Annotated in this window: 64 protein-coding genes and 1 tRNA gene (2 of these 65 running past the window's edge); 44 read left to right on the plus strand and 21 right to left on the minus strand. The window is 46.2% G+C overall.

All coding sequences use genetic code 11. The features are described 5' to 3' along the window. From opp3b to spxA, 7 genes are all read left to right on the plus strand, one after another. Positions 1-283, plus strand: the 3' portion of a protein-coding gene (opp3b, locus tag M662_RS05880) for an oligopeptide ABC transporter permease (RefSeq protein ID WP_008638751.1). It extends 644 nt beyond the left edge of the window; only the last 283 of its 927 coding nucleotides appear in the window; its start codon lies beyond the left edge, outside the window; it ends in the stop codon at positions 281-283. A 5-nt stretch (positions 284-288) separates the two neighbouring features. Further along, entirely contained in the window at positions 289-1,422 is a 1,134-nt protein-coding gene (gene opp3C, locus M662_RS05885; protein ID WP_008638749.1) for an oligopeptide ABC transporter permease, read from the plus strand. A gap of 16 nt (positions 1,423-1,438) precedes the next feature. After that, a complete protein-coding gene (locus tag M662_RS05890) occupies positions 1,439-2,497 on the plus strand; it encodes an ABC transporter ATP-binding protein (protein WP_008638747.1) in 1,059 nt (352 codons plus the stop codon). Further along, positions 2,494-3,435 carry an ABC transporter ATP-binding protein gene (locus M662_RS05895; RefSeq protein WP_008638745.1) on the plus strand — a complete coding sequence of 314 codons (942 nt, stop codon included), beginning with the start codon at positions 2,494-2,496 and terminating at the stop codon, positions 3,433-3,435. Before M662_RS05890 ends, M662_RS05895 begins: the two co-directional genes overlap by 4 nt. A 166-nt stretch (positions 3,436-3,601) precedes the next feature. Beyond that, on the plus strand, positions 3,602-4,825 hold the full coding sequence (locus tag M662_RS05900; protein WP_026578364.1) for a putative glycoside hydrolase: 1,224 nt from the start codon (positions 3,602-3,604) through the stop codon (positions 4,823-4,825). 195 nt (positions 4,826-5,020) lie between these two features. Then, a complete protein-coding gene (locus M662_RS05905) occupies positions 5,021-5,611 on the plus strand; it encodes a GNAT family N-acetyltransferase (protein WP_008638742.1) in 591 nt (196 codons plus the stop codon). A 286-nt stretch (positions 5,612-5,897) separates the two neighbouring features. Beyond that, the gene (gene spxA, locus M662_RS05910; RefSeq protein ID WP_008638741.1) at positions 5,898-6,293 is read left to right on the plus strand and encodes a transcriptional regulator SpxA; all 396 of its coding nucleotides are present in this window, start codon (positions 5,898-5,900) and stop codon (positions 6,291-6,293) included. A 69-nt stretch (positions 6,294-6,362) separates the two neighbouring features. Here spxA and M662_RS05915 read toward each other — a convergent pair whose 3' ends face one another. Further along, positions 6,363-7,028 (minus strand): TerC family protein, encoded by a 666-nt coding sequence (locus tag M662_RS05915; RefSeq protein WP_026578365.1) that lies wholly within the window; start codon positions 7,026-7,028, stop codon positions 6,363-6,365. Positions 7,029-7,327: 299 nt separating this feature from the next. Here M662_RS05915 and mecA point away from each other — a divergent pair, with 299 nt between their 5' ends. The 3 genes from mecA (at position 7,328) to pepF (ending at position 11,137) form a co-directional block, all read left to right on the plus strand. Continuing rightward, positions 7,328-8,020, plus strand: coding sequence for an adaptor protein MecA (gene mecA / locus M662_RS05920; protein WP_008638737.1), 693 nt, complete (start codon positions 7,328-7,330; stop codon positions 8,018-8,020). Between the two features lie 95 nt (positions 8,021-8,115). Then, positions 8,116-9,243: a competence protein CoiA gene (locus M662_RS05925; RefSeq protein ID WP_026578366.1), complete on the plus strand. Its 1,128-nt coding sequence runs from the start codon at positions 8,116-8,118 to the stop codon at positions 9,241-9,243. A gap of 82 nt (positions 9,244-9,325) precedes the next feature. Next, positions 9,326-11,137: an oligoendopeptidase F gene (gene pepF / locus M662_RS05930; protein ID WP_026578367.1), complete on the plus strand. Its 1,812-nt coding sequence runs from the start codon at positions 9,326-9,328 to the stop codon at positions 11,135-11,137. 61 nt (positions 11,138-11,198) lie between these two features. Here the strand turns inward: pepF and M662_RS05935 are convergent, their stop codons facing one another. The 4 genes from M662_RS05935 to M662_RS05950 all read right to left on the minus strand — a co-directional run bounded on the left by M662_RS05935 (position 11,199) and on the right by M662_RS05950 (position 13,390). Beyond that, a complete protein-coding gene (locus tag M662_RS05935; protein WP_008638734.1) occupies positions 11,199-11,378 on the minus strand; it encodes a hypothetical protein in 180 nt (59 codons plus the stop codon). Between the two features lie 87 nt (positions 11,379-11,465). After that, a complete protein-coding gene (locus M662_RS05940) occupies positions 11,466-12,353 on the minus strand; it encodes a ClpXP adapter SpxH family protein (RefSeq protein ID WP_008638733.1) in 888 nt (295 codons plus the stop codon). Further along, positions 12,350-12,748 (minus strand): globin domain-containing protein, encoded by a 399-nt coding sequence (locus tag M662_RS05945; protein ID WP_008638732.1) that lies wholly within the window; start codon positions 12,746-12,748, stop codon positions 12,350-12,352. The genes M662_RS05940 and M662_RS05945 overlap by 4 nt, the downstream gene beginning before the upstream one ends. A gap of 60 nt (positions 12,749-12,808) precedes the next feature. Continuing rightward, complete coding sequence (locus M662_RS05950; RefSeq protein WP_008638731.1) at positions 12,809-13,390, minus strand: CYTH domain-containing protein; 582 nt, start codon at positions 13,388-13,390, stop codon at positions 12,809-12,811. A gap of 132 nt (positions 13,391-13,522) precedes the next feature. On the opposite strand from M662_RS05950, the gene M662_RS05955 reads away from it, so the two are divergent. The 3 genes from M662_RS05955 to M662_RS05965 are packed head-to-tail and all read left to right on the plus strand — an operon-like array spanning position 13,523 to position 15,859. Then, on the plus strand, positions 13,523-14,161 hold the full coding sequence (locus M662_RS05955) for a GTP diphosphokinase (RefSeq protein WP_008638730.1): 639 nt from the start codon (positions 13,523-13,525) through the stop codon (positions 14,159-14,161). A gap of 14 nt (positions 14,162-14,175) precedes the next feature. Next, entirely contained in the window at positions 14,176-14,982 is an 807-nt protein-coding gene (locus M662_RS05960; RefSeq protein WP_008638727.1) for an NAD kinase, read from the plus strand. After that, a complete protein-coding gene (locus M662_RS05965) occupies positions 14,972-15,859 on the plus strand; it encodes an RluA family pseudouridine synthase (protein ID WP_236096541.1) in 888 nt (295 codons plus the stop codon). Before M662_RS05960 ends, M662_RS05965 begins: the two co-directional genes overlap by 11 nt. Before the next feature lie 57 nt (positions 15,860-15,916). On the opposite strand, the gene prpE is transcribed toward M662_RS05965, so the two are convergent. Next, the gene (gene prpE, locus M662_RS05970; protein WP_026578369.1) at positions 15,917-16,648 is read right to left on the minus strand and encodes a bis(5'-nucleosyl)-tetraphosphatase PrpE; all 732 of its coding nucleotides are present in this window, start codon (positions 16,646-16,648) and stop codon (positions 15,917-15,919) included. 248 nt (positions 16,649-16,896) lie between these two features. Here prpE and mgtE point away from each other — a divergent pair, with 248 nt between their 5' ends. The 3 genes from mgtE to fabI all read left to right on the plus strand — a co-directional run bounded on the left by mgtE (position 16,897) and on the right by fabI (position 21,132). Next, on the plus strand, positions 16,897-18,261 hold the full coding sequence (gene mgtE / locus M662_RS05975) for a magnesium transporter (RefSeq protein WP_008638720.1): 1,365 nt from the start codon (positions 16,897-16,899) through the stop codon (positions 18,259-18,261). A 114-nt stretch (positions 18,262-18,375) separates the two neighbouring features. After that, on the plus strand, positions 18,376-20,238 hold the full coding sequence (locus tag M662_RS05980) for a monovalent cation:proton antiporter family protein (RefSeq protein ID WP_026578370.1): 1,863 nt from the start codon (positions 18,376-18,378) through the stop codon (positions 20,236-20,238). Between the two features lie 114 nt (positions 20,239-20,352). After that, entirely contained in the window at positions 20,353-21,132 is a 780-nt protein-coding gene (gene fabI / locus M662_RS05985) for an enoyl-ACP reductase FabI (protein WP_008638716.1), read from the plus strand. A gap of 226 nt (positions 21,133-21,358) precedes the next feature. Here fabI and M662_RS05990 read toward each other — a convergent pair whose 3' ends face one another. Continuing rightward, positions 21,359-23,077, minus strand: coding sequence for a sigma 54-interacting transcriptional regulator (locus tag M662_RS05990; protein ID WP_051348949.1), 1,719 nt, complete (start codon positions 23,075-23,077; stop codon positions 21,359-21,361). 219 nt (positions 23,078-23,296) lie between these two features. Between M662_RS05990 and M662_RS05995 the strand changes: the two genes are divergently transcribed. From M662_RS05995 to M662_RS06010, 4 genes are all read left to right on the plus strand, one after another. Continuing rightward, positions 23,297-24,700, plus strand: a complete 1,404-nt coding sequence (locus M662_RS05995) for an amidase (RefSeq protein ID WP_051348950.1) — start codon at positions 23,297-23,299, stop codon at positions 24,698-24,700. Then, positions 24,697-26,139, plus strand: coding sequence for an aspartate ammonia-lyase (aspA, locus tag M662_RS06000; protein ID WP_051348951.1), 1,443 nt, complete (start codon positions 24,697-24,699; stop codon positions 26,137-26,139). The genes M662_RS05995 and aspA overlap by 4 nt, the downstream gene beginning before the upstream one ends. Before the next feature lie 29 nt (positions 26,140-26,168). Beyond that, positions 26,169-27,416 (plus strand): aromatic amino acid transport family protein, encoded by a 1,248-nt coding sequence (locus M662_RS06005; protein ID WP_051348952.1) that lies wholly within the window; start codon positions 26,169-26,171, stop codon positions 27,414-27,416. 205 nt (positions 27,417-27,621) lie between these two features. Beyond that, positions 27,622-28,161, plus strand: a complete 540-nt coding sequence (locus M662_RS06010; protein ID WP_026578374.1) for a CotO family spore coat protein — start codon at positions 27,622-27,624, stop codon at positions 28,159-28,161. Between the two features lie 39 nt (positions 28,162-28,200). Here the strand turns inward: M662_RS06010 and M662_RS06015 are convergent, their stop codons facing one another. Continuing rightward, positions 28,201-28,704, minus strand: a complete 504-nt coding sequence (locus M662_RS06015) for a CotY/CotZ family spore coat protein (RefSeq protein ID WP_026578375.1) — start codon at positions 28,702-28,704, stop codon at positions 28,201-28,203. Positions 28,705-28,894: 190 nt separating this feature from the next. On the opposite strand from M662_RS06015, the gene M662_RS06020 reads away from it, so the two are divergent. The 5 genes from M662_RS06020 to M662_RS06035 all read left to right on the plus strand — a co-directional run bounded on the left by M662_RS06020 (position 28,895) and on the right by M662_RS06035 (position 31,021). Further along, positions 28,895-29,143, plus strand: a complete 249-nt coding sequence (locus M662_RS06020) for a hypothetical protein (RefSeq protein ID WP_008638709.1) — start codon at positions 28,895-28,897, stop codon at positions 29,141-29,143. A 68-nt stretch (positions 29,144-29,211) separates the two neighbouring features. Continuing rightward, positions 29,212-29,538 (plus strand): DUF1360 domain-containing protein, encoded by a 327-nt coding sequence (locus M662_RS06025; RefSeq protein ID WP_008638708.1) that lies wholly within the window; start codon positions 29,212-29,214, stop codon positions 29,536-29,538. A 50-nt stretch (positions 29,539-29,588) separates the two neighbouring features. Continuing rightward, on the plus strand, positions 29,589-29,753 hold the full coding sequence (locus M662_RS19460; RefSeq protein ID WP_193743891.1) for a hypothetical protein: 165 nt from the start codon (positions 29,589-29,591) through the stop codon (positions 29,751-29,753). Positions 29,754-29,799: 46 nt separating this feature from the next. After that, complete coding sequence (locus M662_RS06030) at positions 29,800-30,087, plus strand: hypothetical protein (protein ID WP_008638706.1); 288 nt, start codon at positions 29,800-29,802, stop codon at positions 30,085-30,087. 22 nt (positions 30,088-30,109) lie between these two features. Beyond that, entirely contained in the window at positions 30,110-31,021 is a 912-nt protein-coding gene (locus tag M662_RS06035) for an MBL fold metallo-hydrolase (RefSeq protein WP_026578376.1), read from the plus strand. On the opposite strand, the gene M662_RS06040 is transcribed toward M662_RS06035, so the two are convergent. The 4 genes from M662_RS06040 to M662_RS06055 all read right to left on the minus strand — a co-directional run bounded on the left by M662_RS06040 (position 31,001) and on the right by M662_RS06055 (position 33,505). Then, complete coding sequence (locus M662_RS06040) at positions 31,001-31,678, minus strand: DUF421 domain-containing protein (protein ID WP_008638704.1); 678 nt, start codon at positions 31,676-31,678, stop codon at positions 31,001-31,003. The two genes, M662_RS06035 and M662_RS06040, sit on opposite strands and share 21 nt — an antisense overlap. Before the next feature lie 109 nt (positions 31,679-31,787). Beyond that, positions 31,788-32,213 (minus strand): GNAT family N-acetyltransferase, encoded by a 426-nt coding sequence (locus tag M662_RS06045; RefSeq protein WP_026578377.1) that lies wholly within the window; start codon positions 32,211-32,213, stop codon positions 31,788-31,790. 9 nt (positions 32,214-32,222) lie between these two features. Further along, complete coding sequence (locus tag M662_RS06050) at positions 32,223-32,738, minus strand: YjcG family protein (protein WP_026578378.1); 516 nt, start codon at positions 32,736-32,738, stop codon at positions 32,223-32,225. A gap of 38 nt (positions 32,739-32,776) precedes the next feature. Beyond that, a complete protein-coding gene (locus M662_RS06055; protein ID WP_008638700.1) occupies positions 32,777-33,505 on the minus strand; it encodes an alpha/beta hydrolase in 729 nt (242 codons plus the stop codon). Positions 33,506-33,756: 251 nt separating this feature from the next. Here M662_RS06055 and M662_RS06060 point away from each other — a divergent pair. From M662_RS06060 to M662_RS06105, 10 genes are all read left to right on the plus strand, one after another. Continuing rightward, positions 33,757-33,829, plus strand: a tRNA-Val gene (locus M662_RS06060). A 673-nt stretch (positions 33,830-34,502) separates the two neighbouring features. Continuing rightward, positions 34,503-34,850, plus strand: coding sequence for a DMT family transporter (locus M662_RS06065; protein ID WP_008638120.1), 348 nt, complete (start codon positions 34,503-34,505; stop codon positions 34,848-34,850). 1 nt (position 34,851) lies between these two features. Then, entirely contained in the window at positions 34,852-35,166 is a 315-nt protein-coding gene (locus tag M662_RS06070) for a DMT family transporter (protein WP_026578380.1), read from the plus strand. 24 nt (positions 35,167-35,190) lie between these two features. Next, positions 35,191-35,472, plus strand: a complete 282-nt coding sequence (locus M662_RS06075) for a monovalent cation/H+ antiporter complex subunit F (RefSeq protein WP_008638118.1) — start codon at positions 35,191-35,193, stop codon at positions 35,470-35,472. A 66-nt stretch (positions 35,473-35,538) separates the two neighbouring features. Beyond that, positions 35,539-36,123 (plus strand): TetR/AcrR family transcriptional regulator, encoded by a 585-nt coding sequence (locus M662_RS06080; protein ID WP_008638116.1) that lies wholly within the window; start codon positions 35,539-35,541, stop codon positions 36,121-36,123. 195 nt (positions 36,124-36,318) lie between these two features. Beyond that, the gene (locus M662_RS06085; protein WP_008638115.1) at positions 36,319-36,663 is read left to right on the plus strand and encodes a PadR family transcriptional regulator; all 345 of its coding nucleotides are present in this window, start codon (positions 36,319-36,321) and stop codon (positions 36,661-36,663) included. A gap of 1 nt (position 36,664) precedes the next feature. Next, positions 36,665-37,933 (plus strand): FtsW/RodA/SpoVE family cell cycle protein, encoded by a 1,269-nt coding sequence (locus tag M662_RS06090; protein WP_026578381.1) that lies wholly within the window; start codon positions 36,665-36,667, stop codon positions 37,931-37,933. A 232-nt stretch (positions 37,934-38,165) separates the two neighbouring features. Beyond that, on the plus strand, positions 38,166-39,113 hold the full coding sequence (locus M662_RS19740) for a hypothetical protein (protein WP_442858825.1): 948 nt from the start codon (positions 38,166-38,168) through the stop codon (positions 39,111-39,113). Positions 39,114-39,298: 185 nt separating this feature from the next. Then, positions 39,299-40,084: a hypothetical protein gene (locus tag M662_RS06100; protein WP_026578382.1), complete on the plus strand. Its 786-nt coding sequence runs from the start codon at positions 39,299-39,301 to the stop codon at positions 40,082-40,084. A 287-nt stretch (positions 40,085-40,371) separates the two neighbouring features. After that, positions 40,372-40,845: a glutathione peroxidase gene (locus M662_RS06105; protein ID WP_008638111.1), complete on the plus strand. Its 474-nt coding sequence runs from the start codon at positions 40,372-40,374 to the stop codon at positions 40,843-40,845. Positions 40,846-40,921: 76 nt separating this feature from the next. On the opposite strand, the gene M662_RS06110 is transcribed toward M662_RS06105, so the two are convergent. From M662_RS06110 to M662_RS06125, 4 genes are all read right to left on the minus strand, one after another. Next, positions 40,922-41,617 (minus strand): hypothetical protein, encoded by a 696-nt coding sequence (locus tag M662_RS06110; RefSeq protein ID WP_008638110.1) that lies wholly within the window; start codon positions 41,615-41,617, stop codon positions 40,922-40,924. 126 nt (positions 41,618-41,743) lie between these two features. Beyond that, positions 41,744-42,256, minus strand: coding sequence for a DUF3189 family protein (locus M662_RS06115; RefSeq protein WP_008638109.1), 513 nt, complete (start codon positions 42,254-42,256; stop codon positions 41,744-41,746). Positions 42,257-42,453: 197 nt separating this feature from the next. Next, positions 42,454-43,227, minus strand: coding sequence for a polysaccharide deacetylase family protein (locus M662_RS06120; protein ID WP_008638108.1), 774 nt, complete (start codon positions 43,225-43,227; stop codon positions 42,454-42,456). 117 nt (positions 43,228-43,344) lie between these two features. Continuing rightward, complete coding sequence (locus M662_RS06125) at positions 43,345-44,043, minus strand: DUF2306 domain-containing protein (protein ID WP_008638107.1); 699 nt, start codon at positions 44,041-44,043, stop codon at positions 43,345-43,347. A 112-nt stretch (positions 44,044-44,155) separates the two neighbouring features. Here M662_RS06125 and M662_RS06130 point away from each other — a divergent pair, with 112 nt between their 5' ends. After that, positions 44,156-44,731 carry a TetR/AcrR family transcriptional regulator gene (locus M662_RS06130; protein WP_035388449.1) on the plus strand — a complete coding sequence of 192 codons (576 nt, stop codon included), beginning with the start codon at positions 44,156-44,158 and terminating at the stop codon, positions 44,729-44,731. Positions 44,732-44,834: 103 nt separating this feature from the next. Further along, positions 44,835-44,999, plus strand: coding sequence for a hypothetical protein (locus M662_RS06135; RefSeq protein ID WP_162129280.1), 165 nt, complete (start codon positions 44,835-44,837; stop codon positions 44,997-44,999). Between the two features lie 67 nt (positions 45,000-45,066). On the opposite strand, the gene M662_RS06140 is transcribed toward M662_RS06135, so the two are convergent. Both M662_RS06140 and M662_RS06145 read right to left on the minus strand, forming a co-directional pair. Then, the gene (locus tag M662_RS06140) at positions 45,067-45,831 is read right to left on the minus strand and encodes an HAAS domain-containing protein (RefSeq protein ID WP_026578383.1); all 765 of its coding nucleotides are present in this window, start codon (positions 45,829-45,831) and stop codon (positions 45,067-45,069) included. Then, the gene (locus tag M662_RS06145) at positions 45,806-46,156 is read right to left on the minus strand and encodes a PadR family transcriptional regulator (RefSeq protein WP_008638104.1); all 351 of its coding nucleotides are present in this window, start codon (positions 46,154-46,156) and stop codon (positions 45,806-45,808) included. The genes M662_RS06140 and M662_RS06145 overlap by 26 nt, the downstream gene beginning before the upstream one ends. A 167-nt stretch (positions 46,157-46,323) precedes the next feature. On the opposite strand from M662_RS06145, the gene M662_RS06150 reads away from it, so the two are divergent. After that, complete coding sequence (locus M662_RS06150; protein ID WP_008638103.1) at positions 46,324-46,860, plus strand: hypothetical protein; 537 nt, start codon at positions 46,324-46,326, stop codon at positions 46,858-46,860. 50 nt (positions 46,861-46,910) lie between these two features. Here M662_RS06150 and M662_RS06155 read toward each other — a convergent pair whose 3' ends face one another. Beyond that, positions 46,911-48,218, minus strand: coding sequence for a DUF2254 domain-containing protein (locus tag M662_RS06155; protein WP_026578384.1), 1,308 nt, complete (start codon positions 48,216-48,218; stop codon positions 46,911-46,913). 280 nt (positions 48,219-48,498) lie between these two features. On the opposite strand from M662_RS06155, the gene M662_RS06160 reads away from it, so the two are divergent. Together M662_RS06160 and M662_RS06165 are read left to right on the plus strand one after the other, a co-directional pair. Next, complete coding sequence (locus M662_RS06160; RefSeq protein WP_008638101.1) at positions 48,499-48,765, plus strand: hypothetical protein; 267 nt, start codon at positions 48,499-48,501, stop codon at positions 48,763-48,765. A gap of 218 nt (positions 48,766-48,983) precedes the next feature. After that, the gene (locus M662_RS06165; protein WP_008638100.1) at positions 48,984-49,313 is read left to right on the plus strand and encodes a DUF4257 domain-containing protein; all 330 of its coding nucleotides are present in this window, start codon (positions 48,984-48,986) and stop codon (positions 49,311-49,313) included. Positions 49,314-49,341: 28 nt separating this feature from the next. On the opposite strand, the gene M662_RS06170 is transcribed toward M662_RS06165, so the two are convergent. Together M662_RS06170 and M662_RS06175 are read right to left on the minus strand one after the other, a co-directional pair. Next, entirely contained in the window at positions 49,342-49,830 is a 489-nt protein-coding gene (locus tag M662_RS06170) for a DUF1187 family protein (RefSeq protein WP_008638099.1), read from the minus strand. A 386-nt stretch (positions 49,831-50,216) separates the two neighbouring features. Then, a complete protein-coding gene (locus M662_RS06175; RefSeq protein ID WP_026578385.1) occupies positions 50,217-51,080 on the minus strand; it encodes an SDR family oxidoreductase in 864 nt (287 codons plus the stop codon). A 199-nt stretch (positions 51,081-51,279) separates the two neighbouring features. On the opposite strand from M662_RS06175, the gene M662_RS06180 reads away from it, so the two are divergent. From M662_RS06180 to preA, 4 genes are all read left to right on the plus strand, one after another. Further along, positions 51,280-52,752, plus strand: a complete 1,473-nt coding sequence (locus M662_RS06180) for a CoA-acylating methylmalonate-semialdehyde dehydrogenase (RefSeq protein ID WP_026578386.1) — start codon at positions 51,280-51,282, stop codon at positions 52,750-52,752. Positions 52,753-53,041: 289 nt separating this feature from the next. Next, on the plus strand, positions 53,042-53,932 hold the full coding sequence (locus M662_RS06185; RefSeq protein ID WP_008636562.1) for a nitrilase-related carbon-nitrogen hydrolase: 891 nt from the start codon (positions 53,042-53,044) through the stop codon (positions 53,930-53,932). Between the two features lie 99 nt (positions 53,933-54,031). Continuing rightward, a complete protein-coding gene (locus M662_RS06190; RefSeq protein WP_026578387.1) occupies positions 54,032-55,405 on the plus strand; it encodes an NAD(P)-dependent oxidoreductase in 1,374 nt (457 codons plus the stop codon). 26 nt (positions 55,406-55,431) lie between these two features. Then, positions 55,432-56,367, plus strand: the 5' portion of a protein-coding gene (gene preA / locus M662_RS06195) for an NAD-dependent dihydropyrimidine dehydrogenase subunit PreA (RefSeq protein WP_008636560.1). The gene runs 351 nt beyond the window's last position; only the first 936 of its 1,287 coding nucleotides appear in the window; it begins with the start codon at positions 55,432-55,434; its stop codon lies beyond the right edge, outside the window.

Below are 56,367 nucleotides of genomic sequence, written 5' to 3' on the forward strand. Positions count from 1 at the left end.
CGGAGTTGTATTGAAACACGGCGTCCGGAATGCGTTGATTCCACTTATTACAGTACTGGGGCCACTTGCGGTCAGCTTGATTACCGGTACGCTTGTCATCGAGAATATTTTCGCCGTACCTGGGATTGGTGAACAATTCGTTAAAGCGATCAATACGAATGACTTTCCGATTATCATGGGGACAACCTTGTTAATCTCCTTCCTGTTTATTGTCATTATCTTAATCATTGATCTTCTTTATGGAATCATTGATCCTAGAATCCGACTGGCAGAAGGGAAGTAGTCCATATGGATAATCAAAAACCATCGAAAGATTTATTTGTACCCGTCAATACGAAAGAACAGGATAACGAAGGTATTTCAAGACCCAGCCTGTCATTCTGGCAGGATTCTTTCATCCGCCTTCGCAAGAATATAGGTGCGATGATCGGGCTGTTCATTTTGATTGCCTTAGGTGTCATGGCGATCTTTGGTCCATACATGAATGACTATGGACAGTATGAGCAGGATTTGTCCCGTGCGAAGATGCCACCTAAAGTGGAAGGGCTCGGCTGGCTTGGTATGGATGGTACGCTGACTTCCGTACAAAGCGCCGGTACAGTTGAACAAGCTGAAACGAAAGCGATGATGCGTTTCAACAACCAGGAAGATTTCATTCAGACGAAAGTTTTGAATGATGGTTCCAACGGGGAGCCTGCAGAGGTGGAGGCCGTATACGACGTTTACGGTGCTAAAGATATGAATGATGAATCATTCTGGTTCGGGACAGACGGTCTTGGACGTGATTTGTGGACAAGGACTTGGATGGGAACGAGGATCTCCTTGTATATCGCCTTACTGGCAGCAGCGATTGATATGGTAATCGGGGTTGCATACGGTGGTATTTCCGGTTATTACGGCGGCCGCGTCGATAACTATATGCAGCGTGTCATTGAAATTCTGATGGGAATTCCGAACCTCGTTGTCGTCATCCTGATGATTTTAATACTCGAGCCGGGTATTTTATCCATCACGATAGCCTTGACGATCACCGGGTGGATATCGATGGCCCGTATCATACGAGGCCAGGTGCTGAAATTGAAAAACCAGGAATTTGTGCTCGCATCGAAAACGCTTGGAGCGAAGGATAATCGCATTCTGAGAAAACACTTGGTACCGAACGTAACCGGATTGATTATCATCAATACGATGTTTACGATTCCAAGTGCCATTTTCTTCGAAGCCTTCTTGAGCTTCATCGGTCTCGGACTGCCGACGCCGACAGCATCACTTGGAACGCTGATTGATGACGGATTCAAATCCCTTCAGATTTATCCGCACATCCTGTTGTTCCCGGCGATTGTAATCTCGCTTATCATGATTGCATTCAATATGCTTGCAGACGGTCTTCGTGATGCACTTGATCCGAAGATGCGCGAGTAGGAGGTAGGTGTACAAGATGGAAAAACTTCTAGAAGTAAAAAATATGCATGTATCATTTGACACCTACGGCGGTGAAGTAAAAGCTGTACGTGGGGTTAACTTCGATTTGAAAAAAGGGGAGACGCTGGCGATTGTCGGCGAATCCGGTTCCGGTAAATCTGTAACGACGAAAGCACTGATGCAGCTGATTCCGAAGCCGCCCGGGCGCATCAAAGAAGGAGAAATCCTTTTTGAGGGCCGTGACCTGGTGAAAATGAGCGAAAAGCAAATGCAGAAAATCCGCGGGAAAGAAATATCTATGATTTTCCAAGACCCTATGACGTCTTTGAACCCGACGATGAAAGTCGGAAACCAGATTATGGAGGGCTTGATCAAGCACCAAAAAATGGGTAAGACCGAAGCGCGTAAACGCGTGATCGAATTACTTGAGCTTGTCGGAATCCCTGATGCGGAGAACCGTATAAAGCAGTATCCGCACCAATTCTCAGGTGGAATGAGACAGCGTGTTGTCGTTGCTATCGCCCTTGCCTGTAACCCTAAACTGTTGATCGCGGATGAGCCGACCACAGCCCTTGATGTAACGATTCAGGCACAGATCCTTGAGTTGATGAAAGAGATTCAAAAGAAAACAGATTCTGCTACGATTTTCATTACACACGATCTCGGCGTCGTTGCAAATGTCGCGGACAGAGTTGCTGTCATGTACGCTGGTAAGATCATAGAGATCGGTACGGTAGATGATATCTTCTATAATCCAAAACACCCGTACACATGGGGACTGCTCGGCTCTATGCCGTCTTTGGACAGTGCAGATGAAGAGCTTTATGCCATTCCGGGATCTCCGCCCGATCTCTTGCATCCGCCAAAAGGCGATGCGTTTGCAGCCAGAAATGAATTCGCAATGAAGATTGACTTCGAACAAGAGCCGCCGATGTTCAAGGTGAGTGATACCCACTACGCAGCAACGTGGCTCCTGCATGAAAATGCTCCGGATATCGATCCGCCTGCTGCAGTTAAGAAGCGGATGGAAGGTATGGCGAAGTCAAAGAGTGAATCGGAAGGTGAACGTGTATGACACGAGAGAAACTACTTGAAATCAAGAATTTGAAGCAGCACTTCCAAACTGGTCGGAACAGTGTCGTCAAAGCTGTAGACGGTTTGAACTTTGATATTTATAAAGGCGAAACGTTCGGGCTTGTTGGAGAATCCGGTTGTGGGAAATCGACGACCGGGCGCACGATCATCCGTCTTTATGATGCAACAGACGGAGAGGTCATCTTCGATGGAGAGAACGTCCACGGTAAGAAAAGTCGGGAGGATTTGAAAAAATTCAACCGGGAAATGCAGATGATCTTCCAGGATCCGTATGCGTCTCTTAACCCGCGGATGAAAGTCGAGGACATCATCGCTGAAGGGATGGACATTCACGGACTTGCAGAGAACGATAAAGCTCGACGTGAGCGCGTATATGAACTGCTGGAAACGGTCGGATTGAACAAAGAGCACGCCAACCGTTATCCACATGAATTTTCCGGCGGACAGCGCCAGAGAATCGGAATCGCACGGGCGCTTGCAGTAGAACCCAGCTTCATCATTGCCGATGAGCCGATCTCTGCTCTTGACGTGTCGATCCAGGCACAGGTGGTCAACCTGTTGAAGAAACTTCAGAAGGATAAAGGTTTGACGTACCTGTTCATCGCCCACGACCTTTCCATGGTGAAATACATTAGTGATCGAATCGGGGTTATGTACTTCGGTAAAATGGTGGAACTTGCTGATGCAGATGATCTTTACAAGAATCCGATCCACCCGTACACGCAGTCGCTTTTGTCCGCTATCCCTCTTCCGGATCCGGATTATGAGCGCAACCGTGAGCGTTTCACGTATGACCCTAGCAAGCACGATACGAGTGAAGAGCCGGAATTCCGTGAAGTCCGTCCAGGTCACTTCGTGTTATGTACGACAAAGGAATTCGAGCAATACCAGAAAGAATATGGTGTCGTACATCAATAAAGAAAGAAGACACCTGCCGATTCGGCAGGTGTCTTTATTTTTGCGGCCGTGTCTGTTGGAGAAGGGGTTTGTAGAAAATTGGAAGAAATTCGTTTCCATCCCTGTTATATAATTACAACCTTCTTTATAATGAAGAGTATCTAGAGGATAGGGGAGTAGGTTATTAATGAGGAAATTTCGCAGGCTTGGGATATGTGCGGCTGCCATTCTGGCAGGAGTGGTTCTTCCGTTCTCATATGTCCAGGCAGAAGAGGAAGATAATAAAGAAGTAAGAGAAGCCGGCATCATGACGGAACGGCAGCTTGGAATTAAAGCCTTGCCGGATTCCGGGGAAGCAGCAAGGTTCACGTATCAGTCGGGACTTGACTTCGAGTATCCGGATGCCGTCCGGGGGATTTATGTAACAGGTCCTTCAGCAGGCGGTGCGAAGATGGAAGAACTTACGAAGCTCGTGGAGGATACAGAATTGAATGCCATGGTAATCGATATTAAAGAAGACCATGGAAACATCACGTTTGAGCCGGAAGAAGGGTCCCCTTATGCAGAAGTGGCGGAGCCGTTCATCGATGATCCGCGGGCGATGCTTGAGGAGCTTGAATCGAAAGGTATCTATCCTATCGCACGTGTTGTCGTATTCAAGGACAGTCTGCTCGCTGAAAAAAGACCGGACCTTTCTTTTACAGAAAACGGTCAAGTGTGGAAGAACGGCAAAGGGGAATCTTTCGTGAACCCGTTCATGGAAGAAGTGTGGGAGTATAATGTGGAGCTTGCCAAACAGGCGGCAGAGCTCGGCTTCGAGGAAATCCAGTACGACTACGTCCGTTTCCCGGAAGGTTTCGGAGAAAGGGAAGACATCCTTACATACGGTCAAGGGAAGTATGCGGATTTGGAGATGGATCATGTACAGAAACGAGTCCAGGCGGTCACCGATTTCGTCGAATATGCGAAGGGTGAATTGAAAGCCTACGATGTCGATGTCTCTGTTGACATCTTCGGCTATGCGGCGACGATTCCGGAAGCTCCGAATATCGGGCAGAACTTCTCGAAAATATCAAGCAATGTCGATGTCATTTCATCAATGATCTATCCAAGTCACTGGGGGTCCTACTTCGGTATTGCCAAACCCGACGAAGAACCGTACCGTCTGATTGATGAATATGCCAAGGTGGAAAATGAAGTGCTGGGGAAACTGGATGACAAGCCGACTTCACGTCCTTGGCTTCAGGATTTTGAGGCGCCGTGGCTGTATTCGGGAGCGATGAAGCAGTACGGAAAAGCAGAGGTGGAAGCACAGATCAAAGCGTTGAATGAAAACGGTATTGATGAATTCCTGCTTTGGAATGCCGGTAACAATTACACCAGCAATGTCGACTATACGCCGATGAATTAAAGGGGAGGACCAGAGGAATCTGGTCCTTTTTTGGTGTTTGATCTTCTTGAGAACAGGGTATTAATACTTGTGGCCGTTTGAATAGATCGATGGCAGTTCCATATCCTAAAAACAGCAGGAGCGCATCCGGCGCCATTTAACATAAGTTGAATTATTCGTTATAATAAAAGGGACAAATTGTAAGGGAGTAGATCAATGAATTGGTATGAGAAGTTGAACGAGTATTTTCCTGTTGAGGAAATGAAATCAAAAGAACACATGGAAGCACTATTGAAAGAGAAAAGCGACGTATATTTTAAAGATGAAGGAGAGCATCACGTTTTAATGTATGCCGAGTTCGATACTTTCCTTTTCATCGACTATGTATATGTCTCCTCTGCTTCACGTGGTCAGGGACTTGGTCACAAACTCATCAAGAAAATGAAAGCGAAAGGAAAGCCGATCATCCTGGAAGTAGAACCGGTCGATTATACCGACACGGATACGGAGAAAAGACTCCGCTTCTATCAAAGGGAAGGCTTTAAACACGCCCAATCCATTGGTTATACACGAAGGTCTCTTGCAACGAACGAAGTCAATGCCATGGAAATTCTCTACTGGTCACCGGAAGATGCTTCCGAAGAAGAGATTTACGAAAAAATGAAAGCGATGTACACGGAAATCCATACTTACAAGGACGAAGAGTTCTACGGGAAATCGTATCAGCACGTGGATGAAGTGCTGACCAGAGATGAAGATAGAGATGTGGAGAATATCATAAAGGAATTGGACAAAACGAAAAACTGATCTATAGAACAAATACCCGCCATCCTAAGGCGGGTATTTTCAATAAAAACACGTAGTTGAAAATGAAAAAAATGCAGAATGGTTGTTTTTTATGTTTAACGGTGTGATAAAACGGGTAATTCTTTAAAGGAAACGCGCTTTGAATCGTATTGTCACATATTTGTTGAACTTTATATAGATAATGCTTGACAGATGTGTTATAGTAGAATCAAGGTTAGATTATATTGATTACAAAGAAAGAAGTAATTAAATAACACCATAAATTATTGAGGAGTGAAGTATCTATATGGTTACACTTTATACCTCACCAAGTTGTACATCATGCCGTAAAGCAAAGGCTTGGCTTGAAGAGCACGATATTCCTTATACGGAACGAAATATTTTTTCTGAGCCGCTAACGTTGGACGAGATCAAGGAAATCCTTCGTATGACTGAGGATGGAACGGAAGAGATCATTTCCACACGTTCTAAGGTATTCCAAAAATTGAAAGTGGACTTTGACCAGCTGCCGATGCAGGATTTGTTCGATCTTATTCAAGAAAACCCTGGTCTGCTGCGCCGTCCAATCATTCTGGATGACAAACGTCTGCAAGTAGGATACAACGAAGATGAAATTCGTCGATTCCTTCCACGCAGCGTTCGTACGTTCCAATTGAAAGAAGCACAACGCTTAGTCAATTAATAAATGAAGAAAGCTGGAAGGCGGTAGCCTCTCCAGCTTTTTTCTTTTTATATGGTTCGAGCCCGGTTTTCATATCGCCGTTCCCTTCCTTTTGTTCGCGAAATATCCTAATGTAATAACCAAAATGACCATGAAAGGAGCGAACACTTGGTGGATGATAGGCATTTGCTCTGCAAAGTGGAGGACATGGCGGTCTTCCAGCACCATTTCTGCCGCTGTAAAGGTCAAAATGCCGGCACCGAAATAGATGAGCATCGGGAACTTGTCCATTAAATGAAGGATAATCCTGCTGCCCCAAACGATGATTGGGACGGAAACGAGCAGACCGATCACAACGAGGATGATGTTGTTGTGCGAGGCACCTGCTATAGCAAGCACATTATCGAATCCCATGACGATATCGGCGAAGACGATGGTTTTAACAGCTGCGAACAGACTGTCACCGGCTTTGATATGGTCGTTTTCGTCATTGTCTGTCAAGAGTTTGATGGCGATATAGAAAAGTAACAGCCCTCCGATTAATTGAAGATAAGGAATTTGGAGAAGATAAAGAGCAACCATCGTTAACAGCACCCTGGCGCCGACCGCGAGGCCTGTCCCGAGGATGATGGCCTTGTTCCTTTGTTCCGGGGGGAGGTTTCGACTCGCGAGTGCGATGACGACCGCATTATCTCCGCCGAGAATAATATCGATACTGATGATGATCAACAGTGGTTCAAGCAAGTCCCAGTTCATGTGATAATCCTCCTGGCTATGTAGTGACAAACTTAGGGGAATAGGCTAAAATGATAACTCAACCACCCGGTAAGACGGCCTTATTGTCATGATATTCATGTCTTATATGGTTATATGCTGAATTCGAGCAATTTGTTTTCCATTTAGACATTCCTGTCATACAATAGGAATACATCAACCCTTACTTTCTACACATCTCAACGGTTGAAGCCAGGGCCTAACGGGTAAGGTTCTAAAACGAACGCAAGGGTGAGTGTTCCCTTCCCCCTTAAAACATGATAAGAAGGGAGAGAGACGTTATGGAAATTGAACGTATCAATGAAAACACCGTGAAGTTTTACGTAACATATCAAGATGTTGAGCAAAGAGGTTTCGACAGAGAAGAGATCTGGTATAACCGTGAGCGCAGTGAGCAGTTGTTCTGGGAAATGATGGATGAAGTCAACGACCAGGAGAATTTCCACGCGGATGGTCCGCTTTGGATTCAAGTACAGGCAATGGACAAAGGCCTAGAGGTAATTGTCACGAAAGCCCAAGTGTCTCAAGACGGCCAAAAGCTTGAACTGCCTCAGGAAGACGGGAAAGAAATCGATCTGCCGATTGACGATAAGCTGGAATCATTATTGGATGATAAATTCCATGCGAAAGATGATCAGGATGATGAAGATGAGGATGAGGAAATCGATTCTGACGAGCCTTTAGCATTTACGTTGAAGTTCCAGGATTTCGAAGACATCATTCAATTAAGTCACTACGTATCTTCACCGGAAAGTATGGAGCAGAAGTTGTTCCATTTCGAGGATCGATACTATCTATATATTCAATTCCAAGATGAAAATATGAGTGATGACGACCAGGAAAATATTCTGAGTCAATTGATGGAGTATGGCCAGGAATCTTCTCTGACTATACACAGGCTTGAAGAGTATGGGAAAACCATATTCGAAGCAGACGCCTTATCTTCCATCAAACAGCACTTCCCTGTTGATTGATGCAAGAAGCACACAGTTTTGTGTGCTTTTTTTATTTGATAAAAAGGGGAAGGACTTTCTTTTGTCGAAAGGTAGGGGTGGAGGTGAAGCTGTTGATGTATGCGTTAGACAGCAAAGGGGAAATTCTATCCCTGTACCAAGTATCCAAAAGTATGATTGATTCCATGAGAAACGACACGTACCATTGCTCTGTATGTAAGGAGCGAGTCCTGATCAGAGCCGGAAATAAGGTGACCCCGCACTTCGCCCATCGTCCTGACAGTGAGTGTGCGGCAGGGAGTGGAGGGGAAACAGAGGAGCATGAGCGCGGAAAGTGGCAGCTGTTCCACTGGCTTAAACAGCAGGGGCAGGAGGCAGCAATAGAGAAGAGGCTTTCGAATGGGAAGCGCCCGGACGTATTGCTGACTCTGCCGCGCAGACGGATCGCCTTGGAGTACCAATGTTCACGCATTCCCCAAAAAGACATTATAAAACGAACAAAAGCGTATCAATCGATGGGAATCTTCCCTTTGTGGATTCTCAGCAGCCGTCACTTTTGTCAAAAAGGCCCCCATCGCTTTATCCTCAATGATTTCCTCCGTACTTGCATGTATCACTTCCCTCACGGGTACCAACTGTTTTTTCTCGATATTTCCAAACAAGAGATAATTCTCGTCTATCCGCAAGGCTCTCTCGGTATGGGAATGACGATAGGCAGCATAAAGAAAGTCCCTCTTTCACACCTCTCTTTTCCGCAGTTATTCTCCTCCCCAGCCCCCTTTCCTAGAAACGTTTTCCATGATTATTTACAGCAGATGTGGTATGTTAATCGCACGGTTTACCGTAAAGAGGAAAGTTCTTCCGAGCGTCAATACCGCCAGTATTTATACTTAAAAGGTCTTCACTTCTCTTTGATTCCAAGTGCTGCATTTCTCCCGGTGCCGGGACAGGTACAGCTGGGAGGGAAGGCGTATCTATGGCAGACGAAACTTTTGATTGAACATTTTCTTCCTGCTTCGTATGAAACAATCATTGAATTACCCGAAGTGGAAGTCCCAGAGACGATCAATGGTTATCAGCCTTCGCTTTCCATGCAGTATTTAGAGCAGCTCCACGCTTTAAATATCGTGCGTAAAACAGGGAAGAATAAGTGGGTGAAGAACAGGCAGCTGACCTTCCATACCCATATGGAAGCCGGACTAAAGGAAGACGAACAAACCTTAGCACAGCTGGGGCGTTTATAAAATGTTTCGGTTTGTGAAGGGATTACTTGAAAAATCGAGAAACCATTATAAGATGATCTTTTTATGAAGGAGGATGTTGGACATGTCTTCAACGAAACAATTACCAAAACGTGAGGAGATTCCTGTAGAAAAAACGTGGGACCTCGAGGCTATATTTGAAACGGATGAGAAATGGTATGAAGAGCTGAAAGCGATTGAGGGAATGCTTCCCGAACTGGACAACTATCGGGGGAATTTAGGAGCATCGGCCGAGCAGCTTTACAAACTGCTTGATTTCCAGGACAAAATTTCGAATCGCATCGGCCGTCTATATACTTATGCCCATATGAGGAACGATCAGGATACGACGAACTCTCATTATCAGGAGATGAATGCGAAAGCGGAATCGCTGTTTACCAAACTCGCCTCTGCGATGAGCTTCATCGTTCCTGAAATTCTTGCGCTGCCGGAAGGTACGGTTAAAGGATACCTTGATACTTACAAGCCGTTGGAATTATACAGACACACCCTTGATGAGATTACGCGGCAGCGGGCACATGTGCTCAGTGAACAGGAAGAGAAGCTGTTGGCTGGTTTTTCGGAAATCGGGGCGAATCCTTCCCAGACCTTCGGAGCGCTTAACAATGCGGACATTACTTTCCCTGTGATTAAAAACGAGAAGGGGGAAGACGTGGAGCTCACGCACGGCCGCTATGTCGGATTCTTGAAATCAGATGACAGAGATGTACGCAGGCGTGCGTTTGAAGCGATGTACGACACGTTCGGTTCCTTTAAGAATACGTTCGCCTCCACGCTCAGCGGGCATGTGAAGAAGAATAATTTCAATGCGACGGTAAGGAAGTATGACCGGGCTCGTCAGGCGAAGCTTGATAACAACAACATCCCTGAATCCGTATACGACAATTTGATTGAAGCGGTTCATGAACGCCTGCCTTTATTACATCGTTATGCAGAAATGCGTAAAGAGGTCCTCGGGTTGGATGAAGTGCATATGTACGACTTATATACACCGCTTGTTAAGGATGCGGAAATGGAAGTTTCTTATGAAGAAGCGCAGAAGCTTGTGCTGGACGGGCTGAAACCGCTTGGAGAAGAGTACGGGGAGATCCTTCAGTCAGCATTTAAAGATCGGTGGATCGATGTCGAAGAGAATAAAGGAAAACGGAGCGGTGCGTATTCCTCCGGCCACTACGGTACCAACCCTTACATCCTTATGAACTGGCAGGACAACGTGAACAACTTGTTCACCCTTGCTCACGAGCTCGGCCACTCCCTGCACAGTTACTACACGCACCGGAACCAGCCATATCGTTACGGTAACTACTCCATCTTTGTGGCAGAGGTTGCATCTACTTGTAATGAAGCGCTGTTGAACGATCATCTTTTGAACAAAGTTGACAGTGACAAAGAAAAGCTGTACCTGTTGAATAATTTTCTGGAAGGCTTTCGGGGAACCGTCTTTCGTCAGACGATGTTCGCGGAGTTCGAGCATGAAATTCATATTCAGGCCCAGAACGGGGAGGCTCTTACAGCCGGTAAGCTGACAGAAATCTATTATGATTTGAATAAGAAGTATTTCGGTGACAATATCGTCATTGATGACGATATCGGATTGGAATGGGCGCGCATCCCGCACTTCTATATGGGATACTACGTCTATCAGTATGCTACAGGTTATGCAGCCGCACAGGCACTGGCGGGGCAGATCCTGGAAGAGGGCGAACCAGCGGTCGACCGCTATAAGAGCTTCCTTAAGGCGGGCAGCAGTGATTACCCGATCGAGGTGTTGAAACGCGCCGGCGTAGATATGACCTCCAAAGATCCGATTCTTGCTGCACTGGACGTGTTTGAAGAGAAGTTGAATGAAATGGAACAATTGCTGCAGAAAGCATAAAGGAAAAGAAGCGTCCGGGCTGCTCCGGGCGCTTCTTTTTTTGAAAAACTATGTAGCGTGCTCATTTAAAACCTCGGAAGGTTTTCTTGTGAGTAAACAGGGAAATAGTCAGGTAGATAGCTGCAAAGAGGAGCGGCGATGTGACGTATAACGGGAACATCTTCATTAAGGCGAGCAGGTGAAGCAGCAGAAGCATCAGAATGATAAGAAGAAAAAGAACCGCCATCCATAGTTTCATCATACAGACACACCTCCTTGAATCATCCTATGCTTGTCAGGGGGATTCTATGTAAAAACAGCTCCCGCTGGATGCGGGAGCTGTTACTGTTCAAGAGTTCATATATTTCCAGAAAGTACCGTGTTTGACAGGCACTTCTCTTGCTTTCTGCTTCAGGACCAACTTCTTCATTTCCCGTTTCGCTTCCTGTTCCGTCCAGTCGTATACGACGGCGATCTCCTTATTCGCTACGAAGCGATAGTGTTGCAAGAAATCCTCCAAAGCGGGCTTTACACCAGGCTTTGGATCTTTCTGAAGCATTTCTTTCAACACTTTCACGTACACATCGTAAGCATACAATCCGGTGATTTTCAGTCCGGCGTCTTCTTCTGACTCATTGAAAATGACGATGGTCGGCGTGGAATCAACCTCCATTTCATGAGCGAGCTTCAAGTCGCATTGGAGGGCCCGTTTCGCAGCATCGGAATGGATGTCTTTCTTGAATTCCCTGACATCCAGTTTGCTCTGTTCCGCACATTCGATGAGTACCTTCTCATCAGAGATGTCCTGCTTCTCAAGGAATACATATTCCTGTACTTTGCGAAGAAAGCGCATGCCTGCTTTTTTCCCCTGCAATTCCGCTGCTTTGACTGCGAGAGCCGTTGCGAAAGGGGAAGCGACGGGATTTTCCAGCCAGACATCGCCGTCACAGCACATACCTGTACGGGACGCCGTATGGTCCCAGGCCTGCTTCAGATTTTCCGGTTTCTTCATTTTATTTTGATGCAGATTAGCCAGCTTGCCGCTGATGATCGGTTTTATGGTGAAGAAGCGGCCGTATTCGATGTTGAGCTTCTTGAGAAAAGGTTCCATGGACCAGCATTCCGGGCAGAGAGGATCGATGAAGACATAAATTTCTATAGGCCGTTTCAATAAATCGAAGAAGCCGCTTGTTGTGGTATTTGTCTCTTTTTCACTGCTCAAGCTTTTCCAACTCACATCGATTCTCCTTTCTCATCCTCAGGTGTATTCATCATATGGTTGGCTGTCATCGTTAATCGCTCAAACATGAAGGAGCGGTGGGGTTCTTCTATGCCCACTTCCGTCATGGCTCCCGACATGCATGACAGCCAGGCATCTCTTCTCTTTGGAGTTATTTCAAATGGCAGGTGTCTCGCCCTGAGCATCGGATGACCGTGCTCTTCTACATAGAGGGGCGGACCTCCAAAAAACTGTGTCAAAAATTGTTTTTGTTTACGAATGGTTTCGCTGAAATCATTGGGGAAAATCGGTACTAAGTCCGGGTGCTTCTGTACCCGTGCATAAAAAGCCTCGACGAGCTGATCGATTTTATCTTTTCCTATTTCATCGAAAATCGTACCACGTTGTTGCATATAATCCCTTCCTGTCCTGTCTGTGAGTCCATTTTAGCAATGGGGAGGTGTGGACGGCAACTATTCTGATTGCAGCTTGGCTTGGTAGAAGCGTTTAATCTTATTATCTGTCTGCCGTTCGGGAATCTTGCACGCCTCCAGAATTTGCTTGATGACCTGTAAACCTGCCTCTTTCGATGGAGCTTCCACTTCCAGTTCGTAGTCTTCCTTATCGTAATAAAGACTGTGATCAAGAACGACAAGAGCTCCGTTATAAGGCAGTTCTTTTCTACGTGTGGTAAGCGAACCGAGGTAGTGAAGGCGGTCCTGATCGATGCCGAGCCCCTCCAATTGACGGGAGATATCTGCTTTCTTCGGACCTTTGTTCTGGATCCATAGGTTCGCTTCCTCTTCTGTCAAAGGTGCATGAGTCTCTAAAAGTCCGTCCTTGTGAGGCTCTTTCAAAGTCATGGTCCAGGAGCCGTTTTTCTTCCGGATCCTTAGTGCAGCGCCCTTCCCCCGCAATTGCCCGTCACCTGTTTCAAAATAATAATTGGTTTGTTCCATAAGTTCAACCGATTCGAATGGGAGAAACTGATAAATACGGTTATACTCCGCTTCTGTTAGCAGATTTTTGAATTCGATTTCAATTTCCTGAGACATGTAAAAACCTCCTGATTATGGGAAATAGTCAGACGTACTGCTTATTCCGTCGCTATACTTTATGATACAATGAATAGGAAAGAAAACGCACATAATTACTATGAAGATTGGATACATAAAGGTGGGCGCTGAATGAATTGGGAAATATTTATGGCACCTTATATACAAGTGGTGGAAGAATTAAAAATCAAATTAAAGGGAATGCGGAAGCAGTTCGAGTACGAGGAGGAGCAGTCGCCGATTGAATTCGTAACAGGCCGAGTCAAGCCCCGGTCAAGCATTGTCCAGAAAGCAAGACGGAAGGGCATCAATCCGGAGAATATTGAAGATGAACTGCAGGATATAGCCGGCGTACGTGTGATGACACAGTTTGTGGACGACATCTATGCCGTTGTCGACATGCTGCGGAACAGGCAGGACTTTGAAATCGTCGAGGAGAAGGACTATGTTTCGGATAAGAAAGACAGTGGATATCGCTCTTTTCATGTCGTCATCCTCTATCCTGTGGAAACGATCCACGGCCAGAAGAAAGTGTTGGCAGAGATTCAGATCCGCACGCTGGCGATGAACTTCTGGGCGACGAACGAGCACTCATTGAATTATAAATACTCGGGAAAAATACCTTCAGAAATCAAGTCCCGCCTGAAGCGGGCTGGAGAAGCTGCCTTTCAGCTGGATGAAGAGATGTCAAAGATCAAGAGCGAAGTCCAGGAAGCGCAGCGCGTCTTCATGAAGAAAGAAGAACAGAAGAAGAATACGAACAATTCGTAAAGGAGTGGTCACCGATGAAGTTCTCCATCTTGTCCAGAGGAGATAAGAAATCGAATGAAATCCGCAGCAAAATAAAAAGCTATTTAACCGAATTCCAGTTGGAATACAGCGAAGAGGAACCGGATTTAGCGATTTCTGTAGGAGGGGACGGTACGTTGCTGGAAGCCTTCCACACCTATGTCCACCGCCTTGATAAAACAGCCTTCATCGGTATCCATACCGGCCACCTCGGCTTCTATGCCGACTGGATGCCGGAAGAAATGGAGAAGTTGATCATTGAAATCGCCAAAACACCGTTCCAAGTGGTGGAGTACCCTCTCCTGGAAGTAACGATCCGTCCGCACGGAGGCGGAGAAGAAGATCGCTACCTTGCTTTGAATGAGTGTACCATCAAGACGGCAGAAGGATCTGTGGTCATGGATATCGAGATCAAAGGCGATCATTTTGAAACGTTCCGTGGAGATGGTCTTTGTGTATCGACTCCTTCCGGTAGTACGGCTTATAACAAAGCATTGGGAGGAGCCATCCTTCATCCGTCGCTGGAAGCCTTCCAGATTGCGGAAATGGCATCCATCAACAACCGTGTCTTCCGGACGATCGGCTCGCCGTTGATTCTGCCGAGCCATCACACCTGCATGTTCAAGCCGAAGAACGACCGGAGCTTCCTTTTCACGCTCGATCATATTTCCCGTACGTACAAAGATGTGAAATCGATTCAGTTCCGTGTAGCAGAAGAGAAGGTTCGCTTCGCCCGCTTCCGTCCGTTCCCGTTCTGGAAAAGGGTTCACGATTCCTTTGTCGCAGATGAGCATGAGCAGTAATATCAAAAAGAAGTGGGACATCGACCCGTCCGACGCGGGACGATCGGTAAGGGACTTCCTGCGGGGGAAGGGCAGATTCTCCCGTCAGCTTCTTAAGCGGGTCCGCATGAACGGACATATCTTCATCGATGAAAAAGAAGCGGAAATGTGGCAGCCTTTGAAAGGCGCCTCGACGCTCACGGTCGTGTTCCCTGCAGAAGAACGGGGAGCAATTGAGCCGGTGGAAGGTCCGCTTGCTATCCTTTATGAAGATGAGGATATTCTTGTATTGGATAAACCGTCCGGCATTGCTGTCGTTCCTCCTTACAAAAAGGAACCGTCCATTGCCAGTCATCTGATTGCTTATTATGAGGAAATCGGTCACCCATGCACCGTCCATATTGTCACGAGACTCGACACCTACACATCGGGGCTGATGCTGGTCGCGAAACATGCATACAGTCACATGCTGCTGACGAGAAAGGCTAAACTGGTGGACCGCTTTTATCAAGCATTGGTGGAAGGCCTACCGGAACCGGAAAAGGGGTTAATCGACGCACCTATTGAGAGAGCGGACGATTCCATCATCCGAAGAACGGTTGACCCGGAAGGGAAGCCTTCACAAACGATGTATGATGTGCTGGAGACGGGTGGCAGGGTGTCCAAAGTTGCCTTTCAGCTGTTGACGGGAAGAACGCATCAAATTCGTGTCCATATGGCACATATCGGGCATCCGCTGGTCGGTGATACCCTTTATGGGGCGCGACAAGCAGATAAGCTGGCAGGGCAGGCGCTTCACTGCTATCATCTTAAATTGCAGCACCCTTGGACAGGAGAGTCTATGAGCTTCGATTCTAAAGCCCCTTCTATATGGAGCAGTTACATGAAAGAAAAATAAAAATCCGAACGACCCTTTGCATGCCTTACAGGAAGAAAGCAAAGTCGTTCGGATTTTTTAATAGCTGAATTTCTCTTCCATGAACGGCATAGACGAAGGGATACGGACGATCGTTTCCTCCGGAAGTTGAAAGGCCGTCAAGTCCCCGCCGAAAACACAGCCGGTGTCGATGTTTACGGTTTGATTGACAAATCGCGGCTCACGGACCGGGGTATGGCCGTAAACGATCCAGCGGTCTCCGTGATATTCCTGAGCCCAGTCCCGCCTTACCGGCCTTCCGTCTGGAAGCTTTTCTCCCGTAATGTCGCCATATAAGACGAATGTCTCTATTCGTTTGCTTTTTCGACCGATATCTTCTTCCCGGATACCGGCGTGGGCCACTACTGCATGTGCATCTTTTAGTATCAGGTGGAGCGGTGCCTGCTCATATAATTGTTTGAACCGATGTTTAATCTCCTTCTGTTCTTCCTTCGGCAGGCTGCGGTATTCTGCTGTCGTTGTTTCCAATCCGTGTTTCTCCTGAACACCGTTACCAAGAAAAAAACGGTAGAGCTTGTTGCAATGATTGCCTGGTACATAGAGGGCTTTCTCCTGTTCGACAAGCTCCGTTACGAGACGGATGCAGCCGATCGAATCAGGTCCCCGATCGGTTATGTCACCGACGAATACGGGTATGCGTCCTTCTGGATGTACCGGTATTCCGGAATGCCAGTCATACCCGAGCTCTGCAAACAACTGCTTCAGTTCGTCGAGACATCCGTGAACATCTCCAATGATATCGTAGGCCATTCAAATTCGTCCCTTCTTCTATATATCGCTCCTATTTTTCCCATCCTAATCAATTGTAAACCTTTTCTCCAGCCGCCATTCAGTATTTCGCTCCCATCCTGAGCAGGCTTCTGTTACACTACGATTATGCAGGATTTTGGTCGAAGCAAAAAGAAAAATGACAAAAAAATGACTTCCGTTGACAAAAGGGCTTTACGCCATTAAGATTAAACGGTCAAAAATGAAATAGACGCCGGGGAGGGTTGCTTATGGAACACTTAGATGACCAAGAACGCCAGCAGGTCTGGGCGAATATCAAAGATGCGCTGTTCAATGATCATATCGATCAGTTCCGGGCGGAGTTCTTGGAACTACATCCATATGATCAAGCAAGGATATTCGAAGGCAGGGACGAAGACGTTCGTCTGCAGATTTATACGTACCTGTCACCGGAAGAAGTAGCGGATTTTATGGAACATATTGATTATGAAGAGATTGAACCGTTCTTCTCCGAAATGGATCCGACCTTCGCCGCCCAGGTCTTTGCAGAAATGTCCGCCGATGATGCAGTCGACATCTTTAATGAATTGGATAAGGACAAAGTGGCAAGCTTCTTGACGATCATGGATGAAGAAGCTGCGGATGAAATCAAGGACCTGCTTCATTATGAAGAAAAAACAGCCGGGTCGATCATGACGACGGAATATGTCGTGGTCAATGCGACCATGACCATCAAAGAAGCGATGGTCCATTTAAGAACCGAAGCACCTGACGCCGAGACGATTTACTATACGTATGTCATTGATGAGGATAAGCGTCTTGCAGGAGTTATCTCCTTAAGGGATTTGATTATTTCGGAAGAAGACTGGCTGATTGCCGACGTGATGAATGAACGGGTGGTATCGGTCTCAGTGGGAGATGACCAGGAAGAAGTGGCACGGATGGTCCGTGACTACGATTTCCTGGCCCTGCCGGTCGTGGACTTCCAGGACCATCTGCTCGGAATCATCACCGTCGATGATATTATGGACGTCATGGAAGAAGAGGCGAGTGATGACTATTCTAAATTCGCCGCCATTTCTGATGTTGACAGTCCGGATGATAATGCCTTTTCCTCAGCGAAGAAACGGCTGCCATGGCTGATCATTCTGCTTTTCCTCGGCAGTTTGACCGCCAGTCTGATCGGTCGTTTTGAAGAAACGTTGGATAAAGTCGCCATTTTAGCGATCTTCATTCCCCTGATTGCAGGAATGGGGGGGAATACCGGCACACAGGCGCTTGCCGTTGCCGTTCGCGGTATTGCAACTGGTGAATTTGAAAAACAGGGAAAAATCAAAATGATGATGCGCGAAGCGGGAACGGGTTTAATCAGCGGGATTGTCTGCGGTGTTCTCATGATGTTGATTGTATATATATGGCAGGGGAACTTTTTCCTGGGTGTCCTCGTTGGACTATCCATTCTATTGACGCTGATTGTAGCTACGTTGGCTGGTTCGCTTGTACCGCTGATCATGCACCGCCTGAACGTCGATCCGGCAGTTGCTTCCGGCCCGTTCATTACGACGCTGAACGACTTAATTTCCATTCTTATTTATTTCGGAATGGCCACCGCCTTCATGAACCTGCTTATTTAAGCAGATACGTAAAGAATGGGGAAATGAAAACATGAAGGAATAGGCAGTATAGAAGAAAGAAGATGATAAATATAAAAATTCATCAACTAGGAATAGTTGGAGAGGGGGGTACGTATGGAACATGGTGCTTCAGTAACTTCGCTCGTTATTGTCATTATCGCCGCATTCCTTACACCAATTTTACTACACCGATTTAAATTAACGATGATACCGGTGGTAGTAGCTGAAATTATCGTCGGCTTGATCATTGGTCAAAGTGGATTTGACCTCGTTGATCAGGGGAGCTGGCTTGAAATACTCTCGACGCTTGGGTTCATCTTCCTGATGTTCTTAAGCGGTCTGGAGATTGATTTTTCGATTTTCGCAAGAAAGAAAAAGAAAGCAAAACCGGAAAACCAAAATACTGGTGCTCCGAACCCGGTCTGGGTGGCGACGCTTGTATTCCTGGGGATCTTCGTCATATCCCTGGCCTTATCGTTCGCCTTCGTATGGGCCGGCTTCATCGATAATGCCTTCTTAATGACGTTGATTATTTCAACGATATCCCTTGGTGTCGTCGTTCCTACTTTGAAAGATGCCCAAATGATGAAGACAACGATCGGACAGACGATTCTGTTGATCGCCGTCATTGCAGACCTGGTGACGATGATTCTCCTTGCGGTATTTGTCTCCATTTATGGAGAGAGCGGAGGAAATACGTGGCTCTTGTTGATTCTGTTCGCAGCCGGTGTGCTTTTCTATTACATTGGCAAGAAGTTCCGTCATCAGTCCTATGTAGAAACGATGACCAAAGGGACGATTCAGATCGATACCCGTGCGGTCTTCACGCTGATCCTTCTGCTTGTAGCCCTGTCGGAACAGGTAGGGGCAGAAAACATCCTCGGTGCGTTCCTTGCCGGGACGTTAGTATCTCTATTGTCTCCAAACCCGGAAATGGTCAAGCGGCTGGACAGCTTCGGTTACGGTTTCCTTATTCCGATCTTCTTCGTAATGGTCGGTGTGGAAATCGATATTTGGAGCTTGTTTACAGATACGAGAGTGCTTCTTTTAATACCGCTCTTGTTCTTGGCCTTGCTCGTTTCCAAGGTCGTACCTGCCCTGCTTCTCAGCAAGTGGTATGACATGAAGACCGTATTCGGTTCGGGATTCATCCTCACTTCGACGCTTTCCCTTGTCATCGCTGCTGCGGCGATCGGGAAGCGTGAAGGAATGATCGATGATCAGATGGAAGGCGCGCTGATTCTCGTCGCCGTCTTGACATGCCTGATCGGACCGATTCTCTTCAAGAAAATCTACGGCAGATTTGAAGAGGAAGACCACAAAACGGTCGTTTCTTTCGTCGGTTCCAACCGGATGACGCTGCCGGTCGTGAGAGAGCTTGACGTCAACGCGTATGAAACGCACCTCTATCATATGAAAATGGATAAGATCGATGACCGGATTACGAGGCAGTGCTTCGATATCAAGGAGCTCGATGACTATGATGTCGAGCAGATGAAGGAAATCGGAGTATTCGATGTCGATCTTCTCGTCGCATCGACAGGGGATGAAGAGCGGAACGCCAAGATTGCCCGCTTTGCGAAAGAGCAGGGAGTCGAGCGCGTCATCGCAAGAATCGAATCCACCGACCTCGCTCAGGAAATGAAGGACTTGAACGTAAGTGTGTTCTCTGTATTCCTGTCGACGAAAGCATTGCTTAAAGCCATGATCGAAGCGCCGAATGTCCTGGATATCCTCACAACTCAGGAGAACGCGTTGTATCAGATCAATATGAATAATTCCATTTATAACGGCACTCACCTCCGTCAGTTTCCTTTCACCGGGGACGTAATTATGGTTCGTATCTTCCGAGGAAAAGATTCCATCGTCCCTCATGGAGATACCGAACTGAAAATGGGTGACCGCCTGATTGTCACCGGTTCCCATGAATATGTAGAAGAATTAAAAGCAGAATTAGAATACTGTGAATGGTGCTGAGAAGAAGCCTCCCAATAATTGGGAGGCTCTTTTTGTACATTGTCATATGTAAGCCTTTCCGTTAAAATAGGAGCAGGTACTAATATCAAATGCTAATTTAGGAGGATTTAACGGATGAATTTTTCTTTGGAAAATCGTACGTACGTCGTCATGGGTGTCGCTAACAAGCGGAGCATCGCCTGGGGAATAGCAAGGTCGCTGCATGCGGCAGGAGCACGTCTCATTTTCACCGTAGCATCCGAGCGTTTCAAGAAAGCTGTGCAAGACCTTGCTGATACATTGGAAGGCGGACCGGAATCCCTTGTATATGAGTGTGATGTAACGGACGATGAAGCGATCATCCAGACATTTGAACAAATCGGACAAGATGTAGGCGTCATCCACGGACTTGCGCACTGTATCGCTTTCGCCAACAGGGAAGAGCTGAAGAATGAGTATTTGAACACAAGCAGGGACGGTTTCCTGACGGCCCATAACATCAGCTCCTATTCCTTAACGGCTGTTGCACGGGCAGCCCAACCGTTGATGAAGGAGGGCGGCAGCATCCTTACGATGACATATCTCGGCGGAGAACAGGTCGTGAAGAACTACAACGTCATGGGTGTAGCCAAAGCTAGTCTGGATGCGAGCGTGAAGTACCTGGCCAATGATTTAGGCAAACACAACATTCGCGTCAATGCCATTTCGGCAGGTCCGATCCGTACTTTGTCCGCCAAAGGTGTCGGGGACTTCAATCAGATTCTTCAGGTCATTGAAGAACGTGCTCCGCTCCGCCGTCCTGTGACGCAGGAGGAAGTGGGGGATACCGGGTATTACCTCATGAGTGATTTGTCCCGCGGAGTGACCGGAGAAATTATTCACGTTGATGGCGGCTTCAGTACCGTCGCGTACTGATTTGCGTACATCTTAGAAAAGGCTTTTTATTGTATGGTTTAAAAAGATAAGATTTCATAGTAGAAGGATAATATATTATTTTCTCAATTATAATTATCTTTGAAAGGTTATAAGACTCATTTCTCAAGAAGAGAAATGGGTCTTTTTTGACCGAATATAAAGTCAGTCGGGTGGTTTCGAGGATATCTAGGAAAGATAACCACATTTTTTATAGATTTTAATACCCTCAGGGAATTAGTCTTTTTAATTTTCTGCTGATAGTTGACTGATTGACCTGTAGAGCCTTAGCAATATCATTTGTTGACCGATATTCTCGTTGAGCCAAAGTTAATAGCTGTCTTTCAGCTTCTTCCACACACTCTTTTAAAGGAATGATATGGTTTACTACTAGATTTTCCGACGGGCGCTTGCGGTTTATTATCAAATATTCTTCAATTATTGTTTGATCTATGACTTCTCCGTCTGTCATTATAACAAGTCTTTCCATAATATTTTGCAGTTCCCTTACGTTGCCAGGCCATTTGTAGCTTTGTAGTAAATCAAGGGCTGAAGGTGACAACTTCTTCGTAAGTCCATATTTTTCGTTGAATTGATTCAGAAAGTATAAAACCAATTCTACAATATCATCCGTCCTATTTCTTAGGGCAGGGATCTCTATAGGAATGACATTTAAGCGATAATACAAGTCTTCCCTGAAGCTGCCTTTGTTGACCATTTGCAGTAAGTCTTGGTGTGTCGCTGTAATTAAGCGGACATCCAATTGGATCGTCGACGTTCCGCCAAGGCGCATAAGCTCTCTTTCCTGTATCACACGCAATAATTTTGTTTGAAGGGGAAGTGACATTTCTGCTATTTCATCAAGGAACAAAGATCCGCCATGGGCTAGTTCAAACATACCTTTCTTCTGTTTCACCGCTCCGGAAAAAGCTCCCTTCTCATAGCCGAACAGCTCTGATTCAAGAAGGCTCTCAGGGATAGCACCACAATTTAATTTTATAAAAGGCTTGTCAGATCGAGGACTTGAGGTGTGAATATAATTGGCAATCACTTCTTTACCTACTCCTGTTTCTCCATGGATGAGCACTGTGGAGTCCACTTTGGCGACACGTCGTGCTGTCTGGATGACGTGGTTCATCTCATAACTTTCAGAAATAAGATGGGTTTTCGGGTTCGTCCTAATTCTGAGGTCCTCTAACTCCTTCTTATAATCTTCTACGAGCTGTTTCATCTCTTTCAACTCAGCTTGAAGCTCACTCAATTCTGTTATATCTTTTGACACATTGACCACTCGTATTACTTCTCCAGCCTTATTTCTTATCGGGGTGCCTATGACTTTTAGCTTCTTGCCAGTCTGTGTTGTTTGCACGACGGACACACTTTCTCCTTTTTCAAGTACAAGGCGAGTGATGGAAGGAGTGAAAACACCATCTCTTTCAAAATCGTATACATTTTTTCCGACTAACTCATTCTCTTCTTTTCCCCACAGTTCTTTGCATGCGGAGCTGACACGAAGGGTAGTACCCTTATCATCCGACACATAAATGACATCATAGGATGTGTCGAACAATGCTTTTAAATCAGACGTTAAGCTCTGTTGGAACTGGGGTTCATCTATTAATCCATGGTAGGATTGTTCCTCTTCGAAGAAAGCGGACACTCCAAAGAATCCTTCATCCGTAAAAATTGGTGAGTGGTTGACAATTAATTTCTTTGAACCCACAAATATAGTGCTAATTTGATATTCCTCGCTTAAAAAGAAGAAGCCTTCTTTTTCCGTGGTCCATTCCTTTATGGAGGATTGGACAGCTTTTCCAGGGTCTGCCTCCAGCAATCTTTCTCCTTTTGAATTGATGAATTTAATCATGCCTTTACGATCAATAATTAGAAACCCGGATGATAAGGAATTTAATGCCATTTCTAAAGGGAAGTATAGATGTTCATTCAAAAATACCCTTCCTTTCTGCAAGCGAATTCATGCATAGGTGCATTTTTCTATGCAACTTTGCATTAGATTTTACATGTGACAATGAAGAATAGCAAGATAATTCTAAAAAATATACGTTTTATCGTTGATGATAAAGTTGGCACTGAACTTGCATATAAGAGGGTGTAGGACGATTACATTGGTAACTATCCGATTTGATGTACAGGGAGCTGATTTAGGATGAGTCTTAATGATCTATCAAAGGTAGTGAAAAAGAAAGAGGTGTCTCCGGTAGAGATTGTAAGAGAGACGTTGAAAAAAATCCATGGAAAACAGGAGGATACTAACGCTTTTATCACAATTGCTGATGAGGAAGCGATGGCAGACGCAGAACGGCTGGAGCGCGAGTTGTTGGAAGGACGGAGAAGGAGTGATTTGCACGGAATTCCCGTAGCTGTTAAGGATAACATCTATACGAAAGGAATACGGACGACAATGGCCTCAGAAGTCTATGCAAATTATACTCCTGATAAGGACGCTTTTGTCATTAAGAAGCTGAAGGCAGCAGGTGCTGTCGTTATAGGTAAAACAAATTTGCATGAGTTTGCATACGGACCGATAGGGGATCGCTCTTATTTCGGACCAACCTTCAATCCTTATGATAAGAACAAGATTACAGGGGGATCAAGTGGCGGATCTGCGGCGGCTGTAGGGGCGGGAGTGGTTGATTTCGCTTTGGGAACGGATACAGGTGGGTCCATTCGTATTCCGTCTTCCTTATGCGGGATAGTCGGCATGAAGCCGACATTTGGTTTAGTAAGTAAGCGCGGAGTTCATGACTTAGCTTACTCATTGGATCATGTAGGTCCGATGACTGCAACGGTTAAAGACAATGCTCTCTTATTGAATTTGATAGCTGGTTATGATGCTGGAGATCCATACTCCATCAATGGATTGGCTCCGGATTATCGATCCTTGATTGGTCATGACTTGGATAACAAGGTGATTGGTATTCCGTCGAACCTTCGTACGATCGTCGACAGTGAAGTGTGGAACGTACTGGAAGAGTGTATCAAGATGTGGAAACGCGCAGGCGCGACTGTAGAGGAGGTAGAGATTCCGGTTATGAACGAAATCATAGCTGCACAATCAATCACCATCCAGGCAGAGGCTTCAGCGGTACATGAACAAACTTACGAAATGCACAAAGATAAACTGGAGGAAGAAGTCTACGAAAGAATCGGCATTAGCCGCAAGGTCCCGGGTTATCAATATGTTAAGTATCAAGAGAGGAGGTCGCAACTGACTACAGCCTTCAATCAGGTCTTCGGACATATCGACGTTCTTATGACTGCCACCCTTCCTATACTTCCGACAGAGATCGGTAAGCGGGAGGTATTGGTAAATGGAGAACAAAAGCATGTAAGAGAAGAATTGTTACGCTTGACCTCCCCCACCAACTACACGGGTCACCCGTCAATATCTGTACCTGGGGGTAAGGACAGAGCGGGTTTACCAATCGGAGTGCAGTTGATAGGACCACATAGACAGGAAGCATTACTCTATCAATTCGCTTCTTTTTTAGAGGGTCATCGATCATTCTCAAGAAACGACTGTTTGAAGAGGGAGAGAGGGATACAATGATTGCGCGAACAACAGTGAAGAAAGCAGAAAATGTAAGGATAGAGAAAGACTTCTTAGGAGAAAAGGCAGTTCCAATCGACGCCTACTACGGGATTCAGACGTTACGGGCAGTCGAAAATTTTCCCATTACGGGTTATCGGATACATGGTGAATTGATCAAAGCAATTGCTACGGTTAAGAAAGCTGCAGCACTTGCTAATGCTGATGTCAAGAGGATGGATGCTTCGAAAGGGAAGGCCATTGCAGAAGCAGCTCAAGAGGTGATTGATGGGAAGCTGCACGATCAGTTCCTTGTGGACCCCATTCAAGGCGGAGCGGGTACTTCCATGAATATGAACGCCAATGAAGTCATCGCCAATCGAGCTCTTGAAAAGACAGGCTACCCAAAAGCCGCCTATGAACAAATCAGTCCTAATACGCATGTAAATATGTCACAGTCGACAAATGATGTTTTCCCGACGTCTATTCATCTGGCGACGCTGCAGCTTCTTCAAGATCTGTTGGCAACAATGGATGAGATGATTGTAGTTTTCGATCATAAGGCAAAGCAATTCGACACGGTCATTAAAATGGGAAGGACGCATCTGCAAGACGCTGTTCCGATTCGTCTCGGCCAGGAATTCGAAGCCTACAGCAGAGTCCTTCGCCGCGATTGGAAGCGGATCGATCAATCCCGCCAGCACCTTTATGAAGTGAATATCGGTGCAACCGCGGTGGGGACCGGGTTGAATGCAGATCCTCAGTATATAGAACGTGTTATTTCCCATCTACGCGATTTGACAGGCTTACCGATGGCACATGCTGAACACCTCGTCGATGCTACGCAAAATACGGATGCATATACAGAGGTTTCTGCTAATCTGAAAGTTTGTATGATGAATATTTCGAAGATCGCCAATGATCTGAGATTGATGGCTTCTGGACCTCGTGCAGGACTTGCGGAAATCATCCTCCCTGCCAGACAGCCTGGTTCTTCCATTATGCCTGGGAAAGTGAATCCTGTTATGCCGGAAATGTTAAATCAAGTCGCCTTTCAGGTGATTGGCAACGATCATACGATTTGTATGGCATCTGAAGCGGGCCAGTTGGAATTAAATGTGATGGAGCCTGTACTTGTATTTAATCTGATTCAATCCATAAGCATGATGAACCAAGCGTTCCGTTCGTTCACCGATCACTGTCTCATTTCAATCGAAGCCAATGTGGAGCATTTGGAGCATTACGTAGAACAAAGTGTAGGGATCATAACCGCGGTCAACCCTCATATAGGTTACGAGGCAGCGTCGATGGTGGCCCGCGATGCTATTGAGAGCGGCCGCTCAGTAAGAGACCTTTGCGTGTCGCATGGACTTTTGACCGAAGAAGAGCTGCGTGTCATTTTAGCTCCATATGAGATGACACACCCGGGGATTGCAGGCAAAGAATTGTTAGATACGTAATAGCATTGCACATACAAAGGAGTGGTCATATGTTGAACAAGGAAGTAGGAAATATAGATCCGTTGGAAACAAAACCTGATGCTTTAAAAAAGACGAATCTAAAACTGTCAGAAGGGGTTGCAATTATCGTAGGAGCAGATGTCGGAGCCGGAATACTGAGCCTCGCGTTCGGTGCAAAGAACGCAGGATGGCCTGTGCTGCTGTTTTGGGTCGTTGTAGCAGGAACGTTGACGACGGTTTCCATGCTGTACATTGCGGAAACGGCCCTTCGGACGAAAAAACCCCTCCAGCTCAGCGGGCTAGCTGAAAAATATGTAGGAAAGATCGGCTCGTGGCTCATGTTTTTATCAGTTCTGGTCAATTCATTAGGTGCCTTGATTGCGTATACAGCAGGAAGCGGAAATATATTAGCCGAATTTCTTAACATTCCTTCCAGTTTAGGGAGTCTTCTTTTCTTCCTCCCTGCAGTAATTGTCATCTGGTTTGGATTGAAAGCGACAGGAATAGCCGAGAAAATCATTATTGCCGGCATGTCTGTCCTCGTTCTTATTTTAGTTGTTGCTTCCTTCTTAGCCCCAACATTTGAAGCCAGTTTCCTTGCGTTTGCGGATATCACTTTTGCTATTCCGGTGTTCAGTTTAGCAATCTTCGCTTTCATCGCACAATATACTGTCCCAGAGCTTGCACGAGGCTATTCGTCTAAGGAAAATGTGAAGAACCTGCCGAGAGCAATCATTATTGGGATGCTTATCTCTGGTATATTCATGGCATTGATCCCGATGGCTGCCCTCGGATTGACGGGACCGGATAATGTGACAGAAGTCGTGACTATTGCTTGGGCAGAGGCTTTAGGGACATGGGCTTTCTTCACGGCCAATGGTTTTGCCTTGTTGGCCATGCTGACATCGTTCTGGGCAATCGGTGGAAGTTTCCTTACCAATATTGTCGATATGTTTAAATTCCCATCTGAATGGGATGTGAAGTACCGACTCATTTCCCTTGCATTTGTTGCGGTTCCACCGTTCGTGATTGCTTATAGTGGGGTGATCGGGTTCGTCGATGCTATATCCATCGCGGGTGCTTTTGCTGGTGTGATCATGGCAGTTCTCCCGGTTATTATGATCAACAAAGCCAGAAAAGTGGGGGAGAAAGAGCCGGAATGGAACTGTGGACGTCTAGCCCACCCTGCTATTCAATCTTTACTCATTCTCTTATTCAGCGGTGCCGCCCTTTATACTTTCTTGAGTTTGTTTGAAGTATTGCCGAAGGGATGGTAATAAAAGGTTGATTGAATGAATGAAGTGGACCTTTGCCTGTGGCGAAGGTCTATTTTGCATAATACTAGAAATTAAATGAAACATGGTGTAAGTATTGGTTGAAGGAATAATCAGGGATTTATATATTATGTTCATGTTTTTGAACATGAAAGGGAACTTGGGCATATACATAGAATGATGATCGAATGGAAAAGGAGAGATCCCTATGGCCGAAGAGAAACGCCTTGCACAGCAGCCAATGCTTTATATTGTACAGCCAAAATTGAAGCCGGCGGAAGTTCCGATGCAAACGAGCTTCCGGACGCAGCGGAAGTCGGTGGACGCGAGTGTGCCATCAGCGGAACCGGCAGCGAAAGAAACATCGGCTCAAGAGAAAGAGACAAGGATGCGCCGTCAACAAGCACCGCATGTGGAAGAATTGTCGAAGCTGAAGAAGGAGGAGGAACAAGCGCCCGGCGATCCTCCTGCCAGTAAAGCGGGGCAGGAAGAGAAGCGGACGCCTACGTCGCGGGAACGAAGGCAGGGGTTCCATGAGTTGTCCCTGGAAGAGAAAGTGAACTATTTCTTCAAGCTTTCTCCCCACGTGCCGAAGATGAAGTGTGAAGTGAAAACAGCGGAAGAGCAGTACAAAGGCTACATCACCGATTATCAGGATGGTATGGTGCATATGAAAGTGTTCCAGCGGCCGTTCGAGCGGACGGTTCCCTTTGCGGACATTACGGACATCCGTCTTCTCGGTTTCTAAATGCATAAAAAACCGCGCTTTGTGGGCGCGGTTTTTGTTTTATAGTGTGGCTGCTGCCGGCAGACAAGTTACGTGGCAGAAGCAGTTCAAATCAACCGTGATGCAGATTCCGGAAGCGCGCAGGTTGCGGCAGCTTTGGTCTGCTGGAGATTTAGGATCGCAGTCGTGTTTTCCACGGAAGTCCTCGTCTCCACTCTCTTCGTCATCCCCGCGGTGCCAACGGTCGGCGAATAGAAGTTCGAGGATTGCACATCCGTCATTGTCTACGGATTTAACGCGGAAGAAGAAGCTTCCTCTTACGTCACAGCCTTCTCCGCTTCGCTTAGAACCGTATCCTTTGAAAGGTTTGCATCCATCTTTGCAGTATAGGATGACAGGAACCGTATCGAATCCGGAACCTCCGCCCGTGTCACCTAGAAGATCAGCGATTGACTGCTCACAGCTTGTTGTGCAATCATGCATCACATCGTTCTGTGCATCGACGATATCTTTAAGAATATCGATTACACAAGAGCCTGAATCGTAATTTTTACCACAGCTCATTATTATTTTCCCCTTTCCATACGCATTGACGTATCGTCTTTACTACAATATGTCGGTGCGCTTTGTCGGTGTGGGCATTTGACCCTTTTCAACAAAACGGCAAGTTTTTTTCCATGGATGGGCAGACGACTATACTCAATCAGGGCAAACGCCATAGATTAACAGTGAATTCGAATAAGGAGTGAATGGAATGTCTGAAAAGAAAAAGGTCATCCATGTGAAGGATCTTATCATTAAAGCAGATAACGTCATCATCGAACCACAGCACCATCGTCCTGACCACCACGGTCAAAAGGACAGAGACGATTTCGTCGATCCATTTTTCGGGGGACGCCGGCATAGAGAAGAGGCTGCAGAAGAAAGCAGCTCCAGAGAAAAACACCATAAAAAAGAAGATGATGAATCTTCAGATCGCCGCGGAGGATTCCGCTGGTTCTGATCCGTTTCGGTTTGTCGGCCACTACCAAAAGCGTAGTGGCTTTTTCTTCATGGAGAGGATGAAGGTATATGTTAAGTGTGTTTGAATTTCTGTTGATCGGTCTGGCCAGCTTCCGTTTGACCCGTTTGTTGGTCGCGGACTATATCTTTGAATGGCTCCGGAAACCGTTTATGGAAACAAAAATCGTCAAGAATGAAGAGGGAATCGAGGAAGAGTGGATTGAACCGAAAGGGTTTATCGGGGAAGGTCTCAGCTGCCAGTGGTGTGTCGGTGTCTGGTCCTCGCTGCTAATGCTTCTCTTCTATATGATTGTTCCTTACGGAGAATGGCTCATCTGGCTGTTAGCCGTCGCCGGGATCCAGTCGATGTTGTACCTGTGGACCGATCGGCTGTGAGTGAGGAAAAAAAGGATAAGACGTTATTTGATGTATTGCAGGAAATAAATATGGAAACGTCGAAAAACTATGGCATCATCCGTCAACCGGAGAAGAAATTCGGCCAGTGGGAGAAGGACTTCCAAGCCTGGGAGGGGCGCTTCGATAAGCGGATGACGGACATGGAAGCTTTCCTGAATAAGCAAATAGGAAAAATGGAAGGGTTCTTTGAGTGAGTAGCATAGGCGGAATGCGGGTATAGAAAGAAAAGGAGGGAGCAGGATGGGATATATTCTGCCGGTCCATTTCTATCAGTATCAGGATTATCAGGAACGGGTCGTGGAAGCACACCGGACTTCATATGGCATAGAGAAGGTTTTTCAGGCGGACCTCGCATCAAAGCTCCGACACGGTGATCATCCGGAGGTAGAAAAGCAGAAGTATGAACCGCTCTCAACGCTATACACATCCGGCCGCTTTCATGCATCCGAGCAGCCGTCTCCGAAGAAAGTGGAGAATGTTTTCTCGGAAATGACAGGAAAAGGACGCCGTTTCAGCGAAGAAGTATGAAAACGCTGAAAGGGTGGAGGACGTGTCATTTACTGCGATGAACGACCATTGTTTCTACTGGAAAGGTTCCGTCAATATCGGCTATGTAAATAAAGGGGAGAGTGGCCTGCTTATAGACGCGGGACTCGACCGCTCTTCTATAAAAAAGGTGCTCAAGGAGATCAGGAAAAGGGATCTTCCATTGACGCACCTTTTTATTACGCACGCACACGCGGATCATTACGGAGGCGCATCGTATGTGCAGGAACAGTATGATGTCCATACGATGGCTGCTCCGCTTGAAGAGGCTGTCTTACGCTATCCGCAGCTGGAGCCGCTCTATTTGTCCGGTGGCAACGATCCGGTTCCAGAGCTCAATAATAAGTTTCTGCAGGGACCGCCAGTTCGGATAGACGATGTGGTAGGTGCAGGGAAATTTCCAATAGGGGAGATGGAAGGGGAGGCGTTTTTTCTTCCGGGCCACAGCTATCATCAGCTCGGTATTAAAGTGGAAGGGGTGTTATATGCGGCCGACAGCTATTTCGGCATCGATACCTTACATAAGCACAAAATCCCTTATTTAACAGATGCACATGCTGCTTTGGAGAGTCTTCGGCAGCTTCGGGATATCCCATGTGAAGGATCCCTTCCGGGGCACGGGGAGTATGAAACAGATCATACGGCTGTAATCGATGCAAATATCGCCTATCATGAAGGAATTCTCCATTGGCTGCATCGATTTATCAGAGGCCGTGACGGAGTATCCCAGGAAGAGGTGATCACGGCGATGTGCAGCCGGTACGAAGTGGAAACGAAGGGGCTTTCCCAGTTTCTTTTATATCGGACGGCCGTAACGGCCTATTTGATCGGATTAAAAAAAGCGGGCCTCATCGAGGACCGCGTGGAGGGGAACCGCTGGATGTTCCACTCTGCTTCACATGCTGAGAATATATAACTGTTTGTCGCCGTCTGTATACTCTGCATACATGATTTCCTTAGGCTCGTTGTAATTCTGTGCCTTCAGCTGGCGTTCGAGCCAGGCTTCGTCAAAACCAGCTTCCATCAGGTTGTCCCATATAATCTCACCGTCGCTGATGATTGTCCTCGGCAGCGGCACCTCTTCCGGTGTCAGTTTCATATCGTCCCTCGTCACGTTCTGAAACTGTGATGCTTTCAAAACTGACATCGTACCGTCCGTTTCCAAAAGAGCATACTGGACTTCCTTCATGGAAAACACGTCTTTCGAACGAAGCAGGTGTTGGAGCTGGTCGAGGTCGAGTTTGTTTTTCTTCAACTGCTCTCTGTCGATTTTTCCTTTGTAGATGATCAGGGAGGGCATACCTTCAAGCAGTTTCCTTGTCCCTTTGAACTTCTCTGTGATGATTTCCGTCGTATAGATAAGAATGCTCCATAAGAGGATGGCATACCCGATATCAAGGACGCCGACTTCCGGATCATAGAGAGCATTACCGACCAGCTCCCCTAGGACAAGAGCCGCGATGAAGTCGAACGCCGTAATCTGTGTAATTTGGGATTTACCGAGTACTTTTGTCATGATGAAGAGGGCGACAAAGCCGAACAGTGTTTCTATTGTGATGTTTATATAATCCATATTGTCACGATCCCTTATAACTTCTTATACGCTCCATTGTAGTCAAAAAAATGTATGCTTAAACAGAAGTAGAAGGCAAAAGAAAAGCCGCCGGGAAAGGCGGCTTTTTCTAGCTTAGTTTTTTGACCATGGTCACGTGCGGGATGCCGGCATCCATGAACTCCCCGGATATGGTGACATATCCTAACGATTCATAAAATTTCTCTGCCTGGGTCTGTGCATTCAATTTCGCTTTGTCGTACGCGTATTCACGCGTCACGGCTTCCATTTCTTCGATCATCTTTTTGCCGTATGAACGGCCGCGCTGATCTTTCATGACACAGATTCGCTCGAGCTTCCCATACCCGTTCACGAAGCGGAGTCTGGACGCGGCGACTGGTTCTCCGCTCTCATATCCGACGAAGTGAATCGCCGATTCTTCCAATTCGTCAATCTCCAATTCCTCCGGGACGTGCTGTTCCTCTACGAAAACCGTGCGCCTGACATAATAAGCATCCTGACGCTGGCTGTCTTTGGTGACTTTAACGATGTCCATCAAAGCAGATCACCCTTGGCCGAGGCGGAACGTTTCATAAACGCTCCATGCACCGTTTTCTAATTGATAAAGAAGCTGGAAGCGGTCCACTTCATCCTTAAGATCGAATTTAAGCATACGCAGGCTGCCGTATACATCAGAGAATTCCTCATCCGAAAGCTTCTGGGCGATCGTGATGTGCGGAACGAATTGATACGCACGCTCTTCCGGCATCTGGCCGGCATGTAGTTTATCGTTCAAAGCGAAGATCTCTTCGGATGGATCGATCTTCAAATAAATAGTATTGGTCACCGGTGAAAAAGAGCTGACTTTATAGACGCCGTAGGAGAAAGGCTGTGTTTCTTTAGCGATTTCCTTCAATTCAGGGATGATGATGTTTTCAATTTCCGCCTCATCCGCTTCAAACGGCTCCTTCATCGTAATGTGCGGGGGAACAAGCGCATAATGGGGATCGTAACGCTTGCGGTAAGAATTCGCCACATCCTGGACTTTTTTCGATGGAAAAACTGCAATGCCGTATTTCATTAGGCTAACCCTCCTGATTCTTCCTTTATATGTTTCCATTATTCTTTCCCAAACATGTTCAACAAAGCACGTTCAAAATCCTGCTGCCAAGAGCCCCATGTATGATCTCCGTCCAATTCATGATACGTATAGCTGAGCGGCTGACGTTCAAGAAAGTCGCGGAGCTCGCGGTTCGGAGTAAGGAAATCCAGCGTGTCTCCATCTGTCGTGACAACGGATGTTTCTTCCTTGCCGATTGTATGGTCGATCGTAAGCGCGGAGAAGTCGCGGGCAGACGCCAGTACCTCCATTACATGCTCATCCACATAAGGACTCTGTGCAATAACATTACCGAAAATATTCGGAAACTTGGCTGCCGTCATCAAGCCGAGCGTGCCGGCAAGCGAATCTCCGGCAAGCGTGCGTCCACGGCCCATATGGTAGCCGGGGAGCTCTTCATCAAGAAACGGAACGACTTCCCGAATGAGAAAATTCACATAATCGCCCTGACGTGAACCGTCCGGATGATACTTTTCACGGCGGTCGTACTTATCCTGATAATGGATGCCGATGAAAATCGTATTCTCTATCCGGTTGTCGCGGTGCAGCTTATCACTGAGTGTCGCCGCCCGTCCCATTTGGAAGTAGTCGTTTCCATCCTGCATGATACAGAAATGGTATTTATACAAGGAGGAGAAATTCTTCGGCTTGTACACCTTCAGCTTCATCGTCTCCTGTAAGTAGACACTTTCTATTTCATACTCTGTCATGGATCCTTCCCTACCCATATTCCAGCCACCTCCTCACAACAGGGAAATTCACAAAAAATTTCCCTTCCTATATCCAATGTAAACGTGTTCTCACTTATTTTATCATACTATTGTGTAAAAAGTTGAATGGAAGAGAAAGGAGGATTTAATAGAGGAAAAGAAGGGAATTTACATTTTGTTAAAAATATTTTTAATATCCGTTGACATCTTTCTCGATCCATAGTATATTATTACTTGTCAGCAGGAAACGCCGACAAAATACTACATACGATTCCGTAGCTCAGCTGGGAGAGCGCCACCTTGACAGGGTGGAGGTCGTTGGTTCGAGCCCAATCGGAATCATCTTACAAAGTGCTGGAATGGCGCAGTTTCTCAAAAAGGAGAGGCTGCGTCATTTCTATTTATTTGAGCACCTGTTGACGAAATTTTAAATTACCCCTTCCTTGCTCTTCGAAAAAACACTATCCATTTTATCAGCTTCTTCTAACACATGACCGAACGTATCCCGGCAAGTCTTTGATTTCCATGCACTTACCTATGAAGAAGATAATCCATAACTTAATATACACAGTAAGATAAATAGAAACTCGGCAAAGAAGAGCATTCAGGCTCTTCTTTTCAGGATTACAAGCAGTTTTATAAGGATTAATACCAGCCACAAAAGCAAAATCCCGCCAGCCAGTGTTTCTATACCAGATAATTCATTAAAACTGATTTTTGGTATAAATATCGCAGCAATTACTATGCCTAAGAGGTCTGTTGCATTCAACCTTCTCTTGGTCATACCGGAGTAATTACCTTTGGTGTTCCTTTCTCTAATGTTTTCCAAATTTACACGCCCTCTGGTCGTTAAAGTAGTTGTACTTATATCGGGTATATTTTCAATTTGTTTAGTATGCTTTCCGCTTCCACATGTTCAGCAGTCACTTTTAAGTATTGATACTTGAAAGTGGAGGATATTTATCATAAAATCTAACTAACGTTCGTTAGATTTTTATTATAGGAGGATTTAATAATGGCATGGTTCTATCTTGTTTTAGCTGGTCTGAGTGAAATAGGTTGGGCATTCGGATTGAAACTGTCAGAAGGTTTCACGAACATCCTTTACGTCATCCCGACAGTCATCTTAATCATTTTCAGTTTTTGGTGTTTCTCCAAGTCGCTGTCCGTTTTACCGGTATCAACAGCGTATGCGATCTTCACAGGTATAGGAGCATTTGGTACGGGGGTATTGGGGATGTTGTTCCTCGAGGACAGCGTGAGCGTGTTGAAAGTATTGTTACTGGTAGTATTAATCAGCTGCATCATCGGTCTTAAGTTAGTTGGAGAACAACCGGAAGAAGAAGCGGAAAGGAGCGTTTAATATGAGTTGGTTTATTTTGATTATGGCAGGGTTGATGGAAGTTGGGGGCGTAATCTTCCTGAAATTATCGGAGGGGTTTTCCAAACTCAAGCCGACCTTGATTTTTATAATTTTCATGGCATCCAGTTTTCTTTTACTATCCTTATCCTTAAAGTCCATCCCAATAAGCGTCGGCTATGGGATATGGACTGGTGTGGGAGCTGCCGGCAGTGTTCTTTTAGGAATGTTCCTCTTTCATGAACAAAAAAATCCAAAAAAGATTGCACTCGTTATTGGTGTCATCTCCTGCATTGTAGGATTAAAATTTGTTTCTTAATTCATGGAGGAAGGGGGAGGGACATTGACAGATATCCTTATTTTCACAGTGGATCTATGCATCATCACGGTTGCCATCTCTATTTTAATATTAGTGATTCGTGCGATGAAAGGACCGTCGGAAGCTGATAAATCGGTAGCATTGGACGCTATTGGTATAAACATGATGGCGATGACCGGCCTTTTGGCCATTAAATTGTCTACTACCTGGCTGAGCGATGTCCTTTTACTGATAGGGATTTTGCTTTTTGTAGGAACAGTGGCTACAGCTAAGATTATCGAGAAACGAAATATTATTGAAAAATAAAGGAACTTATGACATAGTGAACTCTGATGAACGCTTGAAGTGCGTGTATGAAAAGGAGTTGTAAGCATGTCAAAAGGGGAAGAGACGAAGAAAAGAATACTTGATAATGCTTTAGTCACCTTTGCGGATAAAGGATATGAGCAAACCTCACTGAAGGACATTGCAGTAAAGTCGAATATAAAGGCGCCGTCTATATACGCTTATTTCTCCAGCAAGGACCATTTGTTTGAAGAAGTTGTTGAGTTAACGATGGCTAAGTATGTCGCATTCATTTCGGAGCAGTATCAGGAACTGTCCTCTTATGATATGGAAAAAAAGCTGTATCACCTGCTGATCGATCTGAATAAGTATTTCTATAATAATAGTATCGGGCTGTTTGTAAGAAGGTTCTTTATTATTCCTCCCGAACCATTCAAAGAGTTGATAAATAGTAAGTATCTGGAGATGGAGCATGCAATTAAGCACCTTCTTCATACCATTTTCAAAGAAGAAGATGGGAACGATACATTCGTAGATTTTGAAGTGATACTCACTTCCTATTTGTGTATATTGGATGGAACGTTAATCTATTTGATGAATTTCCCTTATGACGTGTATAGGAAACGGTTGGATGATTCCTGGGGTACTTTCTGGAATGGGATACAAAAATAAAGGACGACCTGCTTCAGCTCCAATCGGTCAAGAGAACAGGAATAAAATATAGTCCAAACCGTGGAATCGAGGCGCTTCTTTTAAAGACGTCTCGATTTTTATTTGTCATCTTATTGACAAACGCTTGAGGACGGCATATCCTTATACCTAGATAAACTATGCATAGTAATTCTAGGTATGAGGAGTGATGGACAAATGAAGGTCAACAAGGAGTTATTGAAAGGCAGCACCTCCATCCTCATTCTCAGCCTGCTCAATAACAGGCCCATGTACGGGTATGAATTGATCAGGGTGATGGAAGAGAAGTCGAACGGGGTATTTAGTCTGAAAGAAGGGACACTTTACCCACTGCTGCATTCCCTTGAAAAAAATGAAGTAATCGAGTCGTATTGGGGGCAGGGGGATACCGGGAGAAAGAGAAAGTATTATCGATTAACCGCAGAAGGCAGAGTGTTTATGGAAGAGAAACGAGAAGAGTGGTCTACGTTTAAAGTGGCGGTAGACGATATATTAGCGTGGGAAAGGATGGCATGGGAATAGCATGGAAAATCCGATAACAGCGTACATAGATAAGGTTTGCCGGCGAATTAAGAATAAGAGTCTCCATCAAGAGATTAAACTGGAAATAGAAGATCATTTGATGGAGCTTAAAGAGAATGCTCTGCGTAATGGATGTTCAGAAGAGGAAGCGCTGGATCAAGCCTTTTCTCAAATGGGTGACCCGGATGAAATAGGAAAGCAGCTTCATAGAACCCATCGAAGAAAAGTGGAGATGACCATCATTCTGCCCGTATTTATCACTTCGATCGTCGGCTTGCTTTCCATGTATTTCATTCAATCCTATACTCCTGATGGAATGATCGGATCTATATTTACCAACAGCTTAATTTATTATTTGGCGGGTGCGGCGCTTCTGGCAGTATTCTACTGCCTTGATTATTCGCGTATCCTGCGCTGTTCTTCCTACATCTATGCAGGTGCAATTTTGATACTCCTGCTCAGTTTATTTATCGGCGTCCGGGCAGGGGGAGCTCCTTATTTGGATATAGGTATAGCTATGCTCGACGTTTCCGGTATAAGTGCTTTAATTGTCGGAGTAGCTCTAGCAGGCATCTTTGAGTCTTGGAATTGGAAGAAGCCTGCTGATGGAGTGATCGGCATAGGAATACTTGTCCTTCCGGTTGTGCTGTTGGCAATGATGGGAGTTGTCTCGTACACCCTTTGTTTGTTGATCTGCTTAGTAGTCATGACAGCGTCCGGAGCCGGTTTTAGGCAGGTGACTGGTTTTGTTACAGCTTCAGCAGCTGTTCCCGTCTTCCTCTTTGCATTTGACTTTGCTCCATTTTCCTACTTTGCACCGGAGGCTGTTCGAAACAGCGTTGAAATATCCAGCCTTTTGAGTTCGGCCGGGTGGTTCGGAGCAGGTTTCTCTATGAACGCAGGCACTCTTTCTGAAGTTCATACGGACTATATTTTCGTATACGTCATCCATTCTTTTGGTTGGCTTGCTGGAATAAGCCTGCTGTTCCTCATCAGCTTATTCGTCCTTCGGATGATTTATATGTGGAAACAAGTGAAACCTGGGCAGGGGAAGTTAGCAGCGTTAGTGATTGCTGTGGTTATTTCTTTGCACTTTATCATCAGCATCCTGACGAACATGGCTGTCCTTCCGTCCCTGGGAATTGCACTTCCGTTTATGAGCTTCGGTGGTTCTTCCATCCTCATTGATATGGGGGCAGTCGGACTGTTCTTAAATATCTGCCACAGAGGATATGAGGAAACATCAGTAGGAACAGAAGTCCCTGCATGAAGGAAAGGTGACTGCTTTTACAGCTGGTCACCTTTTTTATGTGAAAGTGTAGTGTGGTATTTTATGTAAAATATGATACGATAAAGTCGGCATGTAGTTCCAAATGGAGCGGACAGCACAAGTTTGGAAAATGCAGATTTGGGAGTCGGTAGAAGAAACTAAGTTTCCCGCTGGTATCCAGACGGGGTTCCGGTTTATTCTACTTAATTTGTATCTGAAGGAAGGGTAACGAATGAAAAAAAGAATCATTGTTTTAACAGCCTGTATGATGACAGGCCTCGTCCTGTCCGGCTGCTCCGGGGAGGAAGGACAGAACGACGATCAAGCATCGGATGATAACGTCGAGGAAACGGTCGCTGCAGAAGAATCATCGTCCGATCCGAAAGAAGATGGGGAGGAAAATATTTCTTCGTCGACAGAAGAGGCACATGCGGAAGAAGCGGCAAGTGATTCATCTTCCAACTCTATCGATACATATTTGCAGGAAAACTACAAAGTTGATCAGGCACATTATGAAACAGATGTCTGGGAGAGTGATTCCGGTGTGACGAATCTTACCGTCAACCTGATGCCGGACACAGAAGCATATAGTCAGGAAATGGACAAGAAATTTCAGAACGGTCAGTCAGAAGTGGAGGAAGACATAGAAAGTCTCTTCGATGTGGCAGCCCGGATCATGAAGGAACTTCCGGAAGAGAAAGGACGGGTCGATTCGGTTAATTGGGTATCCTATGACGGGGAATCCACCGTTACTCTGATCCAGGATTACGAGCATAGTGAAAAGCCGGCCGGCGACGATGCCCTGTCGAAGTATTCGGATGAGCAGATCGAGTATGCACGGGTTTGGCTCCAGCTCGGTCCGAATCAGGATATTGATGAATTGAACGTCCGAATCATTCCTGCGGGAGAGAAGCTGAATCCTGATGACGAAACCAGTGCTGTTTACCCCGAGGACGTCATCCAGTTGGCCGGCTCCCGTTTGGTGGATGGATCGGTCACGTATAGTGGAAATGGGGACGGCACCATCAATGTGTATAATGTCCCGCTGCGCTGGGATGGGAAATATCCGGCAGGGAAAGATTTCTACAATGAAATCATAGAATCCACTAAGCTCGTCCCGGTTGAAACCGCTGAGGATGAGGAAGTCATCCGACTGATCCAACTGCAGAAAATTCAATAAAGGAATGAGATATAAGCTCTTGTTAGCTCTTTTTCATTGTTAATGAATCAGAGGTTCTAACAAGAGTTTTTTTAATTCCAATAAACACAGGATTTTTACATATAATTACAATAAAGTTAAAAATTATGTTTCTGTTCCTCGCCGGAGGGTAAGTAGTCCTTAATACAGGTGAGGAGGAGTTATTATTGAAAAGTATCCTTCGGTCAGTGTCCTTGATCGTATGCGCTGTGCTGTTTTTCAGTGGAACTTTTGTGTTCTTTCAGGAAGGAAAAGGGAACAGAGTCATATATGCGTCAGAAAAAACGACGTCTATACCCAATGAAATCATTGAAAAAGCAGATCCTTACATTACCATCACACGATCAAATGGAGAGAAACAGGAGGCTGGGACAGCGGATGATTGCGCAGGGGATAATGACCCGGATTGCCCGTACTTACCTGGTGATGGAAGAGAGATCCCTAACCGTGGTGACAAGCAATATATAATAGAGGATGGAACAAAGCCGGTGTACTATCAATACAAAATTGATTTAATCGGTTTAATAGAAGAAGTCGGTTCGGAACAAGCGATGGATATTTGGAGAGTTGTCCTGGATCGAAATTCCGCCATGAAAAACGTTGATTTTAGAGACGGCACCTATCTTGCGGATACAAAGAGTGTGAAGGTTGCGGCGGTTACTCCTGTGACGGATGGCTTTTCTGCCCAGGATGTCGAATTTGGTGAGAATGACATTGAATTTCATTGGTGGGGAGCAGAATTGTCATTAACAGGGGACATGGTAGGGTATTTAATCGGCCTTGGAGTGGGAGCGGCAGGTTTAGCTTTAGGCCAATTCTTCCCTGGCATCTGGGTAGCTGTCGGAACGTTTGCAGCGGAATCTATAGTTGGTTTGATTTTAACGCTGAATACGCCTGACCCAGTCATCATCACTTATCAATGGGGAGGACAGCCGGTAGTCGAAACACCATAGGAGGGATGCTTTATCAGCAAGGCAGCTATCACGTCGTTAGTTATTGCAGGTTGGGTTATTTTATACTCTCTGCTGTATTTTTTAGTAGCGGAACCCTTGGTAAAGTATCCGTTAATTGGATTAAGCCTGTTGGCGGCTTTCTTCATCCAGAAGAAATTGACGGAGAAATATGCTGATTCAGGAAAAGGAAGATCGTAGCTCTGCTTCTGGCAGGGCTCTTTTTATGAAGCAAAATAGAAGGTGGAAAGCCGGCAGTATTGTATGATAGATACAGGAGGTGGAGGAGAATGTCTGTCTACGAATATGTAGTCCAGGATAAAAGCGGGGGAGAAGTCAGCCTCGGTGATTATGAAGGTAACGTGCTGTTGATTGTCAACACGGCGACGAAGTGCGGCCTTGCAAACCAGTTCGAGGGGTTGGAGGCACTTCATCAGAAATACGAATCGGAAGGGCTGCGCGTGCTCGGCTTCCCTTGTAATCAATTCATGAATCAGGAGCCGGTTTCAGATGAAAACATGGCACAGGAATGTAAAATCAACTTTGGCGTTACGTTTCCGCTTTTCAAGAAGATCCAAGTGAACGGGAAAGATGCTGACCCGTTATATAAGTACCTGAAGACGGAGCAGAAGGGTCTGCTTGGAAGTGATATTAAGTGGAACTTCACCAAGTTCCTTGTCGATCGTAAAGGGAATGTCGTGAAACGGTTTGCTCCGAAGACAAAACCTGAGCAAATCGAACAGGATATTCAAGAGCTCCTTTAAAGGGAAAAGCCTTCTTTTCGAGGAAGGCTTTTTATTTTGCGCGAATCCCGGATGGAAAATCCGCGATTCCTCTTTTTCACCCTTTTCCTTCCTCGACAGCCTGCTTAATTAGATCAAGCGGGTGTGCTTCCTTTGACTTCTTCTCATACACGACTTTTCCATCCTGCCACTGGATGAGTGTCTGCTTGGAATCGGCAAATCCGTTGATCTTGATGACACCTCTATCCTCCGGGGCCGGGAGGTAGTGGTCCTCTAAATAGTCCACGATATCAGCTGCGAGTTTCTCATTGTCCGGATAGACAGCATTAGCGTATTGATCATCCAGGGGGAAATCCGTTTCGATCAACCAATTCCCTTCGTTCCAAAGAATGTGTTCATGGCCGGCACCGGCGTCTCTCGAAGCTTTAATGCCGTGGCCGAGTTCCATATTCGTCTGTTCGATCTTCCGATAGTCTTTGATGTAAGCGGCAGCTTGTCTTTCTGAGTCAAAAGATTTTTTTGTGAAAGGACGTGTGTCCTCTCCTTCTGCCGTTTTCTCCGCTTCTGATGAAGAAGCGGTTTCTTTATCTGTCTCTTCGTTCGCTTCATCAGACGCATTCGTCTTATCCTTTACATCGGTTTCCTGTGCCTGCTCTGTTGCTGACGGATCGTCTTCATCGGTTGTTTCGGCATTGGAACTGCAAGCTGCCATGGTTACGGCCATCCCTAAGAAAAGCACAGCCATATAATTTTTTACTTTCATGTAAGATTCCACCTTTATTATGGTATACATTTCTCTTCCTCCTCCTCTGCGTGGTTAAACAGGTAATCAACAGGAAAACATTAGTTCCTAATCAGCGGTAATAGAATGTTCCTGCCAATTGAACAAAAAAAGAAGCTGTTTTTACACGTTTTTTTCTTATATGTAAAAGTCATCATTTTCCAGCACAATGATCGGTTCGTCCGAATCCTTTTCTGCTGTTTTGATCGTATGCTCGACAAGTTGTTCAATCAGTGGGTGACACTTTTGAGCCCCTTTAATGAGCAGGGGAACGCCAAATGTATCGATACCAAGGCCTCTCGATAATCCTCCACCTATCGACATCACAAAAGGGACGGTAGGGGAAGTGTTGCTGAAGACGATGCGGTCTTCAATATCGAACATTTGGAAGAAGATCTGGCAGAGGTCGCTCAGCGCAGGCACGACTAGATTCTGGGATTTTCGTCCGATGGTGTAGACGTCATGGCCCTTTGAATCCTGTCCATGGAAAAGCAGTCTGCCTGCGTCTTTTTTTGTCAATTTGTTGAAGAACGGAATCTCTAAAATGTCTTGTTTATCGAGGATCTGCCCCTTTTGTAAGTAACCGAGATGATAGGCTGCTGCAATCGACGTGGTATGTGTCCCACCGTAATCGTTGTATATATAAATCATAAGGATGCCTCTTTTCCGTCATAATACTATTATCGTGAACCTGGACTCTTTAAATATTCGTATAAGGGCGTAGAGGAGAAATTTCTATTATTCATACTAATGTCCAGGACGCAGTAGGTGCTGTTCCGTCCATTTTAATTGGAGTATAAGAAAAAAGACAAACTCATCCACACGGAGTTTGTCTTCAGGAAGAGGAGTCAGTTCCATGTTTCCTCTACATTCAATTCCTTCAGATATTGGTAACGCGGGTCCATGCGCATCAGCTCGGAAACCGTCACCAGCTGATATCCGCGCTTCTTCAATTCCGGAAGAATTTTCTTTAAAGCCTGGACGGTCTGAGATCTGTCCCCACCGCCGTCATGAAATAGGATGATGTCCCCGTTCTGCACTTTCGTCAGAACGTTAGCGACGATTTTACCCGCCCCCGGCTGCTTCCAGTCATAGGTGTCCTGGTGCCAGGACCAGAGGACGAAGGTATAGCCTTCTTCGTTGACAGCATTAATGATCCGCGTGTCATAATATCCTCCCGGCGGCCGGAATAACGTCGTCGATGTGTTGGTGATTCCTTCGATGACGTCATTCGTCCGGTTCAAATCTTCTTTAATTTCTGTCGTACTCATCCTTGGTATGTTTCCATGACTGTACGTATGGTTGGCAATTTCATGGCCGGCCAAAGCGGTCTGCCGGATGACCTCAGGATTTTCTTCTGCTCTCGACCCCATTACAAAGAATGTCGCTTTTGCATCATATTTGGCAAGCAGATCCAAGATTTCAGGTGTATAGGTTTCGCTTGGGCCGTCATCAAAGGTAATGGCAACACTCTTGGAGGGGTTAGGCACTTCCCAGACAGCAGACCCTTGATTTTCGTAAAAAGAGCGTGGACGTTTCAACTCGGATGCGTGACTGTACGTAGTGCTGATACACGCGAATAGTAAGACCAGTACCGCAATCCAGTTACTAATATTTTTCATTTATGATCACCCATTCACCCTTTGGGAAACGTATAGGCTTAATGTGAGCTTTTCGGGCCGCGATTATTCCGGGACGTCCCATACATTTTTCCCGGTTGAAACCGCGACCTGGAATGTTCACAAGGAAGCGGCTTTATCCAACGTTTTTTTCTTCGTCGGCGTGTATTTCCGCGTGAAGTAAGCGATGAGCGGGGTGAAGATCATAGTCGGCAGCAGCCAAAGCAGGAAATTGCCTTGGTCAAGATTCAAAAGCCTTGGTGCACCAAAGACCGTAAAAGCGGTGATGGTGGAGATGGAGCAAGAGAGCATGCCGACTAAATGTTCAATAATCCAGCTGCGTTTATGGCGCATCGGACGAAGCCAATACGCAAGCTGGCTCCCACCAAGGAACAAGCCGATCATAGGAAAATAACTGATTAACCCATTCCCGATTGCAAATCCATAGGCCATGCAGCAGACGGCTCCGAACAGCAGGGAAAAGGACGCTGCAAGATCAAGGGGATGACGGTGGACGGCTTCTTTCTTTTTGAAGCGCAAAACGCGGATCCCGTAATAGGCAGTCGTTGCACTTAACAACGAAATGAAAAGCAGGAACGTGGAAAATGCCATGCGTTCCGGTGATGTATCCGGCTGGAAAAATATTCGGATGACGGCAAGGGAGGCAGCCGAAATGCTGACGATGGTCATGGCGATGACAAACAGCCATCCGAAGCGGTTGTGGACTTTTCCGCCTTTCTTCGTGAACAAAGGGATCCAAAGCAGCAATAACGCACTGAAACCGGCAGCAATATGAAGGAATAAAAAGAATGGAAACATAGGATGACCTTCTTTCTTTTATTATAATATCAGTTTACATACCGACCGTCGGTTTGTAAAGGTATTTTACAAACCATTGGTCGGTTTTGTATGATGGAGGAGAGGTGAAGGTATGAAAGCTCAACAAACGTGGGAAAAGCTGCTTGATGAAACGGAGCGTTTAATAAAAGAAAAAGGCTGTCAAAAGACGACACTGAAGGATATCATGGAACGAACCGGGCTGACGAAGGGCGGCATTTATCATTATGTGGAAAGTAAAAACGAGCTGTTCGCTCAATTGATGAGCAGGGGGCTGAGATCAGCAAACGAGCGCTTTTATGAGGCGGCTGGAGATAAGGAACGTCCGGAACTCGATTCTCCTTTAAGACAGACACTCGACACATTCCACTTCGATGAAGAGGACGTAAGTAAGGAGATATTTCTGTATTTGATCAGTCAACGCCACGATTCCAAGGTAGCGGAGTTGCTGCAGGAGCACCATCAATCTGCCTTTCAGCAGTCGAAACAGTGGATTGAATTCGGCAAGGAACACGGTGTAATCGGTCCACATGTGGATGCGGAAAAAGTTTCAGAGCTGTTCCTTTTGATCGGTTATGGGATGAATATGTATCACGCGGTGTCCAAGGAACCGGTTGCTATGAAGCAGGAGGAGCTTTATCATTACATGAAGCGTCTGCTGGCACCGTGATCGTTGCTCCAGGGAGCAGTAATGGCCTCAATAGACAGTGGTCGGTCGTATATTAGGGGTTTTCACACGATGAAGAAGTTTTGATAAGGTGAGGTTTATAAAAATGAATCCAATTATTTTAGTAACCATTGTGGTGTTTTTCATTATATCTTACAAATTCATCCAATTACATCGGAACAAAGAAGTCTCCAAGCATAACAAGATTCTGGGGTGGTGGCTGTACAGCCTCAGCATCATCGGTTTAATGGGAGTGAATGTACTACTTTAACAAAGGTCTTCCGGCAGCTCAAAGACAACCGTACACCGTCGATTCTCGGCAGCATGCAAAGAGCGCCTCATCCATGATGGGCGCTTTTGTTATTGTCTTTTTTGTTCATCAGGAAGAGGAGCACGGCCATACCACCAAAGATGAGCACCGATTCTACAATTAACGAAGTTTCTCCCCCTATGCTCAACCAAGGGACAACCAATCGCGGAAGAAAAAGAATGGCCGGGATGGCGATGAAAAGCCACGTTTTCATCCATATTGCCGCACCGATAAAAAATAGAATCGGGACGATCGTTGCTGTAAGAACGGCGGTGTCATTCAAGGCAATGGATGGGGATGCGACCGAACGATCCAGGAAGATAAGGCCTATGAACATAGCTATCGGAATGATGCCGAGGGCACCGCACACAGAATATTCCCCTACTTTTCCCCATGAACGGGAGGCAAGAGCACGGAAGCCGGCAGCGACCATGAATAAAAAAGCCACCGAAAGTGCCGGATAACCGATGAGTTCAATCATCGAGTAGGATCGCTTTCCGTCGATCATGTCGCCCAACACATAATAGGCCATCCCTCCGAACACGATGAGGGGGATGTAGCGGGCCATTGCCTTGAAGTCGATTTCCATTTCTCCGGACAATTGCTCCATATAGGCTTTTGGAGACTGGCCGATAATATCTTTAACATTCTTCCCCTGCTTCTCTGCTTCGGATAAATGATCGTGCAGTTCCTCAACAATCGCCTCTGTTTCTGTTTCATTTTTTCCGCTTGAAATCAGGTAGAGCCTGAGGTTTTCTAGAAACCGACTACTTTCCTTCGACAGATTTTCCATTTTGTTCCTCCTTGATCAGTTGGTTTACACCCATGGAAATCGTATGCCACCGTTCCGTGAATGCGGCAAGCTCTTGTCTGCCTTCCTCTGTGATGGTGTAATATTTCCGTTTTGGTCCCCCGGAGGGAAGTTTCTTCTGGTGTGTTTCCACTAATCCCTGCTTTTTCATTCGCAGCAACAGTGGGTAAATGCTTCCTTCTTTCACCATAGAGAAACCGTAACGGTCCAGTTTTTCAATCATTTCGTATCCGTATGTTTCTCCTTTATTAATGATGGCGAGGAGGCATCCCTCCAGAATTCCTTTCAATATCTGGCTAGATGACAACCCTTTTCCTCCTTTCACTATATTGTTTAACAAGATAGTGGGGTGTAAGAATGCCTTGCTATCTTGCATTACAAGGTAATTGGAATATACCATGATTATCCAACCTGTGCAAGCACACTTTTTCTTTTTGTAAGAATAATATACAGGGAAGAGAGGAGGCGGCGGTGATGGAGGGATGGACAGATGTTTCCTTCCTTGCGACGTTTCTAGGAATTGTCGTTTCCGGAGCAGTAGCCATTTATATTATGCGGAGTCAATTCCGATACGATATTGCTGTCAGGAAAAAAGAGGAAATAGAGAGTTATTGGAAAGTTCATGCTGTGCTGAGCGGTCAGTTGCAAAGAGCGATCGACGGTTTTCAATTTTATGAAGATGCCGAAGTCAAAGATGAAGAAATGCTGCAACAGTCACTCACGCGTGTCCTGGACTCACTCGGTGGATTGGATATGGATGGCGTGGAGTACAACGGCCAAAGGATACACAGATCGATCATTAGAGAAGTTGCGTTCTTAATTGATCTGGATAATTCCCCTTTTATGGAGGTCGTTGACGTGGATCCGGGGATCTATGAGGATTACAAGTATATGTATCTGCGGCAGGTCATGGGAAGATTGACGAGAATTCAGAGGCAGCTTCTTCGCTTTCATGAAGAGCAGCACAACAGATACAAAAAGCTGAAGAAGTGGACGAAACGGTTTGAATAGCTTTAGGAAGAGAAGGACGCCTGATCAGAGGATCAGACGTCCGTTTTGGATCAGCTGTTCATCGAACAAGCCTGCTTCACTTTATCCACCTGTTTGGAATAATAAGCATAATCCAGTTCATTTTCATCTATTTCGATCGCTTTCTGCATATACTCGGTAAATCTCCAGACGTCTTCCTTGACTGCATTTCCGTTGACAAGAGCGACTTTATATAAGGCTTCAAGCACTCCGTTCATGACGGAAATATCGTGACTGCCGTAAATGCGGATCTGGTAAAAGCTTTTGTACAAGTATTCTTCGAAGTGACGCGGCTCCATGATAAGGCGGAGTTCATCGTCTGCGTCAATGAAATACCGGTAAGGCTTAAATTCCCTGCCTAATTCGGAAAGGAGAGATCCGATCCGGTTGATACAGTTGATAGCCGTATGAGGGTCGTTGATACTCGGAGAAATAGCCTTCACCGATATTTCAACCAGCTTCTCGATCGAAAACTCCAAATCCTGACTGTCGACACGTTCGTTGCCGATCAACAGATATTCAGTGCACTTCTGATCATTGTCGACTTCATGCCTGGACCATAATTTAAAGAGAGGCATGCCTTCCTGGATGTAATCCCCGATTTGGAAAGTTGCTTCTATTACGGCATCTTCTCTCTTCGCCCATTTGATCAAAGGGCCGATCTGAATATATTGAATGTATCCTGTCACTTTGGAATTTATAAAGAATGGTTCTCCTGCGCGGATGGAATGCAGTGCATCTTCCGACCATTCCCCGCTTTGCTTATAGGATTTGTCCTGGTATGTTTTCCTAATCAATCCGGACGTCCTGTCCCTGATTTCGCTGATCAGGTTGTTCACCTGCACGAAGCGGGAGGAGTGATGGATGAACAAAATAAAAAAGGCAAGACAGAAGATGGACACGACGACCGTGAAGAAAGGACTTGCCATCAATTTTTTCTTATCTTCGGTCAAAAGTAATAAGTTCAGCAATGCGAAAATGAATCCGAATGAATAGACACCCAGAACGTGCTGGGTGAAGCGGTTTTTCATGAAGTCCTGCAGCGTCCGCGGTGAAAATTGTGTCGTGTAGGTGGTGAGTACGACCATGATGGTGGAAAAGCTGATCGTCGTCATCGTTAAAATAGCTGTGATGAGCGCACTGTACAGAGAACTCGCTATATCCTGATTCGTCAAGACGATATTCGGTACGAAGTCTTGAATGAGCGGAAGCAGATAAAAGTCCGCAATCGTCATAAGGATAACGGAGATAATGGAAAATATGCCGTAGATCATCGGCAGAAACCAGAAACTGTCCCGTACGTTGACGCGCATCCTGGTGGAATTCGGCGTTTTTTGCATGCAGCATCCCCGCTTTCATTATGTAGTATACAATTTTATGTTTTCCCTTATTTAAGGATGGTTACTCTAAAAGCGTGTGAAATATCTTCAATTTTTTTCTTGGATTGAACCCTTGGTAAATAAGCAGTTAAAGGATATTAACATTTAATAGGGGATTTTTGAACTAGTTATCTCCGCTTTTTTTGGTTATTCTGTAAACAAGTCGTTTTATAAAAAGAGAGATGGTATAGGGGTCAATGTTCAAAAAAAGGATAAGGTGGAGGTGTCCTTTATTTTTCAAATGAATGAATTGCAAAAACAGACGTATGACAGATTGGTGGAACGTTTAAAGGAAGCTGATTCGATGGAAGAGGTACGTGCTTATTACCGGGAAATCCAGTCGCTTTTGGATGCTGTACACACGCAGGCCACTGTACTGCAGTTGGAAGAGAAGGAAGAGTTCCTCCGTCTCCGAACAAAAATGGTCGAAGCATCGACGAAAGAAGAAGTTCTTTATTACGAGGAAGAGCTCCATGCTTATATATCCAAACGGCTTTCTATCCCATAAAATAGTAAGAAATGCAAAAAATATCCAAAATATTGTTTATTTTCTGAAAAAAGACATGTATACTAGACATATCATGTTCATTATAATGCTATAGCTTGCCTTTCGTTGTGTGGAAGTGTTGATAGAGGCGGTGATCGGCGGATGATTAGTGCATATGGAAATATGTTTCTATTATCTGTCTGTCACCGCTTTTTTTTAAGTCCAGGGGGGGACGATGAATGCACACACTCGTCATAGCAGGTCTGGTAGGAGGGCTTACCGGTGTTATTGCTCATTTGATGAGAAATGGAAAGGTTTTGGTGTACCCAAAGAAGAGGGCTCGGCCGAGAGGAATCTATTTAGGTTTTCTGGCAGACTTTCTGATCGGTGCCGCTGCCGCGGTATTTGCTGTGACTTATCTTATACCTGAACCGGACGTACTCCGAAGTCTGATCGGAGTTTCGATTTTGGCAGGAATGACGGCAGAGAACGTTTTGCTTCGCAGGGAATTGAATACAGAAAGAGCGAAAGTGGAGGGATTGGACCGCATCAATCAGCGTTTGAGGTGATCGATGATGTTCCCAATCCCTTCTTTTTTTAATCGATCAACACGTTGAAATTATCTCCTTCTATATCCGAAGGGGAGCATTTGAAAATGTGAGCATAGATCGTTTTCATTTCTTCGAACAATTCGTGTGATCTAAGGAGTCTGTAATAGTCATCCGGATGATGATGCATACACCGCAGTTTCTCAAGCTTAAGGTCGATCTTGTAAGAATAATAAAGTTCAGAGTCGCGGAGAAATGGTTTTTCGACTGGTTTCTGCTCATCCTTCGTTAAGGGGGACTTGCTGTATATATGTATTTTCTTCGGTGTTTCCCCGTCGTCTTCCAAGTCCTCTGATACCTTGTAGAAAGTTGTGTATTCCGGCTCTTTTCGATTGTCAATGTACCCTGTTCGAAAGCTGAACTCGACGGCACCGAATTGGCCCTTTACGAATGCGCAGGCGAGGTAGGAGCGATTTTCCGCTGCCCCTCTGGCAATCGCTTCTTCATTGCTGAAACAGTGACAATAACTATTAACCATGGCCGACACCATCCTTAATCTAACAATTATGTAATGGATTTTGTCTATTATAACACGGAGCGGATGGAATGGAATAAAAAAGAAGCTGATTGAAAGCTTTCTATCAGCTTCTTGAACAAGTACTTTCATAGGGAGCGAGCGGGCTCCGGGGTCTAACCTGTGCCGCAGTTCCCACAGGAGTCTGCTCTATTCCCCTCCATCCTTAATCATAAAAGTCTATCGTTTGTTTTATTTCTGTTATCTACAGGGGTTGGTTCGCACGTTTAATGGACGGAAGTTTTTTATCTCTACCGTCCATAGCTTAGGGTTTACCAACGGCCTGAAGAAGCTCTTTTAGCGTTCCTATCTAGACGTGGCGCTTTCTGCCGGGCTTCCGGTGAGCCTCCTTATCCGTTTACAGGGACACCGCCGTTGATGTGGAGCATCTGACCGGTGACGTAACTGGAATCTTCGCTTGCTAAATATACATAACCCGGCGCAAGTTCATACGGCTGTCCCGGGCGTCCCATTGGATTATCCGACCCGAATTCAGCCGTTTGCTTCTTATCAAAGCTGGCAGGAATGAGCGGGGTCCATATCGGACCGGGTGCGATCCCGTTGACGCGGATTCCTTTGCCAACAAGTGACTTGGCCAGGGAACGGGTGAAGGTGGTGATGGCTCCTTTTGTTGCGGAATAGTCGATCAGTTGTTCATTTCCTTGATATGCTGTCACGGAAGAAGTGTTGATGATGCTGCTTCCTTTCTTCATGTGAGGAAGGACCGCCTTCGCCATATAAAAGTAAGAGAAGAAGTTGACCCGGAACGTTTTTTCCATCTGTTCGTTGGTTATGGCAGTCAGGTCACCTTGGGGAAACTGCATGGCCGCATTGTTTACAAGGACATCGATGCGTCCGAGCACCTTCTTCGCCTGTTCCACCGCCGATTCACAGAAATCTGCTCTGCCGACATCCCCGTTGATGCAGACACATTTCCGTCCTTCTGCTTCAATAAGCTGCTTCGTAAACGCGGCATCCTCATGCTCATCCAGATAAAGGATGGCAATATCTGCACCTTCTTTAGCGAAGTACAGACTGACAGACCTCCCGATACCGCTGTCCCCTCCTGTGATCAGGGCTGTTTTTCCAGATAATTTACCGCTCCCTTTGTACTTTTTGTCCACATAAACAGGTAACGGCTTCATCTCACTTTCCAGCCCCGGCTGGCGTTCCTGGTGCTGTTCCGGCTGGATTGCTTTCTTCTGATTCGTCATCGATAATCCTCCTCCATCCATTTTTTATTAGAATATCCAGTGGATTCCCTGATATCCCGAAAGCGTAGAGAATTTCGTGGGAATTCGTCACACTGTTAATTTCCATCGGTATCCATTTGACACTTCGTCCATTGATGTTAAAATTTTCAGAATTTATAATAAGAGAAGAGCATCAGAATCTATCCATAGAGGTGATCGAATGGAAACGACTTTCTCGAAATCAAATCAAGTGACCATCCAGAACTTTATCGACGGCGAGTGGGTAGCAGCGGAAAATGGAAAAGTGGAAGAAGTCCCTAACCCGGCTACAGGAGAAATCATCGCTCAGGTTCCGATTTCTTCCAAGGAGGACGTAGACAAAGCCGTCCAATCAGCACGGAAGGCCTTCCAAAGCTGGAAGAAGGTTCCTGTGCCAAAAAGGGCCCGCATTATGTTCAAATACCAACAGCTCCTTATTGAAAATCGCGAGGAATTGGCGAAGGCTCTGACTCAGGAGAATGGGAAAACGTTGAAAGATGCAACCGGGGAAGTGCAGCGCGGCATCGAATGTGTCGAATTTGCGGCCGGTGCACCGAGCCTGATGATGGGAGATGTGCTGCCGGACATCGCAGAGGGCATTGACTCGGGGATGTACCGCTACCCGGTCGGCGTCGTCGGCGGGATCACACCGTTCAACTTCCCGATGATGGTACCGTTATGGATGTTCCCCCTTGCTCTTGTATGTGGAAATACGTTTGTATTGAAACCGTCGGAGCGGACGCCGATCCTTGCGAAAATGCTCGTCGAGCTCATCCATGAAGCAGGACTTCCGAAAGGGGTACTCAATATCGTTAATGGTGCGCATGACGTCGTCAACGGTCTGCTTGAGCATGAGGAAGTCGACGCTATTTCCTTCGTCGGGTCCCAGCCTGTTGCTGAGTATGTGTACCGTACAGCCGCCGATCACGGCAAGCGTGTTCAGGCTCTTGCCGGTGCGAAGAACCATTCCATCGTTCTTCCTGACTGTAACCTGGAAAAATCCGTGGAAGGAATCATCAACGCCGCTTTCGGCAGTGCAGGCGAACGCTGTATGGCTTGCTCCGTCGTCGTTGCGGTCGGGGATGTCGCTGATGGTCTCGTCCAAAAACTGAAAGAGGCGGCGGATGCATTGAATGTCGGAAACGGCCTGGAAGAAGAGACGAGCCTTGGTCCGCTCATCAGGGAAACGCACAGGGAGAGGGTGCTCGGCTATATTGAAGCAGGGGAGGCTGACAATGCGAAGCTCGTCCGTGACGGCAGAGTCGAGCTTAGAGAGCATGAATCGGGCTACTTCCTCGGTGCGACTATTTTCGATCACGTCTCGAAGGATATGAAAATATGGAAAGATGAAATTTTCGCTCCTGTCCTCAGCATCGTCCGTGTAGATACATTGGAGGAAGCAATCGAAACGGCCAATCAATCCGAATTCGCCAATGGCGCCGTTATTTATACATCCAGCGGGAAGGCTGTCCAGCAGTTCCGGGAAGACATGGACGCCGGGATGCTTGGGGTCAATGTGAATGTACCTGCCCCGATGGCTTTCTTCCCATTCTCCGGGAACAAGAAATCATTTTATGGAGATCTTCATGCAAACGGGAAGGACGGCTTAAACTTCTACACCAAACGTAAAATGCTGACACAGCGCTGGTTCTAATACAAAAACGGAAATCCGGGAGGGTTTCCGTTTCTCTCTATCTTTATCATCAAACTTCTCGGTCCCCCTTCTTTCCATATAGTTAAATCCCATCTTTTTACAAAATATACAACTCTACCTGACAAACTTTTTACACTATGTATAATGGAAATTCTTTTCATATCGTGTAAAGTAATTATAAAATACTGAAAATTCAATACTTTTTTCTTTTTGGCAAGATGGGGTGCCGGCCCGTGTTTGTTCACGATGTTCTATCTAGACAACAACCTTTACATAAGGAGGAATAGTTATGTCTGATAACGTTCAAATCGGCTTGATCCAGGCGTCTCATGACGTTGATGGTTCCGAGCCAGTCGAAGTACACAAGCAGGCAGCGATTGAAAAGCATGAGAAGCTCGTCCGGGAGGCGGCGGGTAAAGGGGCGCAGATCATTTGTCTGCAGGAGATTTTTTACGGTCCTTATTTCTGTTCCGAGCAGAACCCGAAGTGGTACGAGGCCGCTGAGGAAATTCCGAACGGACCGACTACCATCCGCTTTCAGGAAATCGCGAAGGAGCTCGGTGTCGTCATCGTTCTTCCTATCTATGAAAGAGAAGGGATTGCAACCTATTACAACACAGCTGCTGTCATTGACGCAGATGGCTCGTACCTTGGTAAATATCGAAAACAGCACATTCCTCATGTCGGAGTAGGAGACGAGGGATACGGGTTCTGGGAGAAGTATTACTTTAAGCCCGGCAACCTCGGGTACCCGGTATTTGATACCGCTTTTGCAAAAGTCGGCGTGTATATCTGCTATGACAGACATTTTCCGGAAGGGGCGAGATTACTCGGCTTGAACGGCGCAGAGGTTGTGTTCAACCCGTCTGCGACTGTTGCAGGTCTTTCCGAATATCTTTGGAAACTCGAACAGCCGGCTCATGCGGTAGCAAACGGCTATTACCTTGCAGCGATTAACCGCGTCGGTTATGAAGGACCATGGAATATGGGGGAATTCTACGGACAATCGTACCTTGTCGATCCGAGGGGGGATTTCGTCGCTAAAGGAAGTCGGGATAAGGATGAGGTGATCATCGGAGAGATGGACAAGAAGTTCATCCGAGAAGTCCGGGACACATGGCAGTTTTACCGGGATCGAAGACCAGAAACCTACGAGAAAATGGGACAGCTGCTCCCATAACAACACGAACACTTGGAAGTCCTGTGTAGAACGAAGGAACATCGGTCGTTTTATACAGGACTTTTTTATATGGACGATTACTAAGAGGAGGGAAAAGCATTGACTCAGTTGAAAAGCAAGGGTATCTCTCTCGATAATCTGCAGGCGAATTTCAAGGAGGTCCATACCGGCCTGAATACACAGGAGGCGATGGAGGAATCGAACCGCTGCTTATACTGCTATGACGCTCCCTGCATCAAAGCGTGCCCGACAAGTATAGATATACCGAAGTTCATTAAGAAGATCGCTTCCGGAAACTTGAAAGGGTCAGCGACGACGATCATGGAAGCGAATCCGGTCGGAGCGACGTGTGCGAGGGTGTGTCCGACAGAAGAGTTATGCGAAGGTGCTTGTGTGCTCAACCATTCGACAGAACCGATCCTTATTGGTGATCTGCAGCGGTTTGCCACAGACTGGGCAATCAAAAATGAGCAGCTGCTGTTCAAGCCGGGGGAGAAGAATGGGAAGAAAGTGGCGGTAATCGGGGGTGGGCCGGCTGGTCTGGCATCAGCTCGTGAGCTTGCACGATTCGGCTATGAAGTGACGATATTCGAGGCAGAGAAAGAAGCGGGAGGACTCGATACATACGGCATCGTCTCTTTCCGTCTGCCCCAGGACGTTTCGCGTTGGGAAGTCGACCAAGTTCGGAAATTGGATGTAGAAATCCGCACGAATACAAAGGTAGGCGTGGATGTGAGCCTGTCGGAGCTGGAAGAGAAGTATGATGCAGTAGTCCTGACCATCGGCATGGGTCATGTACCGATGCTGGGCATCCCTGGAGAAGAGCTGGAGGGTGTCCGGGATGCCATCGAATTTGTGAAAGAAACGAAGACACAGCCGATCACGAAGGAACTGCTCGGTAAGAACGTCATTGTCGTGGGAGCGGGAAACACGGCCATCGATGCCGCCACCTGCGCAGCGCGTAAAGGAGCCGCGGATGTAAAAATCGTTTACAGAAGGACAGCGAAAGAAATGACCGCGTACGATTTCGAATATGATTTCGCAAAACAGGATGATGTCTCCTTCCACTGGTTGACACAGCCTGTGGAAGTAATCGGTGATGAAGAGGGCAGGGTTTCCGGGCTGAAGTGTATGAAGATGGCTCTCGGCGAAGCGGAAGCGGATGGAAGAAGGAAGACGGCGCCGGTAGAGGATTCCGAGTTCACGATGGATGTGGATGTCGTCATTAAAGCAATCGGTCAAAATCGCTATACGGAAATGTTGGAGCAATTTGGACTGGATCATGCCAATGGCGTGCTTAAAGTCGATCCGGAAACGCTGCAGACGTCTAAGGAAAACGTCTACGCTGCAGGCGATGTCATTTTCGCTAAAGGACAAGGAGAGGCGATGGTCGTCACAGCTGCTCAGCAGGGGAAAGAGGCGGCTATGGCTATTCATAAGAAACTCGCACCGGCACCAACGTTGATGAGATAAACGAATAAAAGAGGAGGCTTTCATCTATGGCAGATTTACGTTTGGATCTTGCAGGAATCAAATCTCCGAACCCATTCTGGCTGGCATCCGCTCCACCAACGAACTCAGGTTACCAAGTGCAGCGTGCTTTTGAAGCAGGATGGGGCGGTGCGGTATGGAAGACGCTCGGGGAGCCGATCTTGAACGTTTCCTCCCGTTTCGCAGCCGTGAATTTCAATGGGAAGAAAGTTGCTGGATTCAATAATATCGAGCTGATCACAGATCGGCCGCTCGAAGTCAACTTGAAGGAAATTTATGAAACGAAGAAAAAATACCCGGACCACGCGATCATCGCTTCCCTGATGGTCGAACCGACTCAGGAGAAGTGGCATGAAATCGTCAAACGTGTGGAGGATGTCGGTGTCGATGGATTGGAACTCAACTTCGGCTGTCCGCACGGAATGGCCGAACGGGGGATGGGAGCGGCATCGGGGCAGGTCCCGGAGCTTGTGGAGAAGCAGACGATGTGGGCGAAAGAAGTGGCGCAGACGCCGGTCATCGTCAAATTAACTCCTAACATTACCGATATTACCTTCACTGCACAAGCTGCTGTTAACGGGGGAGCTGATGCGGTCAGTATGATCAATACGATCAACAGCCTTGCGGGTGTCGATATCGATACGTGGGACACGATACCGAACGTAGCCGGGAAAGGGGCGCACGGCGGCTATTGCGGTCCTGCTGTTAAGCCGATCGCACTCAATATGGTAGCGGAATGTGCGCGCCATCCGAAAATAAACGTACCGATTTCCGGTATGGGCGGCGTATCCAGCTGGAGAGAGGCTGTTGAGTTTATGCTCATGGGAGCAACCGGTGTCCAAGTTTGTACAGCGGCTATGCACCATGGATTCAGTATCGTCGAAGATATGATTGACGGCTTGAACAACTACCTGGACGAGAAGAACATAGATTCCGTCATGGAC

The sequence above is a fragment of the Bacillus sp. SB49 genome (assembly GCF_000469135.2).
Lineage (GTDB): Bacteria > Bacillota > Bacilli > Bacillales > Halobacillaceae > Halobacillus.

Excerpts from the sequence above, each read along its gene's own strand:
- opp3C (WP_008638749.1), top strand. The coding sequence starts at position 289 with ATGGATAATCAAAAACCATCGAAAGATTTATTTGTACCCGTCAATACG.
- M662_RS05890 (WP_008638747.1), top strand. The coding sequence starts at position 1,439 with ATGGAAAAACTTCTAGAAGTAAAAAATATGCATGTATCATTTGACACC.
- M662_RS05895 (WP_008638745.1), top strand. The coding sequence starts at position 2,494 with ATGACACGAGAGAAACTACTTGAAATCAAGAATTTGAAGCAGCACTTC.
- M662_RS05900 (WP_026578364.1), top strand. The coding sequence starts at position 3,602 with ATGAGGAAATTTCGCAGGCTTGGGATATGTGCGGCTGCCATTCTGGCA.
- M662_RS05905 (WP_008638742.1), top strand. The coding sequence starts at position 5,021 with ATGAATTGGTATGAGAAGTTGAACGAGTATTTTCCTGTTGAGGAAATG.
- spxA (WP_008638741.1), top strand. The coding sequence starts at position 5,898 with ATGGTTACACTTTATACCTCACCAAGTTGTACATCATGCCGTAAAGCA.
- M662_RS05915 (WP_026578365.1), bottom strand. The coding sequence starts at position 7,028 with ATGAACTGGGACTTGCTTGAACCACTGTTGATCATCATCAGTATCGAT.
- mecA (WP_008638737.1), top strand. The coding sequence starts at position 7,328 with ATGGAAATTGAACGTATCAATGAAAACACCGTGAAGTTTTACGTAACA.
- M662_RS05925 (WP_026578366.1), top strand. The coding sequence starts at position 8,116 with ATGTATGCGTTAGACAGCAAAGGGGAAATTCTATCCCTGTACCAAGTA.
- pepF (WP_026578367.1), top strand. The coding sequence starts at position 9,326 with ATGTCTTCAACGAAACAATTACCAAAACGTGAGGAGATTCCTGTAGAA.
- M662_RS05935 (WP_008638734.1), bottom strand. The coding sequence starts at position 11,378 with ATGATGAAACTATGGATGGCGGTTCTTTTTCTTCTTATCATTCTGATG.
- M662_RS05945 (WP_008638732.1), bottom strand. The coding sequence starts at position 12,748 with ATGCAACAACGTGGTACGATTTTCGATGAAATAGGAAAAGATAAAATC.
- M662_RS05950 (WP_008638731.1), bottom strand. The coding sequence starts at position 13,390 with ATGTCTCAGGAAATTGAAATCGAATTCAAAAATCTGCTAACAGAAGCG.
- M662_RS05955 (WP_008638730.1), top strand. The coding sequence starts at position 13,523 with ATGAATTGGGAAATATTTATGGCACCTTATATACAAGTGGTGGAAGAA.
- M662_RS05960 (WP_008638727.1), top strand. The coding sequence starts at position 14,176 with ATGAAGTTCTCCATCTTGTCCAGAGGAGATAAGAAATCGAATGAAATC.
- M662_RS05965 (WP_236096541.1), top strand. The coding sequence starts at position 14,972 with ATGAGCAGTAATATCAAAAAGAAGTGGGACATCGACCCGTCCGACGCG.
- prpE (WP_026578369.1), bottom strand. The coding sequence starts at position 16,648 with ATGGCCTACGATATCATTGGAGATGTTCACGGATGTCTCGACGAACTG.
- mgtE (WP_008638720.1), top strand. The coding sequence starts at position 16,897 with ATGGAACACTTAGATGACCAAGAACGCCAGCAGGTCTGGGCGAATATC.
- M662_RS05980 (WP_026578370.1), top strand. The coding sequence starts at position 18,376 with ATGGAACATGGTGCTTCAGTAACTTCGCTCGTTATTGTCATTATCGCC.
- fabI (WP_008638716.1), top strand. The coding sequence starts at position 20,353 with ATGAATTTTTCTTTGGAAAATCGTACGTACGTCGTCATGGGTGTCGCT.
- M662_RS05995 (WP_051348950.1), top strand. The coding sequence starts at position 23,297 with ATGAGTCTTAATGATCTATCAAAGGTAGTGAAAAAGAAAGAGGTGTCT.
- aspA (WP_051348951.1), top strand. The coding sequence starts at position 24,697 with ATGATTGCGCGAACAACAGTGAAGAAAGCAGAAAATGTAAGGATAGAG.
- M662_RS06005 (WP_051348952.1), top strand. The coding sequence starts at position 26,169 with ATGTTGAACAAGGAAGTAGGAAATATAGATCCGTTGGAAACAAAACCT.
- M662_RS06010 (WP_026578374.1), top strand. The coding sequence starts at position 27,622 with ATGGCCGAAGAGAAACGCCTTGCACAGCAGCCAATGCTTTATATTGTA.
- M662_RS06015 (WP_026578375.1), bottom strand. The coding sequence starts at position 28,704 with ATGAGCTGTGGTAAAAATTACGATTCAGGCTCTTGTGTAATCGATATT.
- M662_RS06020 (WP_008638709.1), top strand. The coding sequence starts at position 28,895 with ATGTCTGAAAAGAAAAAGGTCATCCATGTGAAGGATCTTATCATTAAA.
- M662_RS06025 (WP_008638708.1), top strand. The coding sequence starts at position 29,212 with ATGTTAAGTGTGTTTGAATTTCTGTTGATCGGTCTGGCCAGCTTCCGT.
- M662_RS19460 (WP_193743891.1), top strand. The coding sequence starts at position 29,589 with ATGGAAACGTCGAAAAACTATGGCATCATCCGTCAACCGGAGAAGAAA.
- M662_RS06030 (WP_008638706.1), top strand. The coding sequence starts at position 29,800 with ATGGGATATATTCTGCCGGTCCATTTCTATCAGTATCAGGATTATCAG.
- M662_RS06040 (WP_008638704.1), bottom strand. The coding sequence starts at position 31,678 with ATGGATTATATAAACATCACAATAGAAACACTGTTCGGCTTTGTCGCC.
- M662_RS06045 (WP_026578377.1), bottom strand. The coding sequence starts at position 32,213 with ATGGACATCGTTAAAGTCACCAAAGACAGCCAGCGTCAGGATGCTTAT.
- M662_RS06050 (WP_026578378.1), bottom strand. The coding sequence starts at position 32,738 with ATGAAATACGGCATTGCAGTTTTTCCATCGAAAAAAGTCCAGGATGTG.
- M662_RS06055 (WP_008638700.1), bottom strand. The coding sequence starts at position 33,505 with ATGGGTAGGGAAGGATCCATGACAGAGTATGAAATAGAAAGTGTCTAC.
- M662_RS06065 (WP_008638120.1), top strand. The coding sequence starts at position 34,503 with ATGGCATGGTTCTATCTTGTTTTAGCTGGTCTGAGTGAAATAGGTTGG.
- M662_RS06070 (WP_026578380.1), top strand. The coding sequence starts at position 34,852 with ATGAGTTGGTTTATTTTGATTATGGCAGGGTTGATGGAAGTTGGGGGC.
- M662_RS06080 (WP_008638116.1), top strand. The coding sequence starts at position 35,539 with ATGTCAAAAGGGGAAGAGACGAAGAAAAGAATACTTGATAATGCTTTA.
- M662_RS06085 (WP_008638115.1), top strand. The coding sequence starts at position 36,319 with ATGAAGGTCAACAAGGAGTTATTGAAAGGCAGCACCTCCATCCTCATT.
- M662_RS06090 (WP_026578381.1), top strand. The coding sequence starts at position 36,665 with ATGGAAAATCCGATAACAGCGTACATAGATAAGGTTTGCCGGCGAATT.
- M662_RS19740 (WP_442858825.1), top strand. The coding sequence starts at position 38,166 with ATGAAAAAAAGAATCATTGTTTTAACAGCCTGTATGATGACAGGCCTC.
- M662_RS06105 (WP_008638111.1), top strand. The coding sequence starts at position 40,372 with ATGTCTGTCTACGAATATGTAGTCCAGGATAAAAGCGGGGGAGAAGTC.
- M662_RS06110 (WP_008638110.1), bottom strand. The coding sequence starts at position 41,617 with ATGTATACCATAATAAAGGTGGAATCTTACATGAAAGTAAAAAATTAT.
- M662_RS06115 (WP_008638109.1), bottom strand. The coding sequence starts at position 42,256 with ATGATTTATATATACAACGATTACGGTGGGACACATACCACGTCGATT.
- M662_RS06120 (WP_008638108.1), bottom strand. The coding sequence starts at position 43,227 with ATGAAAAATATTAGTAACTGGATTGCGGTACTGGTCTTACTATTCGCG.
- M662_RS06125 (WP_008638107.1), bottom strand. The coding sequence starts at position 44,043 with ATGTTTCCATTCTTTTTATTCCTTCATATTGCTGCCGGTTTCAGTGCG.
- M662_RS06130 (WP_035388449.1), top strand. The coding sequence starts at position 44,156 with ATGAAAGCTCAACAAACGTGGGAAAAGCTGCTTGATGAAACGGAGCGT.
- M662_RS06135 (WP_162129280.1), top strand. The coding sequence starts at position 44,835 with ATGAATCCAATTATTTTAGTAACCATTGTGGTGTTTTTCATTATATCT.
- M662_RS06140 (WP_026578383.1), bottom strand. The coding sequence starts at position 45,831 with ATGGAAAATCTGTCGAAGGAAAGTAGTCGGTTTCTAGAAAACCTCAGG.
- M662_RS06150 (WP_008638103.1), top strand. The coding sequence starts at position 46,324 with ATGGAGGGATGGACAGATGTTTCCTTCCTTGCGACGTTTCTAGGAATT.
- M662_RS06155 (WP_026578384.1), bottom strand. The coding sequence starts at position 48,218 with ATGCAAAAAACGCCGAATTCCACCAGGATGCGCGTCAACGTACGGGAC.
- M662_RS06160 (WP_008638101.1), top strand. The coding sequence starts at position 48,499 with ATGAATGAATTGCAAAAACAGACGTATGACAGATTGGTGGAACGTTTA.
- M662_RS06165 (WP_008638100.1), top strand. The coding sequence starts at position 48,984 with ATGCACACACTCGTCATAGCAGGTCTGGTAGGAGGGCTTACCGGTGTT.
- M662_RS06170 (WP_008638099.1), bottom strand. The coding sequence starts at position 49,830 with ATGGTTAATAGTTATTGTCACTGTTTCAGCAATGAAGAAGCGATTGCC.
- M662_RS06175 (WP_026578385.1), bottom strand. The coding sequence starts at position 51,080 with ATGACGAATCAGAAGAAAGCAATCCAGCCGGAACAGCACCAGGAACGC.
- M662_RS06180 (WP_026578386.1), top strand. The coding sequence starts at position 51,280 with ATGGAAACGACTTTCTCGAAATCAAATCAAGTGACCATCCAGAACTTT.
- M662_RS06185 (WP_008636562.1), top strand. The coding sequence starts at position 53,042 with ATGTCTGATAACGTTCAAATCGGCTTGATCCAGGCGTCTCATGACGTT.